The 56,783-nt window shown below is 71.4% G+C and carries 52 protein-coding genes, 1 tRNA gene and 1 pseudogene (1 of these 54 running past the window's edge); 41 read left to right on the top strand and 13 right to left on the bottom strand.

Going from position 1 to position 56,783, the window contains the following annotated elements:
• The 3 genes in view from RM812_RS23935 to RM812_RS23925 are tightly spaced (at most 11 nt apart) and all read left to right on the top strand, a layout consistent with a single transcriptional unit that may run on beyond the window.
• Positions 1-675, top strand: the 3' portion of a protein-coding gene (locus tag RM812_RS23935) for a response regulator transcription factor (RefSeq protein WP_311575312.1). Its footprint begins 12 nt before the window's first position; only the last 675 of its 687 coding nucleotides appear in the window; its start codon lies off the left edge, out of view; the stop codon is at positions 673-675.
• Positions 672-2,345: a HAMP domain-containing sensor histidine kinase gene (locus RM812_RS23930; RefSeq protein ID WP_311575311.1), complete on the top strand. Its 1,674-nt coding sequence runs from the start codon at positions 672-674 to the stop codon at positions 2,343-2,345. The genes RM812_RS23935 and RM812_RS23930 overlap by 4 nt, the downstream gene beginning before the upstream one ends.
• 11 nt (positions 2,346-2,356) lie before the next feature.
• Positions 2,357-2,938: a hypothetical protein gene (locus RM812_RS23925; protein ID WP_311575310.1), complete on the top strand. Its 582-nt coding sequence runs from the start codon at positions 2,357-2,359 to the stop codon at positions 2,936-2,938.
• A gap of 20 nt (positions 2,939-2,958) precedes the next feature.
• Here the strand turns inward: RM812_RS23925 and RM812_RS23920 are convergent, their stop codons facing one another.
• Together RM812_RS23920 and RM812_RS23915 are read right to left on the bottom strand one after the other, a co-directional pair.
• Positions 2,959-4,914 (bottom strand): APC family permease, encoded by a 1,956-nt coding sequence (locus RM812_RS23920; RefSeq protein ID WP_311575309.1) that lies wholly within the window; start codon positions 4,912-4,914, stop codon positions 2,959-2,961.
• A gap of 281 nt (positions 4,915-5,195) precedes the next feature.
• Positions 5,196-5,930 (bottom strand): GbsR/MarR family transcriptional regulator, encoded by a 735-nt coding sequence (locus RM812_RS23915; protein WP_311575308.1) that lies wholly within the window; start codon positions 5,928-5,930, stop codon positions 5,196-5,198.
• A gap of 228 nt (positions 5,931-6,158) precedes the next feature.
• Between RM812_RS23915 and RM812_RS23910 the strand changes: the two genes are divergently transcribed.
• The 4 genes from RM812_RS23910 (at position 6,159) to RM812_RS23895 (ending at position 9,188) form a co-directional block, all read left to right on the top strand.
• Positions 6,159-6,830 carry a DUF4097 family beta strand repeat-containing protein gene (locus tag RM812_RS23910; RefSeq protein ID WP_311575307.1) on the top strand — a complete coding sequence of 224 codons (672 nt, stop codon included), beginning with the start codon at positions 6,159-6,161 and terminating at the stop codon, positions 6,828-6,830.
• A gap of 70 nt (positions 6,831-6,900) precedes the next feature.
• Complete coding sequence (locus RM812_RS23905) at positions 6,901-8,013, top strand: serine hydrolase domain-containing protein (RefSeq protein ID WP_311575306.1); 1,113 nt, start codon at positions 6,901-6,903, stop codon at positions 8,011-8,013.
• A 546-nt stretch (positions 8,014-8,559) separates the two neighbouring features.
• Entirely contained in the window at positions 8,560-8,781 is a 222-nt protein-coding gene (locus tag RM812_RS23900) for a type II toxin-antitoxin system VapB family antitoxin (RefSeq protein ID WP_311575305.1), read from the top strand.
• The gene (locus RM812_RS23895) at positions 8,778-9,188 is read left to right on the top strand and encodes a PIN domain-containing protein (RefSeq protein ID WP_311575304.1); all 411 of its coding nucleotides are present in this window, start codon (positions 8,778-8,780) and stop codon (positions 9,186-9,188) included. The genes RM812_RS23900 and RM812_RS23895 overlap by 4 nt, the downstream gene beginning before the upstream one ends.
• 230 nt (positions 9,189-9,418) lie before the next feature.
• Here the strand turns inward: RM812_RS23895 and RM812_RS23890 are convergent.
• Together RM812_RS23890 and RM812_RS23885 are read right to left on the bottom strand one after the other, a co-directional pair.
• Positions 9,419-9,505 (bottom strand): annotated as a pseudogene (locus tag RM812_RS23890) (PIN domain nuclease); the annotation flags it as partial.
• 62 nt (positions 9,506-9,567) lie between these two features.
• A complete protein-coding gene (locus tag RM812_RS23885) occupies positions 9,568-10,356 on the bottom strand; it encodes a calcium-binding protein (RefSeq protein ID WP_311575303.1) in 789 nt (262 codons plus the stop codon).
• Between the two features lie 918 nt (positions 10,357-11,274).
• On the opposite strand from RM812_RS23885, the gene RM812_RS23880 reads away from it, so the two are divergent.
• Both RM812_RS23880 and RM812_RS23875 read left to right on the top strand, forming a co-directional pair.
• Entirely contained in the window at positions 11,275-11,880 is a 606-nt protein-coding gene (locus RM812_RS23880) for a lytic polysaccharide monooxygenase auxiliary activity family 9 protein (RefSeq protein ID WP_311575302.1), read from the top strand.
• Positions 11,881-12,117: 237 nt separating this feature from the next.
• Positions 12,118-12,666 carry a hypothetical protein gene (locus RM812_RS23875; RefSeq protein ID WP_311575301.1) on the top strand — a complete coding sequence of 183 codons (549 nt, stop codon included), beginning with the start codon at positions 12,118-12,120 and terminating at the stop codon, positions 12,664-12,666.
• Here the strand turns inward: RM812_RS23875 and RM812_RS23870 are convergent.
• Positions 12,663-13,559 (bottom strand): NAD-dependent epimerase/dehydratase family protein, encoded by an 897-nt coding sequence (locus tag RM812_RS23870; protein WP_311575300.1) that lies wholly within the window; start codon positions 13,557-13,559, stop codon positions 12,663-12,665. The two genes, RM812_RS23875 and RM812_RS23870, sit on opposite strands and share 4 nt — an antisense overlap.
• A 71-nt stretch (positions 13,560-13,630) precedes the next feature.
• On the opposite strand from RM812_RS23870, the gene RM812_RS23865 reads away from it, so the two are divergent.
• Entirely contained in the window at positions 13,631-14,578 is a 948-nt protein-coding gene (locus RM812_RS23865) for a GlxA family transcriptional regulator (RefSeq protein ID WP_311575299.1), read from the top strand.
• A 54-nt stretch (positions 14,579-14,632) separates the two neighbouring features.
• On the opposite strand, the gene RM812_RS23860 is transcribed toward RM812_RS23865, so the two are convergent.
• Entirely contained in the window at positions 14,633-15,175 is a 543-nt protein-coding gene (locus tag RM812_RS23860; RefSeq protein ID WP_311575298.1) for a DUF1707 SHOCT-like domain-containing protein, read from the bottom strand.
• Positions 15,176-15,481: 306 nt separating this feature from the next.
• Positions 15,482-15,555: transfer RNA gene (locus RM812_RS23855), tRNA-Gly, on the bottom strand.
• A 509-nt stretch (positions 15,556-16,064) separates the two neighbouring features.
• On the opposite strand from RM812_RS23855, the gene dcd reads away from it, so the two are divergent.
• Together dcd and RM812_RS23845 are read left to right on the top strand one after the other, a co-directional pair.
• The gene (gene dcd, locus RM812_RS23850) at positions 16,065-16,640 is read left to right on the top strand and encodes a dCTP deaminase (protein WP_217140873.1); all 576 of its coding nucleotides are present in this window, start codon (positions 16,065-16,067) and stop codon (positions 16,638-16,640) included.
• A 39-nt stretch (positions 16,641-16,679) separates the two neighbouring features.
• Positions 16,680-17,177, top strand: coding sequence for a phosphoribosyltransferase (locus RM812_RS23845; protein WP_311575297.1), 498 nt, complete (start codon positions 16,680-16,682; stop codon positions 17,175-17,177).
• Positions 17,178-17,264: 87 nt separating this feature from the next.
• Here the strand turns inward: RM812_RS23845 and RM812_RS23840 are convergent, their stop codons facing one another.
• On the bottom strand, positions 17,265-18,305 hold the full coding sequence (locus RM812_RS23840; RefSeq protein ID WP_311575296.1) for a YIP1 family protein: 1,041 nt from the start codon (positions 18,303-18,305) through the stop codon (positions 17,265-17,267).
• Between the two features lie 144 nt (positions 18,306-18,449).
• Positions 18,450-20,732 (bottom strand): (Fe-S)-binding protein, encoded by a 2,283-nt coding sequence (locus RM812_RS23835; protein WP_311575295.1) that lies wholly within the window; start codon positions 20,730-20,732, stop codon positions 18,450-18,452.
• Positions 20,733-20,981: 249 nt separating this feature from the next.
• Between RM812_RS23835 and RM812_RS23830 the strand changes: the two genes are divergently transcribed.
• The 7 genes from RM812_RS23830 (at position 20,982) to RM812_RS23800 (ending at position 29,237) form a co-directional block, all read left to right on the top strand.
• Positions 20,982-22,415, top strand: coding sequence for an MraY family glycosyltransferase (locus RM812_RS23830; RefSeq protein WP_311575294.1), 1,434 nt, complete (start codon positions 20,982-20,984; stop codon positions 22,413-22,415).
• A 95-nt stretch (positions 22,416-22,510) separates the two neighbouring features.
• Positions 22,511-24,364, top strand: coding sequence for a molecular chaperone DnaK (gene dnaK, locus RM812_RS23825; protein WP_311575293.1), 1,854 nt, complete (start codon positions 22,511-22,513; stop codon positions 24,362-24,364).
• Entirely contained in the window at positions 24,361-25,008 is a 648-nt protein-coding gene (grpE, locus tag RM812_RS23820) for a nucleotide exchange factor GrpE (protein WP_311575292.1), read from the top strand. The genes dnaK and grpE overlap by 4 nt, the downstream gene beginning before the upstream one ends.
• Positions 25,009-25,059: 51 nt before the next feature.
• Entirely contained in the window at positions 25,060-26,253 is a 1,194-nt protein-coding gene (dnaJ, locus tag RM812_RS23815) for a molecular chaperone DnaJ (protein WP_311575291.1), read from the top strand.
• Between the two features lie 4 nt (positions 26,254-26,257).
• Entirely contained in the window at positions 26,258-26,713 is a 456-nt protein-coding gene (locus RM812_RS23810) for a heat shock protein transcriptional repressor HspR (RefSeq protein WP_311575290.1), read from the top strand.
• A gap of 179 nt (positions 26,714-26,892) precedes the next feature.
• Positions 26,893-28,011, top strand: coding sequence for a sugar ABC transporter substrate-binding protein (locus RM812_RS23805; protein ID WP_311575289.1), 1,119 nt, complete (start codon positions 26,893-26,895; stop codon positions 28,009-28,011).
• 203 nt (positions 28,012-28,214) lie between these two features.
• A complete protein-coding gene (locus tag RM812_RS23800) occupies positions 28,215-29,237 on the top strand; it encodes a helix-turn-helix transcriptional regulator (protein ID WP_311575288.1) in 1,023 nt (340 codons plus the stop codon).
• On the opposite strand, the gene RM812_RS23795 is transcribed toward RM812_RS23800, so the two are convergent.
• Positions 29,200-30,180, bottom strand: coding sequence for a helix-turn-helix transcriptional regulator (locus RM812_RS23795; protein WP_311575287.1), 981 nt, complete (start codon positions 30,178-30,180; stop codon positions 29,200-29,202). The two genes, RM812_RS23800 and RM812_RS23795, sit on opposite strands and share 38 nt — an antisense overlap.
• Positions 30,177-31,202, bottom strand: a complete 1,026-nt coding sequence (locus tag RM812_RS23790; protein ID WP_311575406.1) for a helix-turn-helix transcriptional regulator — start codon at positions 31,200-31,202, stop codon at positions 30,177-30,179. The genes RM812_RS23795 and RM812_RS23790 overlap by 4 nt, the downstream gene beginning before the upstream one ends.
• A 305-nt stretch (positions 31,203-31,507) precedes the next feature.
• On the opposite strand from RM812_RS23790, the gene RM812_RS23785 reads away from it, so the two are divergent.
• Both RM812_RS23785 and clpB read left to right on the top strand, forming a co-directional pair.
• Positions 31,508-31,843, top strand: coding sequence for a hypothetical protein (locus RM812_RS23785; RefSeq protein ID WP_311575286.1), 336 nt, complete (start codon positions 31,508-31,510; stop codon positions 31,841-31,843).
• A 312-nt stretch (positions 31,844-32,155) separates the two neighbouring features.
• Positions 32,156-34,777 carry an ATP-dependent chaperone ClpB gene (gene clpB / locus RM812_RS23780; protein WP_311575285.1) on the top strand — a complete coding sequence of 874 codons (2,622 nt, stop codon included), beginning with the start codon at positions 32,156-32,158 and terminating at the stop codon, positions 34,775-34,777.
• A gap of 290 nt (positions 34,778-35,067) precedes the next feature.
• Here clpB and RM812_RS23775 read toward each other — a convergent pair whose 3' ends face one another.
• A complete protein-coding gene (locus tag RM812_RS23775) occupies positions 35,068-35,592 on the bottom strand; it encodes a hypothetical protein (protein WP_311575284.1) in 525 nt (174 codons plus the stop codon).
• Between the two features lie 138 nt (positions 35,593-35,730).
• Between RM812_RS23775 and RM812_RS23770 the strand changes: the two genes are divergently transcribed.
• A complete protein-coding gene (locus tag RM812_RS23770; RefSeq protein WP_311575283.1) occupies positions 35,731-36,264 on the top strand; it encodes a YbjN domain-containing protein in 534 nt (177 codons plus the stop codon).
• Positions 36,265-36,361: 97 nt separating this feature from the next.
• On the opposite strand, the gene RM812_RS23765 is transcribed toward RM812_RS23770, so the two are convergent.
• Positions 36,362-37,564, bottom strand: a complete 1,203-nt coding sequence (locus RM812_RS23765; protein ID WP_311575282.1) for a pyridoxal phosphate-dependent aminotransferase — start codon at positions 37,562-37,564, stop codon at positions 36,362-36,364.
• Between the two features lie 227 nt (positions 37,565-37,791).
• Between RM812_RS23765 and RM812_RS23760 the strand changes: the two genes are divergently transcribed.
• The 19 genes from RM812_RS23760 to RM812_RS23670 all read left to right on the top strand — a co-directional run.
• Positions 37,792-38,082 (top strand): hypothetical protein, encoded by a 291-nt coding sequence (locus RM812_RS23760; RefSeq protein WP_311575281.1) that lies wholly within the window; start codon positions 37,792-37,794, stop codon positions 38,080-38,082.
• Between the two features lie 399 nt (positions 38,083-38,481).
• Entirely contained in the window at positions 38,482-39,018 is a 537-nt protein-coding gene (locus tag RM812_RS23755; RefSeq protein ID WP_311575280.1) for a DUF2617 family protein, read from the top strand.
• Between the two features lie 122 nt (positions 39,019-39,140).
• Positions 39,141-40,820 carry a polyamine aminopropyltransferase gene (locus RM812_RS23750; RefSeq protein WP_311575279.1) on the top strand — a complete coding sequence of 560 codons (1,680 nt, stop codon included), beginning with the start codon at positions 39,141-39,143 and terminating at the stop codon, positions 40,818-40,820.
• 87 nt (positions 40,821-40,907) lie between these two features.
• Entirely contained in the window at positions 40,908-41,759 is an 852-nt protein-coding gene (locus RM812_RS23745; protein ID WP_311575278.1) for an SRPBCC domain-containing protein, read from the top strand.
• A gap of 55 nt (positions 41,760-41,814) precedes the next feature.
• A complete protein-coding gene (locus RM812_RS23740) occupies positions 41,815-42,621 on the top strand; it encodes an aldose epimerase family protein (protein ID WP_311575277.1) in 807 nt (268 codons plus the stop codon).
• 10 nt (positions 42,622-42,631) lie between these two features.
• Entirely contained in the window at positions 42,632-43,204 is a 573-nt protein-coding gene (gene pyrE / locus RM812_RS23735; RefSeq protein ID WP_311575276.1) for an orotate phosphoribosyltransferase, read from the top strand.
• Positions 43,205-43,347: 143 nt separating this feature from the next.
• A complete protein-coding gene (gene fbaA / locus RM812_RS23730) occupies positions 43,348-44,379 on the top strand; it encodes a class II fructose-bisphosphate aldolase (protein WP_311575275.1) in 1,032 nt (343 codons plus the stop codon).
• Positions 44,380-44,464: 85 nt separating this feature from the next.
• Positions 44,465-44,878 (top strand): DUF3151 domain-containing protein, encoded by a 414-nt coding sequence (locus tag RM812_RS23725; protein ID WP_311575274.1) that lies wholly within the window; start codon positions 44,465-44,467, stop codon positions 44,876-44,878.
• A gap of 163 nt (positions 44,879-45,041) precedes the next feature.
• Complete coding sequence (locus tag RM812_RS23720) at positions 45,042-45,857, top strand: tryptophan 2,3-dioxygenase (RefSeq protein ID WP_311575273.1); 816 nt, start codon at positions 45,042-45,044, stop codon at positions 45,855-45,857.
• Positions 45,850-47,067 carry a kynureninase gene (gene kynU, locus RM812_RS23715; RefSeq protein ID WP_311575272.1) on the top strand — a complete coding sequence of 406 codons (1,218 nt, stop codon included), beginning with the start codon at positions 45,850-45,852 and terminating at the stop codon, positions 47,065-47,067. Before RM812_RS23720 ends, kynU begins: the two co-directional genes overlap by 8 nt.
• Positions 47,068-47,102: 35 nt before the next feature.
• Positions 47,103-47,438 (top strand): hypothetical protein, encoded by a 336-nt coding sequence (locus tag RM812_RS23710; protein ID WP_311575271.1) that lies wholly within the window; start codon positions 47,103-47,105, stop codon positions 47,436-47,438.
• Between the two features lie 216 nt (positions 47,439-47,654).
• Entirely contained in the window at positions 47,655-48,575 is a 921-nt protein-coding gene (locus tag RM812_RS23705) for an alpha/beta hydrolase (protein ID WP_311575403.1), read from the top strand.
• 215 nt (positions 48,576-48,790) lie between these two features.
• A complete protein-coding gene (locus RM812_RS23700; protein WP_311575270.1) occupies positions 48,791-49,777 on the top strand; it encodes an alpha/beta hydrolase in 987 nt (328 codons plus the stop codon).
• Between the two features lie 173 nt (positions 49,778-49,950).
• Entirely contained in the window at positions 49,951-51,246 is a 1,296-nt protein-coding gene (locus RM812_RS23695) for an acyltransferase family protein (protein ID WP_311575269.1), read from the top strand.
• Positions 51,239-52,621 (top strand): sensor histidine kinase, encoded by a 1,383-nt coding sequence (locus tag RM812_RS23690; protein WP_311575268.1) that lies wholly within the window; start codon positions 51,239-51,241, stop codon positions 52,619-52,621. The genes RM812_RS23695 and RM812_RS23690 overlap by 8 nt, the downstream gene beginning before the upstream one ends.
• A complete protein-coding gene (locus RM812_RS23685) occupies positions 52,618-53,292 on the top strand; it encodes a response regulator transcription factor (RefSeq protein WP_311575267.1) in 675 nt (224 codons plus the stop codon). Before RM812_RS23690 ends, RM812_RS23685 begins: the two co-directional genes overlap by 4 nt.
• 92 nt (positions 53,293-53,384) lie before the next feature.
• Entirely contained in the window at positions 53,385-54,737 is a 1,353-nt protein-coding gene (locus RM812_RS23680; RefSeq protein WP_311575266.1) for a sensor histidine kinase, read from the top strand.
• Positions 54,734-55,408: a response regulator transcription factor gene (locus RM812_RS23675; protein WP_311575265.1), complete on the top strand. Its 675-nt coding sequence runs from the start codon at positions 54,734-54,736 to the stop codon at positions 55,406-55,408. Before RM812_RS23680 ends, RM812_RS23675 begins: the two co-directional genes overlap by 4 nt.
• Before the next feature lie 97 nt (positions 55,409-55,505).
• The coding region (locus RM812_RS23670; protein ID WP_311575264.1) for a cytochrome P450 at positions 55,506-56,783 on the top strand (1,278 nt) is incomplete at its 3' end.

Raw genomic sequence — 56,783 nt, 5'->3', positions numbered from 1 at the left:
CTGATCGTCGAAGACGACCTAGATGTCCGCAGGGCCGTCCAACTGGGTCTGCGGCACCAGGGGCATGAGGTCTTCGCCGTGGAAACGGGTGAAGAGGGGCTGGAGCAGCTCCGCCCCTTCCGGCCGGACGTCGTCGTACTCGATCTCATGCTGCCCGGCATGTCCGGCCTGGACGTGTGCCGTCGGATCAGGACCCGCGACCAGGTGCCGATCATCATGGTGACGGCCCGGGGGGACGACATCGACGTGGTCGTGGGCCTGGAGGCCGGCGCGGACGACTACGTGGTCAAGCCCGTGCAGGCCCGGGTGCTCGACGCACGGATACGGGCCGTACTGCGCAGACACGACGCGTCGCTGCCGGACGGCGCCCGGCCCCGGGCGGAGACACACGGCGAACTGGTCATCGACCGGGCCGGGCTCGTGGTGACGCACCGCGGCGAACCCGTCGCCCTCGCTCCCTCCGAACTCCGGCTGCTGTTGACCCTGTCGGCCTCGCCCGGCCAGGTGTTCAGCCGCCAGCAGCTGCTGGAAGCGGTCTGGGAACACAGCTACCACGGCGACATACGGCTCGTGGACGCCTGCGTGAAGCGACTGCGCAACAAGCTCGGCGAGGGCCGCAATCCGCGTTACGTGCAGACCGTACGCGGATTCGGTTACCGCTTCGGCACCTCATGAGCGACCGGACATCCGCTCGGACGGGGAAGACCGCCGGAGCGCGGAGAACCGCCCGGGCGCGGAGAACCGTGTCGGCACGGAAGACCGGACGCCTGCGCGAGGCCGAGCACCTGCCCGACACCGCCACGGCCGAAGAGGCCCCCGTCACCGTACGGGGAGCCGGACCGCTGCGGTTCTTCCGGGCGGCCTTGGCACGCCTCCCGCTCCCCCTGCGCGGCCTGCGCCCCCGCCTGCTGACGTCCTTCGTCCTGGTGGCCATGGCCAGCTCCCTGGGCACCGGGGCCCTCGCCTTCCGCGAGGCGCGCACGGGGGTGCTCCAGCAGAGCCAGGACTCCGTCATCAACCAGTTCCGTACGAGCGTCGACGCCATCGCGCCCGCCATCCCCCTTGCCCCGGATCAGTCGGACCTCCAGTTCGCGGTGGACCAGGTGCTGTACGCGAACCGTTCGTCGGGGTGGCGGGTCATGGCCACGTACGGCGGCCACCGCGCCTATGCGCCGAGCGCCGGTTTCGTGGAGCTGAGCCCCGAAATGCTCCGGTCCGTGCGGGACCGACGTGTCGCGGTGTTCCAGCGGATGAACGTCGACGGGCGCCCGCGTCTCGTCGTCGGCATGCCCGTCACGTACACCTCGGGCGAGGGCTCGGAGACCATGCTCTCCGGGGTGGTGATGTACCTGGAGGTCCCGCAGACCACCGAGGAGGGGTACGTCGAGGCCATGGTCCACGGCATCGAGCGGGCCACCCTGGTGGCCCTGTGCCTCGCCGTCGTTCTGGCGCTGCTCGCCGCGAGCGGCGTACTGCGTCCCGTACGGGCGCTGCGCCGGGCGACGCGCCGGATGGCCGCGGGGCATCTCGACGTCCGGCTGGACGTCACCGGCTCCGACGAACTGGCCGACCTCTCCCAGTCCTTCAACGAGACGGCGGCCGAACTGGAGCGAACCGTACGGGAGCTGCGCCGCCTGGAGGCCCAGGGGCGCCGCTTCGTGGCGGACGTCTCCCACGAGCTGCGCACGCCGCTGGCGGCGATGTCGGCGGTCACCGACGTGCTGGACCTCGAGGGGGAAGGGGAGACCGGTGAAGCGCTGCGGCTCATCAGCGAGGGCACGGGCCGGCTGAGCGGACTGGTGAACGACCTGATGGAGATCTCCCGCTTCGACGCGGGGGCGGCCGAACTCAACCGGGACGAGATCGACCTGGCCGAGTCCGTACGGCGCACCCTCGTCTCCCGGGGGTGGCAGGGGCAGGTGGAGACCCGGCTGCCCGAGCCGGGTGTGCTCCGCGCGGCCGTCGATCCGCGCAGGATCGACGTGGTGACGGCCAACCTGGTCGGCAACGCGCTACGGCACGGAGGGCCGCCCGTGCGGCTGACGTTGGGGGCGTGGGAGGAGGAGGCGGGCGTGGCGTGGGCCGTCATCGAGGTGACCGACAACGGGCCGGGGATCGCCGAGGAGGCCATGCCGCACATCTTCGAGCGGTTCTACAAGGCGAGCACCTCACGGACCAGGAGTGAGAGCAGCGGACTCGGTCTGGCCATCACGGCGGAGAACGTGCGCCTGCACGGAGGTCGCGTCCGGGTGGCGAACCTCCCGCGGGGCGGCGCCGCGTTCACGGTCGAGCTCCCGCTGCGCGGCGCCGACACCGATCCCCATGCCGGCGGGGGTGCCCGGTGAGGGGCCCGCGGGTGCCGGCGCTGCTGCTCGGGCTCACGGCCGCGGTCACGCTCGCGGCGTGCGGAGTCCCTCCGTCCGGTGTCATCGAGGCCGGTGGACCGGCGAGCGGCATGTCCTCCCCCAGCTCGGGGCCCTCGTCGCCCGCCACCATCTCCGTCTTCTTCCTGCGGGACGGGGAGCTGACGGCCTATCCCCGCCCGACCGACGACGCCGGGGACCTCGAGGCCGTCGTGCGTCTGCTGTTCGAGGGACCGACCGCGAGCGAGGCCGCGACGGCCACCACGGAGCTGCCCCGCCTGGCGGACGCGTCGCCGCTGACGACCGGTGACGACGGCATCCTCTCCGTCCGACTCCCCGAGGGCGCGGCTCCGCCGAGCCACCGGGCCATGCTCCAGCTCGCGTGCACGGTGGCGCAGGTGTCTCCGTCGTTCGCCGAGCCCCCGGTCGGCGCGGAAGCCGGCGGCGATGCCGGAGCCAGGGCCTCCGTGCCCAGTTCCGCCGTGCCCAGCAGGGTCCATGTGATCGGGGACGGATGGACGATGACCCAGTCGGACTACGTGTGCCCCCTCGCGCTCGATCCGCGGGAACGGTGACGACGCGCCGTTCAGCGGCCTCAGCCCACGTGGACCCGGGGACGCCGGGAACGGTCGGGCTCGGCCTCGCGCAGGACCTCGCGGGTCACCGGGGCGACCTCGCCCTGGCCGAAGAGGAAGAACCGGAGGAAGTTGGTGAAGGGGTTGCCCTCGGTCCACTCGAAGTAGATGTGAGGGGTCTGGCCGGTGAGGTCGCGGGCGTGGAGGAGGAAGGCGGCCAGGGCGTTGGAGACCGAGGAGCTCTCCAGGGTCAGGACGCGGTAGCGGTCGTGCATCACCTGACCCCGCACGGTCAGGCCGGCCTCGAACTCCGAAGGATCGGTGACGGTCACCTCGACGAAGACGAAGTCCTCCTGGGAGGGGACGTCGTTGTCCGCGCGGATCTGCTCGATCTTGTCGCGGTACTCGGCGGCGTCCCGGTTGTCGGGCTCGTTGGCGATGAACCGGATCTTGCGGCTCGCGATGTCCCTGACGAAACGTTCCGCCGTCGTGTCCAGCTCGACATCGGTCACGCGGAGCTCGAAGGCGCGGGCGAGGCGGGACAGGAAGGAGACCAGGACGATGGCGGCGATGAAGCAGGCACCGATCTTGACGCCGTCCGGACGTTCGATGACGTTGAGGACGGTGGTGTAGAGGAAGACCGCCGAAATGGCGGCGAAGGCGACGGTCCAGCCCCGCTGCCGGGCCTTGCGGGCGGCGATGGTCACCGCGATGGCCGCCGAGCTGATCAGCACCAGGACGCCGGTGGCGTAGGCACCGCCCTGGGCGTCCACGTCGGCGTCGAAGATCCAGGTGACGAGGAACCCGACGAGCGTGAAGACGATGACCATGGGGCGCACCGCGCGGGCCCAGTGCGGAGCCATGCCGTAGCGCGGCAGGTAGCGGGGCATCAGGTTGAGCAGCCCGGCCATCGCGGAGGCGCCGGCGAACCAGAGGATGGCGATGGTCGAGACGTCGTAGACCGTGCCGAAGCCGTTGCCCAGATACTCGTGCGCCAGGTAGGCCAGCGCCCGCCCGTTGGCCTCGCCACCGGATTCGAACTCCTTCTCCGGGATCAGCACGGTGGTGATGAAGCTGGTGCTGATCAGGAAGGCGCTCATGATCAGGGCGGCCGTGGTGAGCAGCTTCTTGGTGTCCCGGATGCGGCCGGTGGGCTTCTCCTCCGTGTCGGACGCGTCGCCCCGCACGTGCGGCATCACGGCCACGCCGGTCTCGAAGCCCGACAGGCCCAGTGCGAGCTTCGGGAAGACGATCAGTGCCACGCCGATCATGACGAAGACGTTCCCGTGCTCGGCGGTCAGGGCGCTCGACCAGTCGGTGACGACGTGTCCTTCGGTGGTGACGTGCCACAGGCCTGTGATGACGACCACCACATTGAGCGTGAGGTAGGCCCCCACCAGGATCACGGCGACCCCGATCGCCTCCAGGAAGCCCTTGAGGAAGACCGCGCCGAGCAGGGCGATCAGTATCAGGGTGATGAGCAGCTGCTTGTCGTGCAGGGCGTCGGCCAGGTGGGGGTTCTCCACGAGGTGGGTGGAGGCGTCCGCCGCCGACAGGGTGATCGTGATGAGGAAGTCGGTGGCGGCGAAGCCCAGCAGTGTGAGGACGAACAGCTTGCCCTTCCAGAACGTCAGCAACCGCTCCAGCATCGCGATCGAGCCCTGGCCGTGCGGGCTCTCCTCGGCCACGCGCCGGTACACGGGCAGCGCACCGGCCAGGGTGACGACCACCAGCACGACGGTGGCCACGGGGGACAGCAGTCCCGCCGCAAGGGCGGCGATGCCGGGTTGGTATCCGAGTGTGGAGAAGTAGTCGACGCCGGTCAGACACATCACCCGGTACCAGGGCCGGCCCTTGTGCGGTGGCTCGGGCTGGGCGTGCGGTCCCTGGATGCCGCCGTCCTTCCCCATGTCGGACAGCCCCTCCAGCATCCATGCCCGCAGGCGACGGCGCGGCGGGTGTGCGGTGCTGGCCATCGGTGCGTTCTCTCCTGATGTGCGGCTACCGGACATGAGGCTGGGGCTGAGACCCGGCCATCACACGGATGGCCTGATCAGCGTAAGCAGAGAGTGACCCATGGGCCTGCGGAAGAGTTGTCCGGCCGCGTCAGGTTTCCGTTAGAAGGCGGGTGCCGGGTGTCCGGTGCCGCGGCGAGAACTGATCAGTACGGTGCTTCCGGGCGATTGCGCCGCCCGGGGGACAGCGGGACGCCGGCCGTCGGAGAAGCGTCAAAAGAGTCGGTCTGTTCGAAGGCGGCTCAGAAAGTGCTGTCCGAGGGCGTTTCAGGTCTCGTGTGGAGGATCTCGCGGGCCTGGTCCGCGGCGCGGGCGATGCTCTCGGAGACGAAGGAGACGAAGCGGGCGATGTTCTCCAGGCGGGCGGCGGCCGGGGTGTCGGGGCCGAGGATGCCGACGCCCTGTCGGGCGACCTCGCCGAGGTGGGCGGTGGCGCGGGCGCTGGCCATCATGGATTGGTACATGACGTCGTCGTCGACGACGTAGCGCTCGCGGCGGCGTTCGTCGCGTTCCCGGCGGACGAGGCCCTGGCTCTCGAGGAACGCGACCGCCTTGGAGACGGATGCCGGGCTGATCCCGAGGCCCCCGGCGAGTTCGGAGGCGGTGAGGCTGCCGGCGTCGGTGGTGTAGAGGCCGGCCAGCACCCGGGCCGTCATCTTGGGCAGGCCCGACTGCATGAAGACGGTGGTGAACATCTCCTCGTACTCGCGCACGGCTTCGGCGTCGCGTCCGTGGGCCTGCGGGGGCGTGCCGGGGTTCCGGGGCGCGGCCTTTCTGCGGCGGTGGGCGCGGTGTTCGGTGGCGCGGTGGGCGAGATCGGCGCGGTAGGCGGTGGGGCCGCCGTTGCGCATCACCTCACGGGTGACCGTCGAGGTCGGGCGCTCGAGGCGCCTGGCGATCTCCGCGTAGGCGAGCCCGTCGGCCAGTCCCAGGGCGATCTGCTGGCGTTCCTGCTGGGTGAGCCTGCCTCCCGGCATCGTGGCCTCCTTCGGCGTGCGTGGTGTCCCAGGGTAGCGTTCACCTCCAATTCATTGCAACGCGTTGGCGCGATTGTTGCGTTAGATGTTGAGGCTGTTGCAACGAATTCACTGCATCTACCTGCGCTGATAGCAGACGTATGCAATGAAGTGATTGCCGAATCAGGAAAGGCAACGTAGCGTTTTTGATGTCGGAAACACACGGAACAACGAGCCGAGGAGCGCACGATGCAGAAGTTCGACACCCCCACCCCGGTGACCGCCGTCCTCGACGTCCCGGCCGGCCGCGTCCGGTTCATCGCCGCCGACCGGTCCGACACCACAGTCGAGGTCCTCCCCGCGAACGCCTCGAAGAGCCGCGACGTGAAGGCCGCGGAGCAGATCAGGGTCGAGTACGGGGACGGCGTCCTGCGCATAGACGCCCCGGCGGCGGAGAACCAGGCCTTCGGCCCCTCCGGATCGGTCGAGGTGACCGTCCAGCTGCCCGCCGGCTCCCACGTCGAGGCGAAGGCGGCCGACGGCGAGTTCCGGGGCGTCGGACGGCTCGGCGAGGTCTCCTTCGAGGGCGCGCAGGGCTCGGTCAAGCTCGACGAGGCCGCCGGCGCCCGCCTCACCCTCCAGTCCGGTGACGTCTCGGTCGGCCGCCTGGGCGGCCCCGCGCAGATCAGCACCCAGAAGGGCGACCTCCGCATCGCCGAGGCCGTGCGCGGCACGGTCACGCTGCGCACCGAGTCCGGCGAGATCTCGGTCGGCGCCGCCCGCGGAGTCTCCGCCTCCCTGGACGCCGGCACCTCCTACGGCCGGATCCACAACGCGCTCAAGAACACCGAAGGCGCCGACGCCGCCCTGACCATCCACGCAACCACCGCCTACGGCGACATCAGCGCCCACAGCCTGTGACGAGGGGCACCCCGCCGCGATCCCGTCCGTTCAGCCGAACTTCGCAACAGATCCGAAGGAGCACCTCACCATGTCCCTCACTCCCGCCGACCACGACCGCCCGGAGCTGCGGAAGGCCATCGAGGAGATGGTCGAGTCCGGCTTCACCGGGGTGACGATGCGCGTGCACGACGAGCAGGGCGAGTGGGTCGGCGGCGCCGGGGTGCGCAAGCTGGGCGAGACCGCGGAGCCGCCGACGGACGGGCACGTCCGGATAGGCAGCAACACCAAGACCTTCACCGCGACCGTGGTGCTGCAACTGGTGGCCGAGGGCGCGGTCGGACTGGACGCCCCGGTGGCCGATCACCTGCCCGGGTTCGGGCTGGACCCGGGGATCACGGTGCGGATGCTGCTGCAGCACACCAGCGGGGTGTTCAACTTCACCGGCGAGTACTACGACGACGGGACGTTCGCGCCGGGGATCCCCGCCACGACCGCGGGCCGGGAGTGGGTGGACAACCGGTTCAGGACCTACCGGCCGGAAGAACTGGTACGGCTGGCCCTGTCCAAGCCGGCACGGTTCGAGCCGGGGACGGACTGGAGCTACTCCAACACCAACTACGTGCTGGCCAGGCTGCTGATCGAGAAGGTCACCGGCCGTTCGCTCGCCGAGGAGATGCAGCGGCTGATCCTGGGACCGCTCGGACTGACGGGCACCGTGGTGCCGGACACCGACCCGGAGATCCCCGAGCCGCACACCCACGCCTACTACCGGTACGAGGACGCCGGCCGGCAGGAGACGGTCGACGTCACCCGCCAGAACCCCTCCTGGATCTCCACCGGCGGAGACATGATCTCCACGACCCAGGACCTCCACACCTTCATCTCCGCGCTGATGGGCGGCAAGCTCCTGCCGGCCCCGCTGCTGGCCGAGATGTGCGAGCCGCATCCCCAGGCCGGCTACGGCCTGGGGGTGTTCGTGCAGGACGCGGGCGAGAACGGCGGCACCGTCATCACCCACAACGGTGGCATGGCGGGCCACGCGGCGCTGATGTACAGCACACCCGACGGCAGCAGGACCCTGACCGCCGCGCTGAACTACGTCGACGACGCCGCACTGTCCATGGCAGAGGCGTTCCAGAAGGCGACGCAAAGGCTCGTCAAGGAGGTGTTCGGCGGCGGTGCGGCCGGGGCGGCTCAGTAGACGGGGGCGAACGGCATGGCCCTGCACTCCGACAGCTCGTCCTCTCTCACGGCCATCCGCACAACCGCAGCGCCGACGGACGGCATCCGCATCACTGGAAGAGTGACTTGGTCAGGGCACGCGGAGGGCACGCCACCCGAGAATTGGACTAGGCAACAAGCAAGGCCCAGGTCGATGACCTGGGCCTTCTTCGTGGAGCGGGTGACGAGAACCGACCTCGCGCTCTCAGGTTGGGAAGCGACGGCGTTTGCGTGGCCGTATAGCTGCTGACCTGCAAAGTTTCGTATTGCGACCGCATGCGTGAGTGCGTGGTGGCACCGCTGTCGACCGTGGTTGTCCACTCTTACGGGCACGCTGTGGGCACGGGCGCGACCAGCAGTCGGGCCGCACAGCGCGCAACGCCTGCACCGGACGGACCGCATCGTCTCTGGGACTGGCCTGGAGGGCACGTCGCGACTGCGTACACCAGGAGCCGACATGTGGACCGGCCAATGTTGGTGACGTACTCTTCGATGTACATCACCAACATTGCCCGGGAGGTGCGGTATGTCCGTGACTCAGATCGACATCGACGACGACGCCCTGGAGCGCGCCATGGCTCTGGCCCACGTCCGGACAAAAAAGGAGGCGGTCAACCTCGCTCTGCACTTCTACGCTGAGCAGCAGGAGCGTGCGGCGCGCATCAGCCGTCACTTCGAGCGTGCCCGTGAGTGGGGTGCCGTCGAGGATGCCGAGCGTCTGCACAGGGCGGAGAAGCACAGCCGGTGATTTACCTGCTCGATACGTCCGGCCTGGTCCGGCTGCTCCGCGATCCAAAACTGCAATCGGCCTGGTACGACGCGATCGATGCCGGAGCCATCGCATCCTGCTACGTGCAACGCACCGAGTTCCTGTACAACGCCCGGAGCGGACGGGAGTACGACGAGATCGCGGAGATGTTCACAGACCTCTACCCCGACGTGTCGGTGCCAAAGAACGCGGGGCGTTGGATCGGTGCGGTGCAACACCGCATGGCTCGGGCGGGGGAGCATCGCAGCGCCTCGGCGGTGGACCTCATCATCGCCGCCACCGCGGCCCACCATGGCCTGGCTGTCCTCCACGACGACGCCGACTACCGGGCGATTGCCCGGCACGCCTCCGACCTGACTGAGCACAACGTCCACGACATCGCTTGAGGCGCCTTGCCGGCCGACAGGTACAGCGCGGGCACGCTGTGGGCACGGGTCGTGATGACCGGTGGGCAGAGCACGTGCACGAACGGCACCGTGCTCGGCCGGGCTCGGTCGGGGGCCTGGTCAGGGGGAGCCTTCGCGCGTGCACGGATCTTCAGGGGAAGCCCGTCTCCGCCACAAGGCCGAGGTCCGCGATTCCCTCCGTCGCAGCGGCCGGCGCTCGGCCCCTTGGCTCAGTTGCCGGCTTCTGGGCCGTACCACTGGAGCGCCTGGCCGGTGACGGCGGCGATGCGCTCGAAGTCCCGGTCGCGGTGGAGCAGCGCTCGGCGCCCGCGACGCTGTTCGCGCCGCGGGCTGGGGCCTTCGGACACGGGGGGCGCACTTACGGGAGGACGACGTCGCGGCCGGGTCCGCCTTCGAGGGCGTCCTTTCCGGTGCCACCGCAGACCAGGTCGTCGCCGCCCTCGCCGTCCAGTGTGTCGTTGCCGGGGCCGCCGAGGACGATGTCGCGGCCGTCCCCGCCCATGGCGTGGTCGTCGCCGGGGCCGGCGTGCACGGTGTCGTCACCGCCGTAGCCCTCGATCATGTCATCGCCCCGGCCGCCCCACATCTGCTGGTCGCTGCTGTCACCCATCAGGTGGTCCATGCCGTCGCCGCCGTGCAGGGCGGCGGGTCCCATGACCATGTCGTTCCCCGCGCCGCCCAGCACCGTGCGGGCGGTGTGGGCGTGCAGTTCGTCGTCGCCGGGGCCGCCGCTGACGGTGCCGATCCCGGGGGTGAAGGCGGCGATCGTGTCGTTGCCGTCGCCGAGGAAGACGTCGATCCTGTCGGGCCGGGGGCTGTCGGCGGGCAGTTCGCAGACGACGGAGGTGCTGTCCTCGGCTCTGGAGTACGCACAGTGGTCGCCCGGTTCGAGCGGGACCACGTCGCTGAAGCCGATCCGCCGGATCCCGTCGCTGGTGTACATGGAGAATATGTTGAGGTTGTTGGTCTGCCCTGCGGCGGCGGTGAAGTCGATCGACTGAGTTGCCCAGTCGGCTCCGACGCGGGCCTTTGCTTCGGTGGCAGTGGCAGTGGCAGTGGCAGTGGCGGCGGCTGCCGGGCCGACGGCGAGGCCGGCGGTGAGCAGGGCCACGGCGACCGCGCTGACGGCGGCTCGGTTTCGGGTCATGAGACCTCATCTCGGTCGAGTGACGGTGGGCCGACCTGCTGGGCGTGGTGCTGCCGGGGACCGGGCGGACCCGGTCGTGAAGGCAGTCTCTCCTGCTGGTCCGGATCTGCAAGACCGCGGACTGACGCGGCGTCATGGCAAGTCGATGCCCCTCCGGATGTGGTGGTGGGCCTTTTTTGGTCAGGCATGTCCCTGGTGTCGACGTGGCACGCTCGCCAGCTGAAGTCCTGTGCACCAAAGGCGAGTTGACCGCAGCACTCGGCGGATGGGATGGCCGGAGGCGCGGAAGGCGGTCACCCGGGTGCGGGCGGAGGAGCTTCGCCGTCAGGCGGAACGAATCGCGTCGGACTCGACGAGGCGCAGGCGGTGTTGGAGCGTCGGGTGATCGACCGGGTAGAGCTCGTCGAGGTCCTGGCCGCTCCCGAAGTGACGAAGTGCCCGCGACGGGTGCGCGGGGCGGTATCGGCGGGGGAACCACCATCAGGGGGAACTGGCGACGTCCGAGCCGCACCCATGCCGCCCGCTCACCGCGGGGCAGCCCTGTCCGCAGCCCTGTCCGGAACAGCCGTGTCGGCAAACGTAGAACGGACCTGGGTGTGATCAGCCAGGTTGCTTCTCCATGGCCTGGCTGACGGTCCACCGCGAGTTCCGGCACCTGGTCCGCGAGCGTCTCGGGGCTCCGCGGAGGCGGCCCCGAGTGAGTTGTGGCGCGTCCGGCTCACGGCAGATTGCCGGCTCGTTGCCCACCGCTGTGATCAACTTTGTGCGTTTCATTGACATTTCACCCAGGAGACCTACCGTTGGGAGCGCTCCCACTACAGCCTTGCAACTGGAAGGAGTTCCCCCCACATGCGCACACAGAGTCCGTTAACCGGGCGTTCGCGGTCGTCCCTCCGTCGCCCTCTCCAGGCACTCGTCATGCTGTTCGCCGTGGTTGTCGGCGCACTGACCTGGTCGGCCCCCGCCCAGGCCCACGGCACCATCGTCGGTCCCGCCTCCCGGGCGTACCAGTGCTGGAAGACGTGGGGCAGCAACCACACGAACCCGGCCATGCAGACCGAGGACCCCATGTGTTGGCAGGCCTTCCAGGCCAACCCCGACACCATGTGGAACTGGATGAGCGCGCTCCGCGACGGCCTCGGTGGCCAGTTCCAGGCGCGGACCCCCGACGGGACGCTCTGCAGCAACAACCTCTCGAGGAACGCCAGCCTGAACAAGCCCGGGCAGTGGAAGACCACCACCGTCGGCAACAACTTCTCGGTCCACTTGTACGACCAGGCGTCCCACGGTGCCGACTACTTCAAGGTCTACGTGAGCAAGCAGGGCTTCGACCCCAAGACCCAGACCCTGGGCTGGGGCAACCTCGACTTCATCACGCAGACCGGCCGTTTCGCCCCGGCGCAGGACATCACGTTCCCCGTCCAGACTTCCGGCTACACCGGACACCACATCCTGTTCGTGATCTGGCAGGCCTCGCACCTCGACCAGGCCTACATGTGGTGCAGCGACGTGAACTTCGGCTGAGCCGGGGAGCGCCGCACACGGCACCGGCCTCTGCCGGGCGCCGGTAACCCGCCGCCCGGCCGGCCGAGCTCGTCGGGGCAGGGGGCCCATGCGGTCACCCTGCCCCGACGGGCTTCCCGCGCTTCCGGTGCTGTGACCGAAGACCTTTGCCGGGCCGAGCCGGATTGGAGGGCGCTTCGTGTGGAACGGTGCCATGACGCGGTGCGCCGTGCCTGCCGACGTAAAACAGACCGCCTCGTGATCGTCGCGCAGTCCGTCGGCCGGGACGAGCCGTTAACAACGGGGCCGCAGTCGCAGCTGGCCGAGTCGAACGCGGTCAGACCGCCTGGATGGCTGCTGGGATTCGCGCCTGCGACTCGTGCCGCTCATCCATCCGACTGTGTGCGCACCATCGGTGCGCTGGTTGTCGCCGCCCCTCCCGGGACGCCCGTCCTCCTGTACGCGACCGCGCCCACCATGGCGGTGGTGGGCATGTCACGCATCGCCGCCGTCCACGTCGCCACCCCCAGCGAGGTCTGGTCGGCTCATCGGAGGCAGACGGGGATTACCCGGCGGGAGTACGACGCCTATATGAGCGGCGCAACGCAGGCGAGCGGCCTCATGATGGAGAGTCCTGTCGCCTTCGATGAGCCGGTAACGCTCAATGCGTTGCGCTCCGCCGGGTCCTTCCACCCTCCGCAGAGCTACCGCTACATGAAGGGCGACGAGCTCCGACAGGTGGCCGTGGCGGGGCCTGTCGTGGGCACGGCTCTTCGCGAGGCACTGGGAGACCTGGTGCCCGCCTAGCGGTTCAGCACTTCCCCGAGCACGTCGTCCACCGGGGTGGCGCTCACGCCGAGGATCTTCTCGGTTTCGGAGTAGTCGATGACGAACGGCCGGCCGGGCTTGGTGAGTACTTCGTGCATCTCCGCCCAGAACGGCTCGGTGAACGCCAGCAGGGTCAGGTCGCGTTCGGTCAGCTCTTCCATCCGTGGTTCCGGGGCACCCGCGAGATCGGCGAGTCGCCCGGCCAGTTCCCGCACCGACAGGGTCGAGGTGGGGGCGTGCCAGGCACGGCCGTATGCCTGCTCGTTGCGGCTCGCGGCGACCAGCGTGCGTGCGGTGTCGCCGATCGCCGAGTAACTGTGCGGCACGTCGAGTTCCTGCGGCACCAGGGCCAGTCTGCCTTCCAGGACTTGCCGCTGCACCATGAGGCTGAACACCGAGAAGGCGCCGGCGCCGTAGAACTGGGCGGCCCGCACCTCGGTGACCTTCACCCCCGAGGCGGCGGCTTCCTCCCAGACCCGCGCCCTGGCCCGCCCCTTGGGGCCGGTCGCCGCCAGGGGGAAGTCCGGCCTGATCGGCCCGCTCACCGGACCGTAGGCGTAGAGGTTGCCGAGCATGACGTACGCGGCCCCGGCCCGCCGCGCCGCGCCGAGGAGCGATGCCGACAGGACCGGGAACTGCTCCGGCCAGCGGTGGTACGGCGGGGCGGCCGTGGTGAAGAGGGTGTCCGCCCCCTCTGTCAGTTCGGTGAGCCGATCGGTGTCGGTCGCGTCCGCAGCGACTCTGTCGACGAGCGGGTGGTCGGGCCCGCCGCCGGTCCGGCTGATCATCCGCACCCGCTCGCCGTCTTCGGCGAGAAGAAGAGCGGTCTTCGACGCTGCGGCCCCACGTCCCACGATCACATGAGATTTCATGCGGACCACGGTGCCGCTCCCCGGCCTCGTGGAATAGTGGCCACAATGCCAACCATCCGGAGGTTCTGGCCATGCACCGCGTCGCCGCAGTCGTCGTGCCGCCGGTACTGAGCTTCGACGTCTCGATCCCGCTCATGGTGTTCCACAACGTGGAGCACTACGACGTGCGTGTGTGTACCGCGCGCCCCGGCCCGACGCCGACCGTCGGCGGCCCCGACATCGTGGTGCCGGACGGTCTGGACGCGATGGAGGATGCCGACACGGTGATCGCCGTGGGCAGCGGCGGCGAGCAGGCTCCCGCGGAGGTTCTCGACGCCCTGCGGAAAGCCGCCGCCACCGGCGCCCGCATCGCCTCGCTGTGTACGGGGGCGTTCGTACTGGCCCAGGCCGGCCTGCTCGACGGGCGCCGCGCCACTACCCACTGGGGACTGGCCGACGACCTCGCCACTCGCTTTCCGGCCGTCGATGTCCAGCCCGACCTCCTCTTCGTCGAGGACGGCGGCATCTTCACCTCGGCGGGGGCCGCGGCCGCCATCGACCTGTGTCTGCATCTGGTCAGGGTCGACCACGGCGCGGCGGCCGCCAACACGGCCGCGCGGCTCGCGGTCGTCCCTCCCGTACGGCCGGGCGGCCAGTCCCAGTTCATCGAGACCCCGCTGCCGCCGGAACGCGGTACCTCACTCGCTTCCACCCGCGCCTGGGCGCTCGAACGCCTCGATCGCCCGCTCACCCTGGCGGACCTGGCCGGTCATGCCAGGACGAGCGTGCGCACCCTCACCCGGCGCTTCCACGCGGAGACCGGCCTGAGCCCTCTCCAATGGCTGCTGCACCGGCGCGTCGACCGGGCCAGAGAGCTGTTGGAGACCACCGAGCTGCCCATGGACCAGGTGGCCGGGAGAAGCGGTCTGGGCAGCGCGGACTCCCTGCGCAAGCACATGGTCGGCCGGGTCGGACTCACTCCCACTGCCTATCGCGCGAGCTTCAGCCGGCAGGTCGACCACCCGGCCAGGGGCACGTGACGAGCCGCTGGTGCTGCGCCCGCCGCCAGCGGGGCCGAAGCACCGGACGGGGCTTCAACGCAGGGCGTGGCGGATCTTCAAGCGTCCGTACCCCATGACCCCGGAGATCCGAATCGTCGGCCCGCCGGGCCGGGGGCGCCGCGGAGCCTTGTACCGCAGGTCCTTCCATCCCGTGCTCAGTCCTTCGACGTCGACCACCGCGTCCCGGGGCACAGTGATCCTGGCCCCGCCGGTTCCCAGTTGCAGCTCGATGTCGACGACCGGGTGCTCGATGATCGCCCGGGACAGGTCCAGGCGCACCCTTCCATAGGCTGACCCGACCTTGAGAACGCGAGGCACCCGCCACGCGCCACGCCGCTTGATCCGTCCACCGGCGGCGGCGATCGTGGCCGTACTCGCCGGTTGCTCCTCCGGGAGTGAGGCCAGAGCGGGCGCGAGTTCGCTCTGCGTCTTGGCGCTGAGCACCTGGTGAAGGCGCTCGTCCAACACCTCGTGTGCGATGAGCCCTTCCGCGTACGACTCCTGCAAGCGTCGCACGGCTGCCTCGCGGTCGTCTTCACCGATCAGCGACGGCGATTCTTCCGGTAAGGAGGTCACGGGTTCACCGTACTGCCGAGTCGGCGAGGTGAACCCGTCAAGGCAGGCCCGGAGGACGAGCGCCACCTGTCCCGCAAACCACCCTTCGCGTATGCGACTTGGTGGCCCTTTGCACAACGTGAGGTGCGGGTCACACAAATTGCGTCTCGCGATGGGGGACGCGGGGTCAGGTTGATGCCTGCTGGGGCGTCCGAATGGTGCTGGTGCGACCGCCTGGACTCGACTTAGGGCACGCTGAGGGCACGTCGCCCCCTGATTGGACTAGACAACAAGTAAGGCCCAAGTCGCTGACTTGGGCCTTCTTCATGGAGCGGGTGACGAGAATCGAACTCGCGCTCTCAGCTTGGGAAGCTGATGTTCTACCATTAAACTACACCCGCGTAAGACGCCGACCGAGGTCGGTGCCTGGACGCTCGCTCACTCTACCCCATCGCAGGCCCCCGGTGTTCGCGCCGTGGGGCCTGCGGGGGTTTCGGGGGGTGGGACGCGGCTGCGTCGGGGCGGAGTTGGGGCGTACGGTGGGGGCGTCGGGGAGGGTGCGTGTGAGGGCGGAGTGCCGCCTGGAGGGTCGTCTCTTTTATCCCGTAGTGTGGCTTTTGTCGTCAGGGTAGTAAGCCAGACGAGGCTCTTGGGGAAGGGACTTGAAGGACTTGATGGAGCGCACCCTCGTCCGCTGTGCCGATGGGCACGTGTTCACCGCAGCCACATTCCCGATGCAGCAGGCCGAGCGACTCGGCCCCGGTCGGCTCGTCCGATGTCCGCGGTGTGCGCGGCTGCGGAGTGCCGTGCCGGTGGGTTCGCAGAAGCGGTAGCACATTCCCGAGCGGGTTCAGGCGCGCGGCGCGGCGGCGGTTGTCGCTGTTCCGCGCGCCTTGCGTATCCTCGGTGCGTGCTTCTCTCAGACAAGGACATCCGGGCCGAGATCGACTCCGGGCGGGTCCGCATCGATCCCTTCGACGACTCCATGGTGCAGCCGTCGAGTATCGACGTGCGCCTCGACCGCTACTTCCGGGTGTTCGAGAATCACCGGTACCCGCACATCGACCCCTCCGTCGAGCAGGCGGACCTGACCCGGCTCGTGGAGCCGGACGGGGACGAGCCGTTCATCCTGCATCCCGGCGAGTTCGTGCTGGCCAGTACGTACGAGGTCGTCTCGCTTCCCGATGACCTCGCCTCGCGGCTGGAGGGGAAGAGCTCGCTCGGGCGGCTCGGGCTCGTCACGCACTCCACCGCCGGGTTCATCGACCCCGGGTTCTCCGGGCACGTGACGCTCGAGCTCAGCAATCTCGCCACCCTGCCCATCAAGCTGTGGCCGGGGATGAAGATCGGGCAGCTGTGCATGTTCCGCCTCACGTCGCCGGCCGAGCACCCGTACGGGAGCGAGCGGTACGGGTCGCGGTACCAGGGGCAGCGGGGGCCGACCGCCTCCCGGTCCTTCATCAACTTCCATCGGACCCAGGTATGAGCCGGGTATGAGCAGCGAGAACGCAGGCGGGACGCGGGTATGAGTGACGTTCGGGAGAATCTGACCTACGAGCAGTTCGGTGTGGCCGTGCGCGCGCTGGCGCAGGCCGTCGCCGACGACGGGTACGAGCCCGACATAGTGCTCTCCATCGCCCGCGGCGGGGTCTTCGTGGCCGGCGGGCTGGCGTACGCCCTCGACTGCAAGAACATCCACCTCGTGAACGTGGAGTTCTACACCGGCGTCGGTACCACCCTCGAGATGCCGGTCATGCTGGCGCCCGTGCCGAACGTCATCGACTTCTCCGAGAAGAAGGTCCTGATCACCGACGACGTCGCCGACACCGGCAAGACGCTCAAGCTGGTGCGGGACTTCTGCCTCGACACCGTCGCCGAGGTCCGCAGCGCCGTGATCTATGAGAAGTCCCACTCCCTCGTCCAGTGCGAGTACGTGTGGAAGCGGACCGACGAGTGGATCAACTTCCCGTGGAGCGTCCTGCCGCCGGTCGTGCGGCGGGACGGGCAGGTGCTCGACGCCTGATCGGCGAGGACGCGGCAGGTGACGCGGCCACGTGAAGGGCCCCCGGCGCGCGACGCCGGGGGCCCTTCACGTGCCGGGCACGGGGAGCTAGAACGTGCCCAGCTTCACGATCGACAGCAGCGCGATCAGCTGGATCGCCGAAGCGCCGAGCGCCTTCGGCCAGGGCAGGTCGTGGGAGCGGCTGACCATCAGGGTCAGCAGGGCGCCGGCCGCGACCCAGGTGATCCAGCCCAGGATCTGGACGAAGGGCGCGTCGCCGCCGGCGAACATCGCGACGACCAGGCGGGGCGCGTCCGTGATGGACATGATCAGCATGGAGAGGCCGACGGTGGGCTGCCAGGCGCCGTCGCCGCCGAGCTGCCGGGCCAGAGTGTGGGTGACCACGCCCAGGATGAACGCGCTCAGGACCATGGCCACGGCCGTGGTCAGGACGATCGGGACCGCGTTCGACAGCGTGGCGTTGATCGCTTCCTCGCGGGCGCCGTCGAAGCCGAAGACCGCCAGCAGGCCGTAGAGGAACGTCACGATGAGCGCCGGGACCCACATCGCGTAGTCCCGCATCTGGAGGAAGGTCTGGTTGGGGGCGAGGACGACGCCCTTCAGCAGGTCCTTCCAGTGCAGACGGGGGCCGACCGGGCCGGGCGGTGCGGCGGAGCCGGCGCGGTAGGTCCCGCCCTGGTTGTAGGGGTCCTCGCCGACCGTGAACGCCTGGGTGTGGCCCGGGTTGTTGGCGGCGTACGGGTCGTGCGGGGCCTGCGGGGCGTGCCCGCCGTGCGGGTGGTGCGGGCCGCCCTGGGGGTAGCCGCCGCCGTCGCCGAAGTACTCCGGCTCCCCGTGCCCGCCGCCGTGCCCCCCGCCGTGCGCCTGCGGCCACGGGGAGCCGCCGGGGGCGCCACCCCCGTACGGCTGCTGCGGGTACGGCTGCCGAGGCGCGGCGGGGCCGCCGTACGACGGTCCCTGGGGCGCCTGCTGTCCGTACGGAGGGTGTTGCGGTCGCGCGTGAGGAGCGCCGTTGTCCCGGCCGCGTCCGATCCTGAATCCAGCCACGCCTTCGAACGTACCTGGTCCCGGAGAGTGACGTGCGGGGCCCGGCCATTCGGGGCGTCCTTTGCGGCCGAGCTGTGACATCCCTTACGGGAGTTGACCGGGACGCCCCTTAGGGGCCGGGTGTCCCCGCCCGGCCCCGGCCGCCCGGCAGTTGGCGGAACGGCGGCGGCCCCTGACCGCTGGGGGTCAGGGGCCGCCGTTCGCCGGGCTGCCGGGCGGGGCCGGTTACTTCACCGGCTCGGGCTCCGGTGCGCTTTCCGCCTCCGTCTCGCCGGCCGGGTCGGCCGGGGTCCTGACGGAGTCCAGCAGGAGCTGGGCGACGTCCACGACCTGGATCGACTCCTTGGCCGTGCCGTCGTTCTTCTTGCCGTTGACGGAGTCCGTGAGCATGACGAGGCAGAACGGGCAGGCGGTGGACACGATGTCCGGGTTGACGGACAGGGCCTCGTCCACGCGCTCGTTGTTGATGCGCTTGCCGATCCGCTCCTCCATCCACATCCGGGCGCCACCGGCGCCGCAGCAGAAGCCGCGTTCCTTGTGGCGGTGCATCTCCTCGTTGCGGACGCCCGGGACGGCGGCGATGATCTCGCGCGGGGGCGTGTAGATCTTGTTGTGGCGGCCCAGGTAGCAGGGGTCGTGGTAGGTGATGATGCCCTCGACCGGGGTGACCGGGGTCAGCTTGCCCTCGTCCACCAGGTGCTGGAGCAGCTGGGTGTGGTGGATGACCTCGTAGTCGCCGCCGAGCTGCGGGTACTCGTTGCCGAGGGTGTTGAGGCAGTGCGGGCAGGTGGCGACGATCTTCTTGGCCGACCTGGGCTTCGCCGACTCGGGCACGACCTTGCCGTCGTCGTCCATCTCCTCGCCGAAGGCGGCGTTGAGGGACATGACGTTCTCCATGCCGAGCTCCTGGAAGAGGGGCTCGTTGCCGAGGCGGCGGGCGGAGTCGCCGGTGCACTTCTCGTCGCCGCCCATGATGGCGAACTTCACGCCCGCCATGTGGAGCAGCTCGGCGAAGGCCTTGGTGGTCTTCTTGGCGCGGTCCTCCAGGGCGCCGGCGCAGCCGACCCAGTAGAGGTACTCGACCTCGGTGAGGTCCTCGATGTCCTTGCCGACGACCGGGACCTCGAAGTCGACCTCCTTGGTCCACTCCAGGCGCTGCTTCTTCGCCAGGCCCCAGGGGTTGCCCTTCTTCTCCAGGTTCTTGAGCATCGTGCCCGCCTCGGAGGGGAACGCGGACTCGATCATCACCTGGTAGCGGCGCATGTCGACGATGTGGTCGACGTGCTCGATGTCGACGGGGCACTGTTCGACGCAGGCACCGCAGGTGGTGCAGGACCACAGGACGTCCGGGTCGATGACGCCGTTCTCTTCGAGGGTGCCGATCAGCGGGCGCTCGGCCTCGGCGAGGGCCGCCGCGGGGACGTCCTTGAGCTGCTCCTCGGACGCCTTCTCCTCGCCCTCCGTCGTCTTGCCGCCGCCGGCCAGCAGGTAGGGGGCCTTGGCGTGCGCGTGGTCGCGCAGGGACATGATCAGGAGCTTGGGGGAGAGCGGCTTGCCGGTGTTCCAGGCCGGGCACTGCGACTGGCAGCGCCCGCACTCCGTGCAGGTGGAGAAGTCCAGCAGGCCCTTCCAGGAGAACTGCTCGACCTGGGAGACGCCGAAGACGTCGTCGTCACCGGGGTCGGTGAAGTCGATCGGCTTGCCGCCCGAGGTCATCGGCAGCAGCGGGCCCAGCGCGGTGCCGCCCTTCGCGTCGCGCTTGAACCAGATGTTCGGGAAGGCGAGGAAGCGGTGCCAGGCCACGCCCATGTCGGTCTTCAGGCCCACCGTGATCATCCAGATGAAGGAGGTCGCGATCTTCAGGCCGGCGAAGAAGTAGGTGAGGTTCTGGAGCGTGGAGAGGTCCATGCCCTCCAGCCACGACACCACCGGGTACGAGATGAAGAAGGAGGCCTCGTAGCCGTCCACGTGGTGCTGGGCGCCCTCGAGCGCGTGGAGCATGAAGATGCAGACGCCGACGATGAGGATGACGGCCTCGACGAAGTACGCCTGGCCGAAGTTGGAACCGGCGAAGCGGGACTTGCGGCCCGGCTTGTTCGGCTTGCTCACCTGGCGGATCGCGATCAGGACCAGGATGCCGAGCACCGTCATCGTGCCGATGAACTCGACGAAGACGTTGTACGGCGCCCAGTCGCCGATGACGGGCAGGATCCAGTCGGCCTTGAACAGCTGGCCGATGGCGTTGACGATCGTCAGCAGCAGGGAGAAGAAGCCCACCGCCACGAACCAGTGCGCCAGCCCGATGATGCCCCAGCGGTTCATCCGGGTGTGGCCGAAGAACTCCCTGGCCACGGTGACGGTGCGGTCCACGGGGTCGTTGGTCCGTGTTCCGGCCGGCACCGGCTGGCCCAGCCGCATGTGGGTGTAGATCTGCAGGACGGCGCGGCCGAACAGTGCGACGCCGACCACGATCAGGACCAGCGACACGATGATCGCGGCGAGTTGCATTTGGGGGCTCCTCGGGCCTGCGAGGTTACGAGGGGGCGGTATTACTAAGCGGTAACTTATTCAGTTCGTCTGAGACTACCCCCATCCTCCGCCGCACTGTAGTCGGACGTGCGGTGATCTGCGTCGCTGAGGCAACCCTGACCGGCGGGCCGATCGCCGCGCGCCACCTGCCGGTCGGCGGGCCCGGCGCCACGCCGGTCTCGCCGCGCCGTTCGTCGCAAATCATGATATTCGGCATATCTTGTGCCCGTGCTCTACGGGATCGCTGCCGTCACCGCCTCGTTCGCCACCGCCGCCGCCTCCTTTCTCCTGGCCGCCCTGATCGCCGCGTCGCTGAGGGTGCCCGCCCTCCGCCTCGGCCTCCTGGACCGGCGACGGCAGCGGCCCGTCCCCCTGCTCGGTGGCGTGGCCGTGGTGCTCGTCACCGGACTGGTCGTGTGGGCCGGCGACTGGACCGGCACCGTGCCGCTCGGTTCGGGGGTCGGCCGGCTGCTCGTCGCCGGGGCCGCCGTCGGCGCGCTCGGCCTGGCCGCGGACGTCTGGCGGCTGCGGCGTCGGTGGCTGGTCGCCGGTACGGCCGTGGCGGCGGCGTGCGTGGTGCCGTACGGCGAGAACGGACCGCTGGCCGGAGTGCTCGCCGCGGTCTGGATCACGTCGGTCGCCACCGCCTTCCGGGGGCTGGACCACGCCGACGGGGTGGCCGGCACGGTGGGTGTCGTGACCGCCTTCGGTGTCGGCGCCTGCGCCGCGGCGGAGCTGATGGACGGGCTGGCGGTACTGCTGAGCGCGCTGGCCGCCGCGCTGGCCGGGTTCCTGCTGCACAACCGGTATCCCGCGCGGATCGCGCTCGGGGCGTGCGGGTCGCTCTTCGCGGGCTTCCTGCTCGCCGGGGCGGCGGTGTTCACCCGGGCGGGGCACGATCCCCGGGCCGGCGTCGGGGTGCTGTTCGCGCTGACCGCGCCCGTCGTCGCCGACGCCGTCCTGGTGCTGCTCTCGCGCCTGCTGGCCGGGCGGCCACCGCTGCGGGGCGGGCCCGACCATCTCGCCCATCGCCTGCGGCGGCTGGGCCTCACCCCGCAGGGCGCGGTGGTGGTCCTCGGCGTGGTCTCGTTCTGCGGGGTGCTCGCGGGCGTGCTCGTCCACATCGGATGGGCGAGGGACACGACGCCGCTGTGGCTGGCGGGCGGGGTGGCCCTCGCAGTGGTGGCGCTGTTGCGGGTGCGGGTGTACGAGCCGCGGCGGACGAGGCCGGACACCGGCGTGGTCCGTGTGCCCGCGGCGGGCGCGGGCGCCCGTGGGGTCACGACGCCCGGAACGGGCGGAGGCGCCCGTGTGGTCGGTGTGCCCCGGGCGGGGACGGACACCCGGAGTCGCGGGCGCCGGACGGGGCAGGGCACCGGTGTGGGCATGGGCACCGGTACGGGTGCGGGGACGGGCACCCGTGCGGTCGCCCGTGGCCTCCGGGCGGGGGTGGACGCCCGCGTCCGCGCGCCCCGGGCACAGTCGCAGCCGCAGTCACACTCGCAGTCGCAGTCGCAGTCGCAGCGGCAGCCTCGGGAGCCTCTCGAGACAACCGGTGCCCCCGCCCGGGCGTCCTTCCGGGCAGCGATTTTCCCGGTTCGTCAGGCCCGGAGTGACGAGAACACGCAGGTCAGCGCGCCGTTGCGCGTAAGGAACGGATAAGAGTTGAGCCTGCTCGACTCACCTCTGTTGACCCAGCGGTGGGCGTCATGCACACTTGAGCCTGTTCCACTCAAGTCAGCTGGAGGTTATTCACCATGGCACGTGCGGTCGGCATCGACCTGGGCACGACTAACTCCGTCGTCAGCGTTCTGGAGGGCGGCGAGCCCACCGTCATCACCAACGCCGAGGGCGCCAGGACCACGCCGTCCGTCGTCGCCTTCGCCAAGAACGGTGAGGTGCTCGTCGGCGAGGTCGCCAAGCGCCAGGCGGTCACGAACGTCGACAGGACCATCCGGTCGGTCAAGCGCCACATGGGCACCGACTGGAAGATCAACCTGGACGGCAAGGACTTCAACCCGCAGCAGATCAGCGCCTTCGTGCTGCAGAAGCTGAAGCGGGACGCCGAGTCCTACCTGGGCGAGAAGGTGACCGACGCGGTCATCACCGTCCCGGCGTACTTCAACGACGCCGAGCGCCAGGCCACCAAGGAGGCCGGTGAGATCGCGGGCCTCAACGTCCTGCGCATCGTCAACGAGCCGACGGCCGCCGCGCTGGCGTACGGCCTCGACAAGGACGAGCAGATCATCCTCGTCTTCGACCTCGGTGGCGGCACGTTCGACGTCTCGCTGCTGGAGATCGGCGACGGCGTCGTCGAGGTGAAGGCCACCAACGGTGACAACCACCTCGGTGGTGACGACTGGGACCAGCGCGTCGTCGACTACCTGGTCAAGCAGTTCCAGTCCGGTCACGGCGTGGACCTGTCCAAGGACAAGATGGCCCTCCAGCGCCTCCGCGAGGCCGCCGAGAAGGCCAAGATCGAGCTGTCCTCGTCCACCGAGACCTCGATCAACCTGCCCTACATCACGGCCTCCGCCGAGGGCCCGCTGCACCTGGACGAGAAGCTCACCCGCGCCCAGTTCCAGCAGCTGACGGCCGATCTGCTGGAGCGCTGCAAGACGCCGTTCCACAACGTCATCAAGGACGCCGGCATCCAGCTGTCCGAGATCGACCACGTCGTCCTCGTCGGTGGCTCCACCCGTATGCCCGCCGTCGCCGAGCTCGTCAAGGAGCTGACCGGCGGCAAGGACGCCAACAAGGGCGTCAACCCGGACGAGGTCGTCGCCATCGGCGCCGCCCTGCAGGCCGGTGTCCTCAAGGGCGAGGTCAAGGACGTCCTGCTCCTCGACGTCACCCCGCTGTCCCTCGGCATCGAGACCAAGGGCGGCATCATGACCAAGCTGATCGAGCGGAACACGACGATCCCGACGAAGCGCTCGGAGATCTTCACCACCGCCGAGGACAACCAGCCCTCCGTGCAGATCCAGGTCTACCAGGGCGAGCGCGAGATCGCGGCGTACAACAAGAAGCTCGGGATGTTCGAGCTGACCGGTCTGCCGCCGGCGCCCCGCGGCGTCCCGCAGATCGAGGTCGCCTTCGACATCGACGCCAACGGCATCATGCACGTCACGGCGAAGGACCTCGGCACCGGCAAGGAGCAGAAGATGACCGTCACCGGCGGCTCCTCGCTGCCGAAGGACGAGGTCGACCGCATGCGCCAGGAGGCCGAGAAGTACGCGGAGGAGGATCACGCCCGCCGCGAGGCCGCCGAGTCCCGCAACCAGGGCGAGCAGCTCGTCTACCAGACCGAGAAGTTCCTCAAGGACAACGAGGACAAGGTCCCGGGCGAGGTCAAGACCGAGGTCGAGGCCGCCGTCGCCGAGCTGAAGGAGAAGCTCAAGGGCGAGGACACCGCCGAGATCCGCACCGCCACGGAGAAGGTCGCCGCCGTCTCGCAGAAGCTGGGCCAGGCCATGTACGCCGACGCCCAGGGTGCGCAGGCCGCCGGCGGCGAGGCTCCCGGCGCGGGTGCCGGTGCCGGTGACAAGGCCGACGACGACGTCGTCGACGCCGAGATCGTGGACGACGAGCGCAAGGACGGTGCCGCGTGACGGAGGAGACCCCGGGCTTCGAGGAGAAGCCCGACGTCCCCTCCGGCGCCACCCCTGACGACGCCGAGCCGCAGGCCGCCTCCGAAGAGGGGGCGGCCCCGGCCGGGGACGCGAGTGAGAACGCGGGCCTGGTGGCCCAGCTGGACCAGGTGCGCACGGCGCTGAACGAGCGCACGGCGGACCTCCAGCGCCTCCAGGCCGAGTACCAGAACTACCGCCGCCGGGTGGAGCGGGACCGCGTCGCGGTCAAGGAGGTCGCCGTCGCGAACCTCCTGTCCGAGTTGCTTCCCGTGCTCGACGACGTCGGCCGCGCCCGCGAACACGGCGAGCTGGTCGGCGGCTTCAAGTCCGTCGCGGAGTCGCTGGAGACCACGGTCGCCAAGCTGGGCCTCCAGCAGTTCGGCAAGGAGGGCGAGCCCTTCGACCCGACGATCCACGAGGCCCTGATGCACTCCTACGCACCGGACGTCACCGAGACGACGTGCGTGGCGATCCTGCAGCCCGGGTACCGGATCGGCGAGCGCACCATCCGCCCCGCGCGGGTGGCCGTGGCCGAGCCGCAGCCGGGAGCGCAGACCGTCAAGGCCGAGGAGCCGGCCGAGGCGGCCGACGACAAGGAGAACGGTGGCCCGGAGGAGGGCTGACGTCACGGAGTACAGGCAGTACGCGTACGCAGGAGAGGAGGGACGTCGGGGATGAGCACCAAGGACTTCATCGAGAAGGACTACTACAAGGTCCTCGGCGTCCCCAAGGACGCCACCGAGGCCGAGATCAAGAAGGCGTACCGGAAGCTCGCACGCGAGAACCACCCGGACGCCAACAAGGGAAACGTCAAGGCGGAGGAGCGCTTCAAGGAGATCTCCGAAGCCAACGACGTCCTCGGTGACCCCAAGAAGCGCAAGGAGTACGACGAGGCCCGCGCCCTCTTCGGCAACGGCGGTTTCCGCCCGGGGCCGGGCGCGGGCGGCGGCGGCACCTTCAACTTCGACCTGGGCGACCTCTTCGGAGGCGGCGCCCAGGGCGGGGGCCAGGGTGCCGGCGGTTTCGGCGGCGGGCTCGGCGACGTCTTCGGGGGCCTGTTCAACCGCACCGGTGGCGGTCCCGGCACCGGCACGCGGACCCAGCCGCGGCGCGGTCAGGACATCGAGTCCGAGGTCACCCTGAGCTTCACGGAGGCCATCGAGGGCGCGACGGTCCCGCTGCGCATGTCCAGCCAGCAGCCCTGCAAGGCCTGTTCGGGCACCGGCGACAAGAACGGCACACCACGCGTGTGCCCGACCTGCGTCGGCACCGGTCAGGTCGCCCGGGGTTCGGGCGGTGGCTTCTCGCTCACCGACCCGTGCCCGGACTGCAAGGGCCGCGGCCTGATCGCGGAGGACCCCTGCGAGGTCTGCAAGGGCTCCGGACGCGCCAAGTCCTCGCGGACGATGCAGGTCCGCATCCCGGCCGGGGTGTCGGACGGGCAGCGCATCCGGCTGCGCGGCAAGGGCACGCCGGGCGAGCGGGGCGGCCCGGCGGGCGACCTGTACGTGGTCGTCCACGTCAAGGACCACCCCGTCTTCGGTCGCCGGGGCGACAACCTCACCGTCACCGTCCCGGTCACCTACGCCGAGGCCGCCCTCGGCGGCGAGGTCCGGGTGCCGACCCTGGGCGGTCCGCCCGTCACGCTGAAGCTGCCGGCGGGCACGCCCAACGGCCGGACCATGCGCGCCCGGGGCAAGGGCGCGGTCCGCAAGGACGGCACCCGCGGCGACCTTCTGGTCACCGTGGAGGTGAGTGTTCCGAGGGACCTGTCGGGGAAGGCTCGTGACGCGCTGGAGGCGTATCGCGAGGCGACCGCGGAGGAGGACCCGCGGGCGGAGCTGTTCCAGGCCGCGAAGGGAGCTTGAGGAGATGGACGGTCGTCGACGCAACCCGTATGAACTGACCGAGGACACCCCGGTCTACGTCATTTCGGTGGCGGCCCAGCTCTCCGGCCTGCACCCGCAGACCCTGCGCCAGTACGACCGCCTCGGCCTGGTCTCCCCGGACCGGACGGCCGGCCGCGGCCGGCGCTACTCGGCCCGCGACATCGAACTGCTCCGCCAGGTGCAGCAGTTGTCGCAGGACGAGGGCATCAACCTGGCCGGCATCAAGCGCATCATCGAACTGGAGAACCAGGTCGCCGCGCTCCAGTCCCGGGTGGCGGAGCTGGCGGACGCCCTCGACGGCGCGGCCACGGCGATCCGCCAGCGCGAGGCGGCGGTGCACGCCTCGTACCGGCGCGACCTGGTGCCGTACCAAGAGGTACAGCAGACCAGCGCCCTGGTGGTGTGGCGGCCCAAGCGGCACGGTCAGACCGCGGACTGACCAGGCGGCACAAGGGAAAACGGCATCGGCAGGCCCGGAGGTTCAACCGAACCTCCGGGCCTGTTCGCAACGTTGCTGTCTCATTGGTCTAGTACTTCTTGACGATTTCGTGAAGACGGCGTTGGCTTCCTTCACCTGGGTCTCAAGCACCACCCGTGTGTGTCGGAAGGTAAGCGCAAGTGAGCAGCCGTGCCCGTCGTATCGCCATATCCGTGGCCGCGTCCATGATGACCCTTTCGCTGGCCGCCTGCGGGGCGCTCGGCGCGTCGGAGAGCAGCGACGGGGCGAGCCCGACCAAGGGCAACGACATCACGGTGGGCCTGCTGCTCCCGGAGAAGGACAACACCCGCTACGAGCAGTTCGACTACCCGTTCTTCAAGGCGAAGCTCGCCGACCTCACCCGTGACCAGGGCGACGTCAAGTACGCCAACGCCGAGGCGAGCGCGTCCAAGCAGGCCGAGCAGTTGCAGCAGATGGTCGACGACAAGGTCGACGTGATCGTGCTGGACGCGGTCGACTCGAAGGCCATCGCGGCCGGCGTGCAGAAGGCCAAGGACGCCGGCATCCCGGTCATCGCCTACGACCGGCTGGCCGAGGGGCCGATCGACGCCTACATCTCCTTCGACAACGAGCTGGTCGGCGAGGTCCAGGGCCGCTCCCTCGTCGAGGCGCTCGGTGCCAAGGCCGACAGCTCCGACAAGATCGTCATGATGAACGGTTCGTCCACCGACCCGAACGCCAAGCAGTTCAAGGCGGGGGCGCTGTCCGAGCTGAGCGGCAAGGTGACGGTCGCGCAGTCCTTCGACACCAAGGACTGGAAGCCGGAGAACGCCGAGGCGAACATGACCGAGGCGATCGAGAAGATCGGCAAGGACAACATCGCGGGCGTCTACTCCGCCAACGACGGCATGGCGGGCGGCATCATCGAGGCCCTGGAGGCCGCGGGCGTCACCGACCTGCCGCCGATCACGGGACAGGACGCGGACCTCGCCGCGGTGCAGCGCATCGTCACCGGCGAGCAGTACATGAGCGTGTACAAGTCCTACCCGCAGGAGGCGGAGCACGCCGCGGAGATGGCCGTGGCGCGGGTCCAGGGCCGGGACATCCAGTTCGAGGCGCTCGCCCGCGAGAAGGTCGACAGCCCCACTCACAAGGGCATCCCCGCACAGCTGGTCCCCGTCGTCGCCCTGACGAAGGACAACATCAAGGAGACCGTCGTCGCCGACGGCTTCTACAAGGTCAGCGACATCTGCACGGCCAAGTACGCGGCGGACTGCACGAAGATCAAGCTGAAGTAGTCCCGGACCGGGGCGTACCGGGCCGGACGGGGCCGGGCCGGTCCCGGCGGTGCTGCCCCGGGCTTCCCGGTGTGCTGCCCGGGCATACCGGACGCAACGGGTGCCTTCCGGTCGCCCTGCCGTGCGGAGCCGTGTTGCGGAGCCGGTCCGGGCCGCGCATAGTTGCGCTGCGGAAAGAGCCGGAACCAGGGGTGGGATGGGCGATGGCCGGGCACGGGGCTCAGGAGCATCCACACGGTGCCGACCGGCTGTGCGCGGCCGGGGACCGCGTGTACTCCCGGGCCGTACGGCGCGGGCGCGTGCCGCGCCGGGACGCGGAGCCGGTGCCCTGCCTGCTGGAGCTAGCCCTGCTGCACCCCGACCCCGACGACATGGACTGGCTGGTGCCGACCTCCCCGCAGGAGGTCATGACCCGGCTGCTGCGCGGGGTCCACGACGAGGTCCGCTCCAGCCAGCGCCGGGTGGGTTCGGCGGTGGAGGCCTTCGAGTGGTACGCGGTCCTGGGCCGTCAGGTCCAGACGCCGACCGGGGCGGAGGGTACGGCGATCCGGGTGCTGGACGGGCTGTCCCGGATCCAGGCCGCGATGGACGAGGCGACCCAGGCGTGCACGACCGAGGTGCTCACCGTCCAGCCCGGCGGCATCCGGCGTGAGCACGAGCTGTCGGAGGGGCTGCACCGGGCGCTGGCGCTGCGCGGGCGCGGGGTGCGGATGCGGGACCTGTACACGCACGTGGCCCGGCACGGGCAGGGCCTGCTCACCTACCTGGAGCTGATGGGCGGCGCGGTGGAGGCCCGCACCCTCGACGAGGTCATCGACCGCCTCATCCTCTTCGACCGCACGGTGGCCTTCATCCCCGCCAACACGGACCGCACGATGGCCCTCGAACTGCGCCACCCCGCGCTGATCGCCTACCTGGTCACGGTCTTCGAGCGGCTGTGGCGCCTCGCGATCCCGCTGACGGCCCCGCTGCCCGACACCGGCATCGAGGGCATCTCCCACCGCGAGCAGTCCATCGCGGCGCTGTTGGCGGAGGGGCACCAGGACGCGGTGATCGCCGAGCGGCTGGGCATCAGCGTGCGGACGTGCCGGGCGCACATCGCCCGCCTGTCGGAGACCCTGGGCGCGGCCAGCCGGACCCAGCTGGGGGTGCGCATAGCCCAGGTCGGCCTGGACGGCTCGCCCCCCGTCAGCGTTCCTGGTCGAGAATCCCCGACCGCCCGATGAGGTAACCGAGCTGCGCCCGGCTCTCACTGCCGAGGTTGGCGGCGAGTTTGGCGATGTGGACGCGGGCGGTACGGACGTTCATGCCGAGGCGGTCGGCGATGTCGGCGTCGGTGTGGCCCTCTGTGAGCAGGGCCGCTATGGCCCGTTGGCGGGGGGTGATGCCGTTGAGGGTGGGCTGGTGGACGGCCTGTGGGTACATGGGCGTGGCCAGGCGCCACAGGCGGTCGAAGGTCGTGGTCAAGTAGGCGACGAGGGCCGGCTGCCGGACCTCCAGCGCGAGACTGCGGTCGGTGTTGGCGGGGATGAAGGCCACCGTGCGGTCGAGGAGGATCAGGCGGTCGGTGACCTCGTCGAGGGTGCGGGCCTGGACGTCACCGCGAAGCTGTTCGTAGCGCGCGCGGATCGGCGGCGCGTGGCGCAGGGTGTGCTGGTAGAGGGCGCGGATGCGGCCGCCGCGGTCCAGCAGGTCCTGGTCGCGCCGCAAGGCGGCCTCCGCGAAGCCGACCTTGGAGGGCGCGTAGCTGTTGTGGGGCTGGATGGCGAGGATTTCGGTGGCGTCGGCCATCGCCTCGTCCAGGATGTGGCTGATGCGTTCCTTCTGGCTGTGGACAGTGATCAGCGGATCGGCCGGCGAGACGTCGTACCGTCCACCGAGCCGCATCAAGCGCTCGAAACTCTCGGCCAGTCGTTCCGAACGCCGCCGTTCGTCGGCGACCCGGTCCGCCGAGGAGCGGAGGAGCCTGTGCAGGGCCACGGCCGGGGCCACCGGCTCCAGCCAGTCCAGGTCGTCCAGGGCCGGCCGCAACAGGCCGTGGGCGGCCAGGCAGGGCACTGAACGCGCCTCTGACGCGCGCAGCCGCCCTTCGCGCAGGGCGAGGGCATAGAGCTCGAGACCCGCCTCACAGGGCTCCTCGCTTGCGTGACGGTGTGTTTCCCCGGTCACGAGTGGTCCCCTCCTTGGCCGCCCTGCGCCTTTTCGAGGATCCCCGACTGCGCGATCAGGTAACCCAGCTGGGCGCGGCTGCCGCTGCCCAGGACAGACGCCAGTTTCGCGATGTGGGCGCGGCACGTGCGCACGTTCATGCCGAGCCGGCGGGCGATGGCCTCGTCGACGTGGCCCTCCACGAGGAGCTTGGCTATGGAGTGCTGGATGTCGGTGATGCCGTCCGGGGCCGTCTCGTAGGGCGCGCCGGCGGTGAGTGGAACGGCTCGGTTCCAGATGAACTCGAAGACCCTCACCAGGTAGCGGACGAGGCCGGGGTGACGCAGCTCCAGGGCGACCTGCCGGTCCTCGCGGACGGGGATGAACGCGACGGTCTCGTCGCAGATGATGAGGCGCTCCACGAGCTCGTCGATGGTGCGGTATTCCACTTTGCCGTCGGTGAACTGGTCCGCGTAGGCGAGTCTGTCCGGGCTGAACCGGGCGGTGTGCTGGTAGAGGGTTCGGATCCGTACGCCACGCTCGATCAGGGGCTTGTCGCGTTCGAGCCCTTCCAGCAGCCGGTTCTCGGGACGGCGGTGGCCGCTGGGCTGGACCGTCAGCATCTCGGTCTGGCACTGCGCGGTCGCCAGGTCGAGTGCCGCGTTGATCCGGTCGAGGCCTTCCAGCACCGTGATGGAGTGAGCGGGGCTCGTTTCCTGGGTGCTGATGTCCATGAACGGTTCGAAGAGCTCGGCGAGTTCGATCGACAGCCGGCGTTGTTCGGTGATCTCTCGTTCGATGGGATTGAGCCGTTGGGCGAGAGCGACCGACGGCGGAACCGGACGCAACCACTGGGCGTCGTCGGGATCGGGGTGGAGCAGGGCGAGATCCATCAGGCACGGAGCGGCCTCGACGTCGGTCCTCGGTATGCGTCCAGCCCTGAGGGCGTGCGCGTACAGACGGCTGCCTTCTGGGCACAACTCGGTTCCCGTATGGGGATGATCCCTCTTAGTCCATTTTGCTACCAAATCTCCACCCCCCAGGGTCCTGAACGTGCAGGAACATGATGCACCGATTGTGTGGCCATGACGTGCCCGAATGAGCCATCGTCTTATCCGACGGGGGAATGAGGCGACCATCAAGTGAGGACGAAGCCGACTATGCGTATGAGAATGCTTCGCTCGGTGCTTGTTACCGCCTTCTCCACCGTTGTGGCCTTCGGTGTGCTGGCCGGCCTCGGCGTGGAGAGCGGTGAGCCCGACGCGGGTGGCGTTCACTCAGTGGCGGTCGCGGGCCCCGGCGGTGAGCCGGCGGCTGTCCCGGCCGACAGTGTGTGGGACTGATCGCGATGACCACGCCACCCGACGACCGTTCCTTCCGCCGCGAGATGGCCACCGCCTACCGCTCCGGCTGGCACTTCATCGATCTGGTCACCGCGATTCCCCATGCCGGGGATTCGCTGATGGTGACCGTCTTCGGTGAGCCGGTCGTCGTCACGCTGGACGAGGACGGTGACGTACGGGCGTACCGGTGTCTGCGGCGCCCCAGGGGGGCGCCCCAGCCCGTGCGGTGTGCCATCCGCTACGGAATGATCTTCGTGAACCTGGACCAGAGGGATCACCGGCTCGTGGAGCCGGAGATCTCCGAAGTGAGGACCATCTCAGCCACCCCCCGCAGCGCCTGACGCGATTCCCCCGTCGTAACACATCGCTCAGGTGCTTCCCCCCGGCAGCGGCGTCACCGTGACCTGAACACGGTGACGCCGCTGTCGTTTGCGGCGACCTGTCGCGGTATCGCCCGTTCCCGGTCCGGCCGAAAAGTCCCTCGCGCGGCGCAGGCCGGCCACGGGGCGGGCTTCGGTGGCACCGGACGCCGGTGACCCGACCCGCGTCGCTCCCTTGAGTGGAATAGACTCAACTTTGTGTACGTTGACTGAGTCAGCACTGGGAGACGCGGCCGGACCGCCGACGGCCGACGCTAGGAGGGAAGCCAGAACGTGGACGCCGAGCTGACCAACCGGAGCCGGGACGCCATCAACGCGGCCAGCAACCGGGCCGTGACCGAGGGGCACGCCGACCTCACCCCCGCACACCTGCTCCTGGCTCTGCTCCAGGGGCAGGACAACGAGAACATCACCGACCTGCTCGCGGCCGTCGAGGCCGACCTCGCGGCCGTGCGCTCCGGCGCCGAGCGCATCCTGGCGGGGCTGCCCAGCGTGACCGGGTCCACGGTCGCGCCGCCGCAACCGGGCCGTGAGATGCTCGCCGTGGTCGCCGACGCCCAGGCCCGCGCCAAGGAGCTCGGGGACGAGTACCTCTCCACCGAGCACCTGCTCCTCGGCATCGCCGCGAAGGGCGGCGCGGCCGGTGAGGTACTGGAGGGGCAGGGTGCCAGTGCGAAGAAGTTGCAGGAGGCCTTCCGCAAGGCGAGGGGAGGGCGCAGGGTGACCACCGCCGACCCCGAGGGTCAGTACAAGGCGCTGGAGAAGTTCGGCACCGACCTCACCGCCGCCGCCCGCGAGGGCAGGCTCGACCCGGTCATCGGGCGGGACCAGGAGATCCGGCGGGTGGTGCAGGTGCTCAGCCGCCGTACGAAGAACAACCCCGTGCTCATCGGCGAGCCCGGCGTCGGCAAGACCGCCGTCGTCGAGGGGCTCGCCCAGCGGATCGTCAAGGGGGACGTGCCCGAGTCGCTGAAGGGCAAGCGGCTGGTCGCGCTCGACCTGGGCGCGATGGTCGCCGGGGCCAAGTACCGGGGCGAGTTCGAGGAGCGGCTGAAGACCGTCCTCGCCGAGATCAAGGACTCCGACGGGCAGATCATCACCTTCATCGACGAGCTGCACACCGTCGTGGGGGCCGGCGCGGGCGGCGACTCCGCCATGGACGCCGGGAACATGCTCAAGCCGATGCTCGCGCGCGGCGAGCTGCGCATGGTCGGCGCGACCACGCTGGACGAGTACCGCGAGCGGATCGAGAAGGACCCCGCCCTGGAGCGGCGCTTCCAGCAGGTGCTGGTCGCCGAGCCGACCGTCGAGGACTCCATCGCGATCCTGCGCGGGCTCAAGGGCCGCTACGAGGCCCACCACAAGGTGCAGATCGCGGACAGCGCGCTGGTGGCGGCCGCCACCCTCTCCGACCGGTACATCACCTCCCGCTTCCTGCCCGACAAGGCCATCGACCTCGTCGACGAGGCCGCCTCCCGGCTGCGCATGGAGATCGACTCGTCCCCCGTCGAGATCGACGAACTCCAGCGCGCCGTCGACCGGTTGAAGATGGAGGAGCTGGCGATCGGCAAGGAGACCGACGCCGCCTCCCTGGAGCGACTGGAGCGACTGCGCCGCGACCTCGCCGACAAGGAGGAGGAGCTGCGCGGCCTCACCGCCCGCTGGGAGAAGGAGAAGCAGTCCCTCAACCGGGTCGGCGAGCTGAAGGAGAAGCTCGACGAACTGCGCGGGCAGGCCGAACGCGCCCAGCGCGACGGCGACTTCGACACCGCGTCCAAGCTCCTCTACGGCGAGATCCCGGCCCTGGAGCGTGACCTGGAGGCCGCCTCCGAGGCCGAGGAGGCGTTGACGTCTTCCGCCTCCGGCGGGGGCGCCAAGGACACCATGGTCAAGGAGGAGGTCGGCGCCGACGACATCGCGGACGTCGTCGCCTCCTGGACCGGCATTCCCGCCGGGCGCCTGCTGGAGGGCGAGACGCAGAAGCTGCTGCGCATGGAGGACGAACTCGGCAGGCGGCTCATCGGCCAGACCGAGGCGGTCCGGGCCGTGTCCGACGCCGTACGGCGCTCGCGGGCCGGCATCGCCGACCCCGACCGGCCGACCGGGTCGTTCCTCTTCCTCGGTCCGACCGGCGTCGGCAAGACCGAGCTGGCCAAGGCCCTCGCGGACTTCCTCTTCGACGACGAGCGGGCCATGGTCCGCATCGACATGTCGGAGTACAGCGAGAAGCACAGCGTCGCCCGGCTGGTCGGCGCCCCGCCCGGGTACGTCGGGTACGAGGAGGGCGGCCAGCTCACCGAGGCCGTGCGGCGGCGCCCGTACACGGTCGTCCTGCTCGACGAGGTGGAGAAGGCGCACCCCGAGGTCTTCGACATCCTGCTCCAGGTGCTGGACGACGGGCGCCTCACCGACGGGCAGGGCCGCACCGTCGACTTCCGCAACACCATCCTGGTCCTCACCTCCAACCTGGGCAGCCAGTACCTGGTCGACCCGTTGACCGGGGAGGCGGAGAAGAAGGAGCAGGTCCTGGAGGTGGTCCGGGCGTCGTTCAAGCCGGAGTTCCTCAACCGGCTCGACGACCTCGTGGTCTTCTCGGCCCTGAGCAAGGACGAGCTGAGCCGGATCGCGCGGCTCCAGATCGACGCGCTCGCCCGGCGACTCGCCGAGCGCCGCCTCACCCTGGAGGTCACCGACGACGCCCTGGCCTGGCTGGCCGACGAGGGCATGGACCCGGCCTACGGCGCCCGCCCGCTGCGCCGCCTCGTCCAGACCGCGATCGGCGACCGGCTCGCCCGGGAGATCCTCTCCGGCGAGATCAAGGACGGCGACACGGTCCGCGTGGACCGCTTCGGCGACGACCTGATAGTGGGACCGGCGAGCGGCAAGACGCTGTAGTCCCCGGCGCGCGGCGCACGGCCCGTCATCGCTGCGGGGCCCCTGCGGGGTTCCTGTGGGGTTCCTGCGGAGTGGCGGGCCGTCCGTGCGTGACGCCGGGCGGGGGCGCTGCGTGGCCCGGGCGGGGGCGGGGCCCGCCCTGTGGATCGCGTGCGGGTGGCGGGACGCGCCCGGGCCCTCCCGCCTGGGGGGCGTCCGTGGGCGGCCCCCCAGGGGTGCGGGCGCGGACCGGGTGCAGTCCGGCCCGAGTCGGGGCGCCCGTGCGTAGTCCCGTGCGGCAGCCCCCGGCGTCACACGGTGAACGACGCGAAGCGCACCAGCGCCGTGCCCGCGCCCTCGTACACCACCCGCACCTGCACGGCATGGGCGTCCGCACCGGCCGGCAGGCCCTGTCCGGGGCCCGGATCCAGACACAGATCGGCGTCCTCGCCCGGGCAGAACGCCGTCCCCGGGGCGGGGGCGTCCGGGTAGGTGTGTGCGAGCCAGCCCTGGACACCCGTGCGGGGCATGCGGAAGGCGGCGCTGTAGTGGGTGTCCTGGAAGCCCTGGCGCAGGCACGCCCCGACCGGCCGGGCACCGTCCGGGAGCGCGGCCCCGCCGAAGGCCAGGGCCTCGGAGCAGGGGACGGCGTCGGCCCGGCCCTCGTCCCGGTCGTCCGAAGCCCGTAGGAGGATGCTTGCGAAGGCGACGAGCAGGGGGAGCAGGACCAGCGCCGGCAGCGTCACGAGGGCCGCGAACAGCCCCCGCCTGGTCCGCCCGCGCGGCCCCTCCGGGCCGCCCCCGGGCAGCGCCGCCGGATTCCGTGTCCGCCTCATGGCTCCCGCCTCCGCTCGCCGACCTCCACCCGACCGGCCGGATCATGTCAGCCCAGGGCTGACAGGCCCCCGGCGGGCTTGCCACGCCCCTCCCCGCATGGGGGAGGATGGCCAGATCCGTACGAAGGGAAATTCACGGTGAGCATCGACCCGTCCTCGATTCCGAACTTCGGGGGCCAGCCCGAGCCGCAGCCCCAAGGACCGGCGGGCCCCGTCGTCCCGGATCAGGATCTTGTGAAGCAGCTCCTGGAACAGATGGAGCTCAAGTACGTCGTCGACGACGAGGGTGACCTCGCGGCGCCGTGGGAGCAGTTCCGTACGTACTTCATGTTCCGCGGCGAGGGTGACCAGCAGGTCTTCTCGGTGCGGACGTTCTACGACCGGCCCCACCAGATCGACGAGAAGCCGCAGCTTCTGGAGTCCGTCGACGACTGGAACCGGCGCACCCTGTGGCCCAAGGTGTACTCCCACACCCATGACGACGGCACGGTCCGCCTGATCGGCGAGGCGCAGATGCTGATCGGCACGGGCGTCAGCCTGGAGCACTTCGTCTCCTCGACGGTCAGCTGGGTGCGGGCCGCCATCGAGTTCGACCGGTGGCTCGTGGAGCAGCTCGGCCTGGAGCAGGAGGTCAACGAGTCGGAGAAGCCGGAGGACGAGGACGGCGAGTAGTCCGCCGCACGTGAGGAGAGCCCGCACCCGGCGGTGACCGGGGGGCGGGCTCTCGTCGTGTTCCGGACCGGGCGGACCGTGCGGTCCGGGGCAGGGCTCAGCCGGCCAGCGTCTTCAGCCGGCGCACCGCCTCCTCCAGAACCGGCGTCCGCTTGCAGAACGCGAACCGGACGAAGGGGGAGCCGGCCTCCCGGTGGTCGTAGAAGACGGCGTTGGGGACGGCGACGACGCCCGCGCGTTCCGGCAGGGCGCGGCAGAAGGCGAAGCCGTCGCTCTCGCCGAGGGGGCGGATGTCGGTGGTGACGAAGTAGGTGCCGGCGGGGCGGTAGACGCCGAAGCCCGCCTCCTCAAGGCCCGTCACGAGCAGGTCCCGCTTGGCCCGCATGTCCTCGCGGTACGCGGTGAAGTACGCGTCGGGCAGCGCGAGGGCCTCGGCGACGGCGTACTGGAAGGGACCCGAGGCCACGTACGTCAGGTACTGCTTGGCCGAGCGGACCGCCGTGACCAGCGCGGGAGCGGCGGTGACCCAGCCGACCTTCCAGCCCGTGAACGCGAACGTCTTGCCGGCCGAGCCGATGGTCACTGTGCGCTCGCGCATCCCCGGGAAGCTCGCCAGGGGGATGTGGACCGCGGTGTCGAAGACCAGGTGCTCGTAGACCTCGTCCGTCACCACCAGCAGGTCCCGTTCCACGGCCAGCTCGGCGATCGCCGCCAGCTCGTCGCGGGACAGGACCGTGCCCGTCGGGTTGTGCGGGGTGTTCAGGAGCAGCAGCCGGGTGCGGTCGGTGACCGCGTCGCGCAGCTCGTCGAGGTCGAGGCGGAAGGCGGCGCCCCCGTCCGCGGAGTGCGGGCGCAGCGTCACCGGCACCCGCGTGCCGCCCGCCATCGCGATGCAGGCCGCGTACGAGTCGTAGTACGGCTCCAGCGCGACGACCTCGTCGCCGGGCTCCAGCAGGGCCAGCAGGGAGGCCGCGATGGCCTCCGTGGCGCCGGCGGTGACCAGGACCTCGGTGTCCGGGTCGTAGGACAGGCCGTAGCGGCGGTGCTGGTGGTCGGCGACGGCGGTGCGCAGCTCGGGGACGCCGGGCCCCGGCGGGTACTGGTTGCCGCGCCCGTCGCGCAGCGCCCGTACGGCGGCTTCCCGGATCTCCTCGGGACCGTCGGTGTCCGGGAAGCCCTGGCCCAGGTTGATCGCCCCGGTCCGCACGGCCAGGGCGGACATCTCGGCGAAGATCGTCGTCCCGAACTCGGCGAGCCGGCGGTTGAGGAGGGGGCGGGCGCTGGAGCTCATGGGGGTCATGGCGGCCATCCTGCGCCGAAGCTCTGGAGTTCCTCAACTCTGCTTTGGGGCGTGGCGGCGAAGGGCATCTCCCGTTCACGCACCGAGCTTCACGCACCGAGCTTCACGCACCGAGCTTCACGTATCGAGCTTCACCTACAGAGCTCCATTCAGAGCGAGGCACCCAACGGGGGGCGCTTCGGGGGACCTTCCGGGCGTGCGCCCGGGAACGGAAGGAGGGTGACGCCATGCTGACCGGCATCATCCTGATCGTGGTCGCAGCCCTGCTGATCAGGGCAGTCGTGGTGAGCCGGCGCACCTCCCGCCCCGTCCGGGCGGGGCGCGGCCGGGGGTCGCGGTCGTCGAGCCCGGGCGGGGGCGGCGGCGACAGCGGCAACAACAGCTGGTGGGCCGGGGGCGGGGACGGCGGATCGTCCTCGGACGGGCACCACTCGGGCCACTCCTGCGGCGGCGGCTCGTCCTGCGGAGGCGGGTCGTCCTGCGGGGGAGGGGGCGGCGGATGCGGTGGAGGCAGCTGACACGGGGCAGCTGAGCTCCAGCCAGGGGGAACCGCCTCCCCGCCACGGGGCCCGGCGCCTGGGGCCGGGCCCCGCATCCCACCACGAGCGCCCGCCGGGTAACACACCCGGTGGGCGCTCCCGCACACCGGCGCACGCTGAGCGGAGAGGGTGTGCGCCCCGGTTGAACAGTTGAGCTGTGGAGCCCTCTGAGGGATGGAAACGTTACGAAGTTGGGTAAAAAAGCTGTGGCGGCGCCATAGTTCGTGATTCCCTCTCCATCACCAACGCAGCCCCTCGGACGGCCTGTTGACCCCCCTCCTGATTGTCCGACTGGGTTGACCGGGCCGCATCCCCGACAGTGTCCGGGGTGCGCAGGCCCCACACCTTCCTCTTCTTGTGTGCTTGCGGAGCCGATCCATGCTCACGACCCTGAAAACCGCCTACACCGATACGCGCGCCGCAGATCTCGCCTGGGCCCTGGGGCGGGAGCCGCTGCCCGCGCTCGCCAGTCTGGACCTCGAACTGTCGAGCGCGAAGCTGCAGTTGAGACTTCTCGGCGCCTCCCATCAAGTCCTGCTCGAGGAGGAGCGGGGCGGCTGTTCGGAGACGGTGGCGTGCATCCCCGGTAGCAGTACCCCGCTTCCGCTGGGTGTCGCCAAGCGCGTGGGCGACTGGGAGTACGAGTTCGCCGCCCGGGTGGAGGTGCTGACGCCGGGCTCCTTCGCCGGCCGCGCCCAGGAGCTGCTCGCCCTGGTCGCCGACCACCCGCACGGCCTCGCCGGTGTCTTCCCGGGCAGTCCGCACGCCTTCACGGCGCTGCTGGCCCACCGGCACGAGGGGCAGGTGCACTGGCGTACCTGGCACGCCTACCCGCAGGACGGCCAGCTCGTGTCGACCCGGACCCGGGTGGGTGTCCGGGTGCCGACGTCGCAGCTCAGTCCGTCCGGGGTGTGAGCGGGCGGACGCGGGGTCGAACCCCGGGCCGGTGGCGGGCTAAACCTGCACCGCCCGATGGAACGTCACTTTCACTCGCGTGGGTGACGTAGCGCAGCGCGGAAGTGACGTAACGTCACTGCGTGATCGAATCGCACGCGCCCGCCCCGTCCGGCTCCCGGCCGTCCTGGGGCGGCCCCGGCGCCCCCGCCGGCCCTGGCGCCCCCACCGGCCCCGGAGGGCCCGCGCGGCTGCCCGTACGGCCGGGCACCGGACGGTTCCTCGTCCTGGCGGGCGTGTTCGTCTGCGCGGCGTGCGGGCTCGTGTACGAACTGGAGCTCGTCGCCCTCGCCTCGTACCTGATCGGCGACTCGGTCACCCAGGCGTCCGTCGTCCTGTCCGTCATGGTCTTCGCCATGGGCCTCGGCTCGCTCGCCGCCAAACGGCTGCGTCGCCTGGCGGCGGCCGGCTTCGGCGCGGTGGAGGCCGTCCTCGCCCTCGTCGGCGGCTCCAGCGCCATGGCGCTGTACGCCGTCTTCGCCTGGACCGGCGGCTGGGGCGGCCTGTGGGCCGACGGCCCGCGCGTGATCCTGGTCGCCTTCTCGCTCATCATCGGTGTGCTGATCGGCGCCGAGGTGCCGCTGCTGATGGAGCTGATCCAACGCGTCCGCCGCCAGGACCCGGGCGGCGCCGTCGCCGACCTGTTCGCCGCGGACTACGTCGGTGCGCTCGTCGGCGGCCTCGCCTTCCCCTTCGTCCTGCTGCCCTTCCTCGGCCAGCTCACCGGCGCGCTGCTCACCGGGACCGTCAACGCGGTCGTCGGCGCCGCCCTGGTCCTCGGGCTGTTCCGGCGGGACCTGACCCGCCGGGCCCGCCGACTGCTGCTGACCGGCAACGCCGTCGTGCTGGCCCTCCTCGCCACGGCGACCGTCCTCGCCGACGACTTCGAACGCGCCGCCCGGCACGCCGTGTACGGCGGGGACGTCCGCGTGGCCGTCCAGACCGACGTGCAGGAGGTCGTCCTCACCGGCGACACCGACGGCCGGCCCCTCGACCTGTTCCTGGACGGCCGGCTCCGGGTCCGCGACAGCGACGAGCGGCGTTACCACGAGGCCCTGGTGCACCCCGCCATGAGCGGCCCGCACGCGCGGGTGCTGATCCTCGGCGGCGGTGACGGCCTCGCCGCGCGGGAGGTGCTGCGCCACCCGGACGTGCGGCGCGTCGACGTCGTCGAGATCGACCCCGACCTCGCCCGGCTGGCCCGGCACGACCCCGGCCTGTCCGCGCTGAACGAGCACGTCTACGGCGACGCCCGCATCCACGTCGTCACGGCGGACGCCTTCCGCCGACTGCGCTCGACCTCCACCGCGACGTACGACGTGGTGATCTCGGACCTGCCCGACCCGGGCATCACGGCCAGCACGAAGCTGTACTCGCAGGAGTTCTACGGACTGCTCCGGCGGGTGCTCGCCCCCGACGGGCGGCTGGTGGTCCACGCGGGACCGGTCTCCGCCCGGCCCCGCGCCTTCTGGACGGTGGACGCGACGCTCCGCGCGGCGGGTCTGCGGACCGCCCCCTACCAGGTCGGCGCCCGGGACACCGGCTTCGCGCCGGGCCCCGACCGCACGGCCGCCAACCCCCACGCCCCCCGCGACTGGGGGTTCCTCCTGGCCGCGCGCACGCCCCCCACCCTGCGCCTCGACCCGGCGGCCCCCCGCCCGCACACCCTCACGCCGCGGTCCCTGACGCGGAACGCCCACTCCGCGTACCGCACCCGGATCCCCGGCCTGCCCCCGTCGACGCTGGTGCATCCGCGGTACTGAGCCCGCCCGTGCCGGGCGCCGGAACCGGCGGGTGACTTCGGGCCGGCGGGGGGTGCGGCGGGCGCCCGCTGGGTAGGGTGGCCAGACATGGAGCATGAGGTGTTCGTTCCGGTTCCGGCCGAGCGGCTCAGGGACGTGCTGGCCGACCCCGTCCGGGTCGCCCGGGCGGTTCCGGGCCTCCAGCAGGACGCCGGCGCCGAGCCCGTCGCGGGGCGTCTGAAGGTCCGTATCGGCAGTCACTCCATCACCTACCGGGGCTCCCTGCGCCTGTCCGCGCGGGACGACGGCACGTACGCCGTGGAGGGCGACGCCACCGAGTCGCGCGGGACCGGCACGGTCAAGGTGGCGCTCACCCTCCGCGTCGCGGACGCCGACGACGGCTGCACCCTGGCGCTCGCCGGGACGGCCGCGGCGGACGGACGGGTCGCGGAGCTGCCGGCGGACGCGGTGACGTCGGCCGCGACCCGGCTGCTGACCCGCTTCGCGGAGAACCTGGGCACGGCGGCGCAGCAGGAGCGTGAGCAGGGCCGGGAGCGGGAGCAGGGGCGGGAGCAGTCCGAGGCTCAGGCGGAGCCGCGGCACACCTCCGTCTTCGACACCGAGGTCCCCCCGTCCTCCCTCGCGGACCCGGACCAGGACGAGGACCAGGACCCCGGCAGGGACACGGACGACGGTGTCGAGGACCAACCGGGCGGCCCCGAAGCCCCACAACCCCCCGAAGCCCCAGAACCCCCCGCCGAGGCCGCGCACGCGCGCCGCACGATGATCGGCCGCAGCGCGGAGGAGGTGGACCACGCCCCGCCGCGCGGCCGGTACGCCCCCGTCCCCGCGCCCCAGGCGGCCGGGTCCGCCACGCCCCTGCGCTGGGCGGCCCCGGCGGCCGCGCTGGCCGTGGCGTCGGCGATCGTGGTGGGCCGGGCCCTGCGCAGGCGCCGCTGAACCGCCGACGGCCGGTCGGACGGGGCGCCCTTGATCACCCCAGTAGGGTCATGGCGTGAGTAACGAACCCATCACGCTGACCGCGGGTGACGCGGAGGCGACCGTGCTGCCGGACAACGGCGGCCGGATCGGCGGGCTCCGCGTCGGCGGCACGGAACTGCTCCGCCAGGGCGAGCGCTACGGCTGCTTCCCGATGGTCCCCTGGTGCGGCCGCATCCGCGAGGGCCGCTTCCGGGACGGCGCCCTCGTCCACCAGATGCCCCTCAACTCCCCGCCGCACGCCATCCACGGCACCGCCCGCGACGGCGCCTGGCGCACCGCCCGCGTCAGTGCCGACGAGGCCGTCATCACGTACGACCTCGTCGACCCCTGGCCCTACTCCGGCCGCGTCACCCAGGTGATCGCGCTCGCCGAGGACGCGCTGACGCTGACGATGTCCGTGGAGACGTACGAGTCGTCCTTCCCGGCGCAGATCGGCTGGCACCCGTGGTTCAACCGGACCCTCGGCGGTGCGGACGGCGCGGCCGGCGCAGGCGTGGGGATCTCCTTCGACCCCGCCTGGCAGGAGGAGCGCGGCGACGACCACCTGCCCACCGGCAACCGCGTCGACCCGAAGCCGGGCCCCTGGGACGACTGCTTCGGCATGCCGGACGGCGTCGACGTCACCCTCACCTGGCCGCGGCGGCTGGAGCTGAAGGTGACCAGCCCGGAGCAGTGGGCCGTGGTCTACGACGAGCAGGAGGCCGCCGTCTGCGTGGAGCCGCAGACCGGGCCGCCCAACGGCCTGAACACCCTCCCGCGCCTGGTCACGCCCCTGGAGCCGCTGGAGGCCACGACGACCTGGAGCTGGACCCGGCTCTAAGCTGGTGCGCATGACGGACGTCAACGGAGTAATGCCGCCAGGCACACGCGCGGCGCTGCTGCAGCAGATCAAGGACAAGGCCGTGGTGCACGGCAAGGTGACCCTCTCCTCGGGGCTGGAGGCCGACTACTACGTCGACCTGCGCCGCATCACCCTGGACGGCGAGGCCGCACCGCTGGTCGGGCAGGTGCTGCTGGACCTGACCGCCGACCTGGAGTTCGACGCGGTGGGCGGGCTGACCATGGGCGCCGACCCGGTCGCCGCCGCCATGCTGCACGCCGCCGCCGCGCGGGGCCGGAAGCTGGACGCCTTCGTCGTCCGCAAGGCGGCCAAGGCGCACGGGCTGCAGCGTCGCGTCGAGGGCCCGGACATCAAGGGCCGCCGCGTCCTGGTCGTCGAGGACACCTCCACCACCGGCGGCTCCCCGCTCACCGCCGTCGAGGCCGTGCGGGAGGCCGGTGCCGAGGTCGTGGCCGTCGCGACGATCGTCGACCGCGCGACCGGCGCCGCCGAGAAGATCCAGGACGGCGCCGGGGTGCCGTACCTGTTCGCGTACGACAAGGACGAGCTGGGCCTGGACTGAGGGCCCGGCCGGGACGGCACCGGGTCCGCTCGGAGTATCCCGTCCCGTCTGGAAGGATGGGGCCGACGATGACGTCGCCCCCCAGTTCCAGGTCAGGGTCGTAAGCACGTACCACGCCCACCGCACATACAAGGAGCGGACAGATGCCCATCGCAACTCCCGAGGTCTACAACGAGATGCTGGACCGGGCGAAGGCAGGAAAGTTCGCCTACCCGGCCATCAACGTGACCTCCTCCCAGACGCTGCACGCGGCCCTGCGCGGTTTCGCGGAGGCGGAGAGCGACGGCATCGTCCAGATCTCCACCGGCGGCGCCGAGTTCCTGGGCGGCCAGCACAACAAGGACATGGTGACCGGCGCCGTCGCCCTCGCCGAGTTCGCGCACATCGTCGCCGAGAAGTACGACGTCACCATCGCCCTGCACACGGACCACTGCCCGAAGGACAAGCTCGACGGGTACGTCCGTCCGCTGCTGGCGGTCTCCGAGGAGCGCGTCAAGGCCGGCCGCAACCCGCTGTTCCAGTCCCACATGTGGGACGGCTCCGCGGAGACACTGGCCGACAACCTCTCCATCGCCGAGGAGCTGCTGGAGCGCGCCCGCGCCGCCAAGATCATCCTCGAGGTCGAGATCACCCCGACCGGCGGCGAGGAGGACGGCGTCTCCCACGAGATCAACGACTCGCTCTACACGACGGTCGACGACGCGGTCCGCACCGTCGAGGCCCTCGGCCTGGGCGAGAAGGGCCGCTACCTGCTCGCCGCGTCCTTCGGCAACGTGCACGGCGTGTACAAGCCGGGCAACGTCGTGCTCCGCCCCGAGCTGCTCAAGGAGCTGAACGAGGGCATCGCCGCCAAGTACGGCCGCCCGGCCGGCAGCAAGCCGTTCGACTTCGTCTTCCACGGCGGCTCCGGCTCCACCGCCGAGGAGATCGCGACCGCGCTGGAGAACGGCGTGGTCAAGATGAACATCGACACGGACACCCAGTACGCCTTCACGCGTCCGGTCGTGGACCACGTGTTCCGCAACTACGACGGCGTCCTGAAGGTCGACGGCGAGGTCGGCAACAAGAAGACCTACGACCCGCGCACCTGGGGCAAGCTGGCCGAGGCCGGCATGGCCGCGCGCGTCGTCGAGGCCTGCGGCCACCTGCGGTCGGCGGGCCAGAAGATCAAGTAACGGCGGTCGCGGTACGACGGGCCCGGCATCCCTGGGATGCCGGGCCCTCGCACGTCCGCCCCCGGCATGGCGCAGACTTGTCCCCATGCCCATTCACGAGAACCTCCTCGGGGGACCGCCCCCGACCCACCTCCCCGACGAGCCCGGCCCGCGCGAGCTGCTGGCGGGCGGCACCTCGCCCACCGACGTCGCCGCGCAGTACCCGACGTCCTCGCTCGCCTGGGCCCGGCTGGCCGACGAGGCGTTCGAGCGGGGCGGCGTCGTGGAGTCGTACGCCTACGCCCGCACCGGCTACCACCGCGGCCTCGACGCCCTGCGGCGGAGCGGCTGGAAGGGCCACGGGCCGGTGCCGTGGGAGCACGAGCCCAACCGCGGCTTCCTGCGCGCCCTGCACGCCCTCGCCCGCGCCGCCCAGGCGATCGGCGAGAAGGAGGAGTACGAGCGCTGCACGCAGTTCCTGAAGGACTCCTCGCCGACGGCCGCCGAGGTGCTGGGCTGAACCGGGGACGGACACGCCCTGGCCCGTCTGCCGCGCGCGCGTGGTGCGCAGGCGGGCCTTGCGGTTTCCTGGGACGATTGCGGAGGATGCCGTTGGGGACCGGGGCCCCGTGCCGGTAACGGCAGGGCGGACCGCTACCCGTAGTGCACAGCAGGAGACAGCGATGTCCCACGAGGCCCCGAATCTCGACTTCGAGGGCAGCACGCCGTACGAGGACTACGTCAAGGCGGACGTGCTCACCCACCTCCAGCACACCCTCTCCGACGATCCCGGAGAGATGGTCTTCCTGGTCACGACCCAGGTCATGGAGCTGTGGTTCACCGTCGTCGTCCACGAATGGGAGACCGCCGCCCGCGCCCTGCGCGAGGACCGGATCCAGGTGGCGACCGACGCCCTGAAGCGTTCGGTGCGGGAGCTGGAGGCGCTGAACGCCTCCTGGACGCCTCTCGCAGGGCTCACGCCCGCCCAGTTCAACTCCTACCGGAGCGCCCTCGGTGAGGGTTCCGGCTTCCAGTCGGCGATGTACCGCCGTATGGAGTTCCTGCTCGGCGACAAGTCCGCGTCGATGCTCGTCCCGCACCGCGGCGCCCCCCGCGTCCACGCCGAGCTGGAGAAGGCGCTGCACGAGCCGAGCCTGTACGACGAGGTGATCCGGCTGCTCGCCCGGCGCGGGTACGACATCCCGGACGCCGTGCTCCGGCGCGACGTGACCCAGAAGTACGAGGCGGCGCCCGAGGTGGAGGCCGCCTGGACGGCCGTCTACTCCGGCGACCAGAACGGCGAGCTGGCCCGCCTCGGCGAGGCGCTCACCGACGTCGCGGAGCTCGTGTGGCGCTGGCGCAACGACCACCTGGTCGCCACCCGCCGCGCGATGGGGTCCAAGACCGGCACGGGCGGCTCGGCCGGGGTGGCCTGGCTGGAGAAACGGGCCCGGAACAACGTGTTCCCCGAGCTGTGGACGGCACGGTCGTATGTCTGAACCGAAGAGTGCGGCCGACCTCCCGGGTGAGGCCGAGAAGCTGGACGCCGCCGACGAACTGGCGGCACTGCGCGAGCGGTTCGTCCTGGACGACGTCGTCTACCTGGACGGCAACTCGCTCGGCGCCCTCCCGGCCGGCGTCCCCGCGCGCGTGGAGGACGTCGTGCGCCGCCAGTGGGGCGAGCTGCGCATCCGGTCGTGGGAGGAGAGCGGTTGGTGGACCGCGCCCGAGCGGATCGGCGACCGGATCGCCCCGCTGGTCGGGGCGGCGCCCGGACAGGTCGTGGTGGGCGACTCGACGAGCGTCAACGTCTTCAAGGCGGTCGTGGCGGCCGTGCGGATGGCGGGACAGGGCCGGGACGAGATCCTGGTCGACGCCACCACCTTCCCCACGGACGGGTACATCGCCGAGTCCGCGGCCCGGATGACGGGCTGCGCCCTGCGCCCGGTGGCCCCAGACGAGGTGCCGACGGCGCTGGGCGAGCGCACCGCCGCCGTCCTGCTCAACCACGTCGACTACCGCACGGGCCGGCTGCACGACCTGCCCGCGCTCACGGCCGCGGTGCACGCGGCGGGGGCGTACGTCGTCTGGGACCTGTGCCACAGCGCGGGCGCCCTGCCGGTGGGGCTGGACGAACACGGCGTCGACCTGGCGGTCGGCTGCACCTACAAGTACCTCAACGGCGGCCCCGGTTCGCCCGCCTACCTGTACGTGCGCCGCGACCTCCAGGGCCGCTTCGACTCCCCGCTGCCGGGCTGGAACTCGCACGCCGAGCCCTTCGGCATGCGACCCGGGTACGCCCCGGCCCCCGGTGCGGTACGCGGCCGGGTCGGCACGCCGGACATCCTCTCCATGCTCGCCCTGGAGGCGGCCCTGGAGGTGTGGGACGAGGACGCGGTCTCGGTGGCGGCGGTGCGGGCCAAGTCCCTGGCGCTGACGGACTTCTTCCTGCGCTGCGTCGGGGAGTACGTCCCGGACGGCCGGGTCGAGTCCATGACACCGGCCGCGCACGCCGAGCGGGGCAGCCAGGTCGCGCTGCGCTGCGACGATGCCGGGGACGTCATGAAGCGGCTGATCGAAGGCGGGGTGGTCGGGGACTTCCGCGCCCCGGACGTGCTGCGCTTCGGCTTCACCCCGCTGTACGTCGGCTTCGCGGACGTGGAACGGGCGGCGCGGACGCTGGCGCGGACCCTCGGGCGACGGGGCTGAGGAACCGGGACGGGCTCCGGCGCGTGAACGCGGGTATGGATGATGTGGATCACCGGACTCGTGGCTGCGCCGGGTGCCTGATCGCCGGCGTGGGCGCCTCGACCGCGCTGCTGGCCTGGGCGCCGCTCGCCCGCTCCAGCGTCACGGGCGGGTTCGAGGGGACCTACCGGGATCTCAGTGTCCTGTACGTCGACCTTCCGCTCGTCGTCCTCGGCGGCGGGCTCCTGCCGACGGTCGTGTGGTCGCTGGGCCTGCGCCTGCTGGGCCGGCCGTGGGCGGCGGCGCTCATGGCCGTGGGCACGCTCGCGATGGGGGTGTGGGGGCTGACCGCCTGGTGGACGCCGGACGGGCGGCCCGAGTTCACGGGGTAGGCCGCCGGGCCCCTGGCCTCGGGCCCCGGCCCCCTGGCCCTGGCCCCCGGCCCCCGGCTTCGGCGTCTGCTGAGCTGGCTGTCCCTCACACTCCCTGTACCTCACACTGCGTGACATCCCCATGTCCCTGCACGTCACCGGCCTGATACCGTCCCGCCAACGGCCGATTCCTTTTCCCCGGTCCGCCAACACCGTTCCTTCGCTGAGAGGTTGAGCATGCCGGACGCCGCCGCAGAACCGGGCACCGCTGCCGCGCGGGCCGCCGCGGAGGAGAAATCGGCTTTCTCGCACCCGGCGGTCGACCCCGACGGCACGGCGGCGTACGGCGACCACCCCGACCAGGTGATCGACTTCTATGCGCCGCGCGGAACGGGGGGTCCGGGCGGCGCCGCTCCCGTCGTGGTGGTCCTGCACGGAGGTGCGTGGCGGGCCCCCTACGACCGGCGCCATCTCGGTCCGTTCGCCGACTTCCTGGCCCGCCGGGGCTTCGCCGTGGCCAACGTGGAATACCGGCGCGGTGCGCAGGGCGCGGGTGCCGAGGGCGTCGCTGCGGGTGGGGGCGCGGTCGGGCCCGTCGCGGGGCGCTGGCCCGACACCTTCGACGACGTGGCCGCCGCGCTGGACGCGCTGCCCGCGCTGGTACGGCAGCAGCTGCCGCAGGCCGACGCGCGCCGTGTGGTGCTCACCGGCCACTCCGCCGGCGGCCATCTCGCCCTGTGGGCGGCCGCCCGGCACGTACTGCCCGCCGATGCCCCCTGGCGCCTGGACCGTCCGGCGCCGCTGCGCGGTGTGGTCGCCCTCGCGCCGATCGCCGACTTCGAGGTCGCCGACGAGCTCGACGTGTGCGGTGGGGCGGCGCGGCAACTCCTGGGTGGCTCGGAGTCGTTCGCCGAGCGGCGACCCTACGCCGACCCCGCCCTGCTGCTGCCCACCGGGATCGCGACGACCCTCGTCCAGGGCCGCGCCGACCTGGACGTTCCGCAGGCGGTCGCCGAGGCGTACGCCGACGCGGCGGCGAAGGCCGGGGAGGTGGTGGGGGTGACGCTGCTGGAGGACGTCGGCCACTTCCCGCTGATCGACCCGGCGGCGGACGCGTGCGCGGTGGTGGCGGAGGAGATCGCCCAGTTGGCCTGGTGAACGCTGGAGCCGGGTCGGGGTGTTGGGGGCCGGTGCCACCGGCGCTGCCGGTGCGGCCGGTGCAGTCGGCACTGCCAGGCGCCCCCGGTGGTACCCGTAATACCTGAGAGCTACCCCGCAGGTGAGTTCCCTGGCGGGACGCGGGTTACCCGTCCCGATTCGTAACTTCCCTTTCAGACAAGCCCGATGGGCGGGCGAGCTGGAGGGGAGGGTCCATGAGGCCCGGTACGACGGCAGGTTGGCGGCGGCGCGCGAGCAGATGGTGCCGCGCCGGTGGTGCCGCCCTCATCGTCGGCTCCGTGGCGTTTCCCCTCTCCGGCGCCGCGCGGCCCCAGATCCCCGCCCCGGCTCCCGCCGCGCTCGCGGCCCCGACCGCCGGGACCCTGGACGAGACGTACGCCGCCAACCGGGCCAACGCCGCCGAGGCGTCCCGGATGGCCGCCGGTCACGGCGACCGTCACCGCGCGGCGGCGGACCGTTCGATGGCCGACCCGTCCCGCCGCCTCCTCGCCTTCGACGGCCGGGGTGCCGGACTGGCCACCGAGGTCTTCGGTGACCTGGCGCGCGCCGACCGCGTCGCCGTCCTGGTCCCGGGCTCCGACACCAGCCTCGACACATACGGCCGGTTCCGTGCCGCCGCTCTCGCCCTGCACCGGCAGCTCGCCGCCCAGGCACCCGACGGGACGCACACCGCGGTCGTGGCCTGGCTGGGCTACGAGACGCCGGGCACCATCAGCACCACGGTCGCCACGACCGACCGCGCCGACCGGGCCGCTCCGAAGCTGCGCGCCCTGGTCGACGACCTGCGCGGGATCACCGCCCCCGGCACCCGCCTCGCCCTCCTCTGCCACTCCTACGGCTCGGTCGTCTGCGCCCGCGCCGCCGACGGCCTGGACGTGGCCGACATCGCCCTGGTCGGCAGCCCCGGCACCGGCGCCGGCACCGTCGCCGGCCTGCACACCGGCGCCCGGGTCTGGGCGGCGCGGGGGGCCGACGACTGGGTGGAGCACGTTCCGCACCTCAGCGCCGACCTCTTCGGCACCACCGTCGGCTTCGGCACCGACCCGGTCTCCCCGGACTTCGGTGCCCGGGTCTTCGACGGCGGCGACGGCGGCCACAGCGACTACTTCGACGCCGGCTCCCTCTCCCTGACGAACCTGGCCCGGATCGCCCTGGGCGAGATCACGGAGGTGACCTCATGACGGACTTGGCACGAGCACCGCGGGCGGCTCGGCGGACCTCGGCGACTCGGGAGGCCCCGGCGACTCGGGAGACCCCACCGGTCCGGGCCATCCCGGCGTCCTCGGCGGCCGGGGAGGCCTCGGCGTTCCCGGCGACTCCGGCGGCCCCGGCGTCAGCGCCCCGGACGCCCCGGATGACCCGGACGCCCTGGACGGCCCTGGCGGTCCGTGAGACCCGGGGATCGCGACACCGTCCACCGCGTGGCCCTCTGCACGCCCTGCGCCGCACCGCCGACCGGATCGACGACGCCACCCCCCGGGAGCGGGACCGGGCCGTCGACGCCCTGCGTGCGTTCGCCATCCTCGGCGTGGTCCTCGGCCACTGGCTGGTGACGGCCCTGGTCGCCGACGGCAACAGCCTGCACGCGGCCAGCCCCCTCCAGGACATGCCCTGGCTGGCCCCGGTCTCCTGGGCCTTCCAGACCCTCGCCGTGTTCTTCCTGGTCGGCGGCCATGTCGCCACCCGGGGCCACGCGTCGGCCCGTGCCCGCGGCACGTCCTACGGCCGCTGGCTGTCCGCCCGGCTGTCCCGGCTGTTCCGCCCGGTCGCGGCCGTCCTCATCCTGTGGACGGTGACGGCGACGCTGCTGCTGCTGACGGGCGCGGAGTTCGTGACGGTCCACACGCTGGTGAAGCTGGCCCTGTCTCCGCTGTGGTTCCTCCTGGTCTTCGCGGTACTGACCGCTGCGACGCCGCTGCTGGCCCGGCTGCACCCGCTGTGGCCGCTGGTCGTCGTCCTCCACGTCGACCTGTTGCGCTTCGGTTTCGGCGCCCCGTCCTGGCTCGGCTGGATCAACCTCGCCGCCGGCTGGCTGGTCCCCTATGCCCTGGGCGCCGCCTGGACCCGCGGCGAACTGGACCGCCGCCGCGCCGGCTGGATCCTGCTCGCCGGAGGTACGGCGGCGACCGCGGCCCTCATCACCTGGGCCGACTACCCGGCGTCCATGGTCGGTGTCCCGGGCGCCGCTGTCTCCAACCTCAATCCGCCGACGCTGGCCGCCGTGACCTTCGGCCTGGCGCAGTGCGGACTCGCCCTGCTGCTGCGCGAGCGGCTGCGCCGCGCGATGCGCCGGCCCGTGGCCTGGGCGGCGGTCGCGCTGGTCAACCTCTCCGCGATGACGATCTTCCTGTGGCACCAGACGGCCCTGATGGCGACCACGGCCACCGGCCTCCTGGTGGGCCGCCTGCCCGGCCTGCACACGCTCCCGGGCGGCCTGGACTGGGTCGCGGCCCGGCTCGCCTGGCTCCCGGTGTTCGCGCTGGTCCTGACCGGCTGCTGGGCCGCCTTTCGCTCCTGCGAGCGCGGTCGCGGCCGGCGCCGCTCCCGGATCGTCCGGACGCATCGCCCGACGGAGCGCGCGACGACGGCGGGGCGCCCTGCGTCAGCGACGGGGCGCGCTGCGACGACGGCGGGGGGCCGTCATGTCTAGGGTGGAGCGCGTGATGCGATGGGGGAGCCGACCGGGGGCCGCGGGCCGGGTCGAGCGCGTGCTGCGGGTGCTGCACGACGATCTGTGGACCTGGCGGGCGGACCCGCTGCCGCCGTCGGTGTGGCTGCGCTGGTTCCCGCACGGGATCGTCTGTCTGGCCGCCCTGGGCGTGCTGCTCGGTGACGCGGCCCAACTCAACGACAACGCCGGGGTCGACCCCGGGTTCGCCTTCCTGATCGCCCTCGCCCAGGCCGGCGCGATGGTGTGCGCGCTGTGGCGGCCGGTCGCGGCGTGGTGGATGTCGATGGCGGCCATGCTGGTGGGTGCCTTCGCCGTGCGGGCCGAGATGGTCGCGGAGGGCTACAAGTTCACCTGGCCCTGGACGGCCGCCGGGATCATCGCGCACCTGTTCGTCCTGCTGCTGCTCGCCCTGCGGGTCCGTACCCGGGTGACCGTGGAGGTGCTGGCCCTGACCGCCCTCAGCACCTACGTCATGCAAGGCCTCGTGGGCGGGCTGAGCTACCAGCCGACCGGCCAGCTGGCCGCCATCCTGTTCGCGGTCGTCGTGGTGCTCGGCACCGCCCTGCGCGGCCGCCGCGAGGCCCGGAGGGAACTCGAGCAGCAGACGTCGCTCACCGCCGAGGAGAGAGCCCGGCGCACCCTGCTGGAGGAGCGCAGCCGCATCGCGCGCGAGCTGCACGACGTGGTCGCCCACCACATGTCGGTGATCTCCATCCAGGCCCAGGTCGCCCCCCACCTCGTCGAGAATCCGCCGGACGAGCTGAAGGAGAACCTCGCGGGCATCCGGCAGAACGCGCTGGAGGCCCTCACCGAGCTGCGCCGGGTGCTCGGCGTGCTGCGTTCGGAGCACCCCGACGTGCCGGAGTCGTCCACCGCCACCGCCATCACGGGCACCGCCCCGCACGCACCGCAACCCACGCTCGACCGGCTCGACGCGCTGGTGGAGAACACCCGGGCAGCCGGGCTGACCGTCACCACGGAGGCGAGCGGGGTGCGCAGACCCCTGCCGCCCGGCGTGGAGCTGTCCGCGTACCGGATCGTGCAGGAAGCGCTCAGCAACGTCCTGCGGCACGCACCCGGCGCGACCGCCCGCGTCCACCTCACGCACCTTCCGATCGGACTGCGCGTGGTGGTCTCCAACACCCGCCCGTCGCGGACCCCGCCACCGTCGCAGGGGGCGGGCCACGGGCTGCTCGGCATGCGGGAACGGGTGGCGATGCTCGACGGCAGTCTCACGGCGCAACCACTGCCGGACGGCGGCTACCAGGTCGCCGCCTTCCTGCCGTCCGACACCGCCGCCCTCACCGACGGCGATCAGCCCACCGACCACTTCACCGAGGACGACACCCCATGACGAGCGGCACCATCCGAGTACTGATCGCCGACGACCAGCAGATGGTCCGGCAGGGTTTCACCGTGCTGCTCAACACCCAGCCCGACATCGAGGTGATCGGGCAGGCGGTGGACGGCCTGGACGCCGTGGCCAAGGTCGCCGAGCTGGCCCCGGACGTCGTCCTCATGGACATCCGCATGCCCGAACTGGGCGGGATCGAGGCCACCCGCCGCATCACCGGGGCGACTCCGGAGATCAGAGTGCTGGTGCTGACCACCTTCGACCTCGACGAGTACGTGTACGAGGCGCTGCGGGCCGGCGCGTCCGGGTTCCTGCTGAAGGACGCGTCCGCCGACCAGCTCGCCGAGGCGGTCCGGGTGGTGGCGGCGGGGGACGCGCTGCTCGCGCCGGGCATCACCCGGCGGCTGATCGCGGAGTTCTCCCGGCTGGACGACCGGCCCCGCGCCCCGCTGAAGGCCCGCGTCGGCGACCTGACCGAGCGGGAGACCGAGGTGCTCGCCCTGATCGCGCAGGGCCTGTCGAACGCGGAGATCGCCCAGCGCCTGGTGGTCGCCGAGCAGACGGTGAAGACCCATGTGGGCCGGATCCTGGTGAAGCTGGGCCTGAGGGACCGTACGCAGGCGGCGGTGTTCGCCTACGAATCGGGACTGGTGCGGCCGTCCGGGTACTGAGCGGGGCCGGACCGTAGTACTTGAGACGGATACCGAGGGACCCCTCTCAGTGGTGACGACGGTGTAGTACGGCTGCGCCTACCGTTGCCAGCGTGACCGAGACGACCCAGACGATGACGGCGCACCCCGGAGACAGAGGCGGGCCGCGCAGCCCCGAGTACCGGCTGGCCATGGACGCGCTGAGCGGACTGCGCGAGGACCTGTTCCACGACGCCTTCGCCCACCGTCCGCTGCCCCACGTGGCCCCGGACGGCCCGCTGGTCCGCCGCCTTCCCGGCCGGATGCGGCCGTACGCGGACCGGATCCGGCTCGGGGTGGTGGCCGCCCTGGCGCTGCTGTGCTTCTACGCCGGGTCGGCCACCGGTGGTTACTCCGACCATCCGCTGGGCCTGCTGACCGGGGCTCTGTGCGCCGTCCCGGTGCTGGCCACGCTGGTCCGGCCGGTCGGCGCGTTCTGGCTGTCGATGGCGGCCACCCCGGTGGTCGCCGTGCTGGGCGGCGGCTGGGACGACTGGCCGTGGGGACCCGGCGCGTTCATGTGCCACATGACGGTCCTGGTGCTCGTGGCGATACGCACCCGGCCCCGCGCGGCCGCGTGGATGTGGGCCCTGACCGCGGTCTACGGATTCGTCACGGAGACCCTGTCCGGCATCGGACCCTACAACGCCAACTCCGCCCCGCTGCTGGTCTTCTCCGCCTTCGCCCTGCTCGTGATCTCCGTCTGGCACATCCGGCGCGACGCCCGGCGGCAGGTCACCGCCCAGGAGACGGTCACCGCGCATGAGCGGTCCCGGCGCACCCTGCTGGAGGAGCGCACCACCATCGCCCGCGAGCTGCACGACGTGGTCGCCCACCACATGTCGGTGGTCGCCATCCAGGCGGAGGCCGCGCCCTACCGGGTGGAGAACCCGCCGGAGGAGCTGGAGCGCGCCTTCGTCACCATCCGGGAGAACGCGGTGGCGGCCCTCACCGAGCTGCGCCGCGTGCTGGGCGTCGTCCGCGCCGAGGACTACGAAGCCCCCGACGCCCCGCAGCCCACCCTCGCCGACCTGGACGCCCTGCTGGCCAACGTGCGCGACGCGGGCCTGACGGTCGACAAGGCGGTGACGGGCGCGGTGCGTGAACTGCCGCCCGGCGTGGAGCTGTCGGCGTACCGGATCGTGCAGGAGGCGCTGAGCAACTCGCTGCGGCACGCGCCCGGCGCGTCCGCCCGCGTCGAACTCTCCTACGTCCTGGGCGGCCTGGGCCTCAGGGTCGTCAACGGCTCGATGCCCGCGCCGTCCCTGATCAAGCCCTCGCCCGGCGCCGGGCACGGCATCACCGGTATGCGCGAGCGCGTCTCGATGCTGAACGGCGAGATGACGGCCGGCCCCACCGAGGACGGAGGTTACGAGGTGGCGGTGTTCCTGCCGGTCACGGCGGCTCCCATCGAAGGTGAAGCATGACCGGCCGCACCATCCGCGTACTGATCGCCGACGACCAGATGATGGTCCGCGAGGGCTTCTCGGTGCTGCTGGGTGCGATGCCGGACATCGAGGTCGTCGGCGAGGCGGTCAACGGCCGGGAGGCCGTGGCGAAGGTCCGCGAACTCGCCCCGGACGTCGTCCTGATGGACATCCGCATGCCGGAGCTGAACGGCATCGAGGCGACCAGGGAGATCGTCGCCGCCGACGACGCGGCGAAGGTCCTCGTGCTCACCACCTTCGACCTCGACGAGTACGTGTACCAGGCGCTGCGCGCGGGCGCCTCCGGGTTCCTCCTCAAGGACGCCTCGGCCCGCCGGCTCGCCGACGGCGTGCGGGTGGTGGCGGCCGGGGAGGCCCTCCTCGCCCCCTCGGTCACCAAGCGACTGATCACCGAGTTCTCGAAGCTGTCCGACGGCCCGCGCCCGATGTCCTCGGCGCAGGGGGCGTACCGCGACCTGACCGAACGGGAGACGGAGGTACTGGTGCTGATCGCACAGGGCCTGTCGAACGCGGAGATCGCCGAGCGCCTGGTGGTCGCCGAGTCGACGATCAAGACACACGTCAGTCGGGTCCTGGTGAAGCTGGGCCTGCGGGACCGCACCCAGGCCGCGGTCTTCGCCTATGAGGCCCGCCTGGTCACGCCGGGCTGACCGGCGCCGACCCGAGTCGTGCATCCGCCGACGGCCCTGGTCCGCGTGCGGGCCAGGCCTCTGGGCACCTGCCCCGCCGACGCCTTATCGTCCGTTCATGACGGCTGAATCCGACCTCGCGTTCGACCCGTGGGACCCGGCGTTCGTCGCCGACCCGTATCCCGCCTTCGCCGAGCTGCGCGCCCGGGGCCGGGTGCTCTACTACGAGCCCAGCGACCAGTGGCTGGTCCCGCACCACGCGGACGTGGCGGCGCTGCTGCGCGACCGCCGCCTGGGCCGGACCTACCAGCACCGCTTCACGCACGAGGACTTCGGCCGCACCCCGCCCCCGCCGGAGCACGAGCCCTTCCACACGCTCAACGACCACGGCATGCTCGACCTGGAGCCGCCGGACCACACCCGTATCCGGCGCCTGGTGTCCAAGGCGTTCACCCCCCGCACGGTGGAGCGGCTGAAGCCGTACGTGCGCGCCCTCGCGGACGACCTGGTGGCCCGGCTGGTGGCGGCGGGCGGCGGTGACCTGCTGCGGGACGTGGCCGAACCGCTCCCGGTCGCCGTGATCGCCGAGATGCTGGGCATCCCGGAGTCCGACCGCGCCCCGCTGCGCCCCTGGTCGGCGGACATCTGCGGGATGTACGAGCTGAACCCGTCCGAGGAGACGGCGGCGAAGGCGGTCCGCGCGTCCCGCGACTTCTCCGACTACCTGCGCGCACTGATCGCGGCCCGCCGCGAGGAGCCCGGTGACGACCTGGTCTCGGGCCTGATCGCGGCCCACGACGAGGACGACGACCGGCTCACCGAGCAGGAGATGATCTCGACCTGCGTCCTGCTCCTGAACGCCGGTCACGAGGCCACGGTGAACGCGACGACCAACGGCTGGCTGGCCCTGTTCCGCGCCCCGGACCAGCTGGCGGCCCTGCGCGCGGACCACTCGCTGGTCCCCTCCGCGGTGGAGGAGCTGATGCGCTACGACACCCCGCTCCAGCTCTTCGAACGCTGGGTGCTGGACGAGATCGAGATCGACGGGACGACGATCCCGCGCGGCGCGGAGATCGCGATGCTGTTCGGCTCCGCCAACCACGACCCGGCCGTCTTCACCGACCCCGACCGTCTCGACCTCACCCGCCGCGACAACCCGCACATCTCCTTCAGCGCCGGCATCCACTACTGCATCGGCGCCCCACTGGCCCGCATCGAACTGGCGGCGTCCATGACGTCCCTGCTGGAGCAGGCCCCGACGCTGCGCCTGGCGATGGTCGGGATGCTCGGGCTGATCGCCGCGCTGTACGTCGTCGCGTCGGTGCTGCGGCTCAGCGGCGAGGAGTCGTCCGGGCGGGCGGAACCGGTGCTCGCCGGGGCGGTGGGACGGCTGCGG

The sequence above is a fragment of the Streptomyces lancefieldiae genome, from assembly GCF_031845825.1.
GTDB classification, from domain to species: Bacteria; Actinomycetota; Actinomycetes; order Streptomycetales; family Streptomycetaceae; genus Streptomyces; species Streptomyces lancefieldiae.
The sequence above is the reverse complement of the archived record's forward strand: the minus strand, read 5'-3'. Positions and strand labels throughout refer to the sequence as shown.

What these genes read in the sequence shown, in the direction of transcription:
- RM812_RS23705 (WP_311575403.1), top strand. Translation starts at nt 47,655, where the DNA reads ATGCCGGACGCCGCCGCAGAACCGGGCACCGCTGCCGCGCGGGCCGCC.
- RM812_RS23840 (WP_311575296.1), bottom strand. Translation starts at nt 18,305, where the DNA reads ATGTCACAGCTCGGCCGCAAAGGACGCCCCGAATGGCCGGGCCCCGCA.
- dnaK (WP_311575293.1), top strand. Translation starts at nt 22,511, where the DNA reads ATGGCACGTGCGGTCGGCATCGACCTGGGCACGACTAACTCCGTCGTC.
- RM812_RS23725 (WP_311575274.1), top strand. Translation starts at nt 44,465, where the DNA reads ATGCCCATTCACGAGAACCTCCTCGGGGGACCGCCCCCGACCCACCTC.
- RM812_RS23800 (WP_311575288.1), top strand. Translation starts at nt 28,215, where the DNA reads ATGGCCGGGCACGGGGCTCAGGAGCATCCACACGGTGCCGACCGGCTG.
- RM812_RS23755 (WP_311575280.1), top strand. Translation starts at nt 38,482, where the DNA reads ATGCTCACGACCCTGAAAACCGCCTACACCGATACGCGCGCCGCAGAT.
- RM812_RS23710 (WP_311575271.1), top strand. Translation starts at nt 47,103, where the DNA reads ATGGATGATGTGGATCACCGGACTCGTGGCTGCGCCGGGTGCCTGATC.
- RM812_RS23905 (WP_311575306.1), top strand. Translation starts at nt 6,901, where the DNA reads ATGTCCCTCACTCCCGCCGACCACGACCGCCCGGAGCTGCGGAAGGCC.
- RM812_RS23745 (WP_311575278.1), top strand. Translation starts at nt 40,908, where the DNA reads ATGGAGCATGAGGTGTTCGTTCCGGTTCCGGCCGAGCGGCTCAGGGAC.
- RM812_RS23765 (WP_311575282.1), bottom strand. Translation starts at nt 37,564, where the DNA reads ATGACCCCCATGAGCTCCAGCGCCCGCCCCCTCCTCAACCGCCGGCTC.
- RM812_RS23835 (WP_311575295.1), bottom strand. Translation starts at nt 20,732, where the DNA reads ATGCAACTCGCCGCGATCATCGTGTCGCTGGTCCTGATCGTGGTCGGC.
- RM812_RS23880 (WP_311575302.1), top strand. Translation starts at nt 11,275, where the DNA reads ATGCTGTTCGCCGTGGTTGTCGGCGCACTGACCTGGTCGGCCCCCGCC.
- RM812_RS23690 (WP_311575268.1), top strand. Translation starts at nt 51,239, where the DNA reads ATGTCTAGGGTGGAGCGCGTGATGCGATGGGGGAGCCGACCGGGGGCC.
- dnaJ (WP_311575291.1), top strand. Translation starts at nt 25,060, where the DNA reads ATGAGCACCAAGGACTTCATCGAGAAGGACTACTACAAGGTCCTCGGC.
- RM812_RS23915 (WP_311575308.1), bottom strand. Translation starts at nt 5,930, where the DNA reads ATGCCGGGAGGCAGGCTCACCCAGCAGGAACGCCAGCAGATCGCCCTG.
- RM812_RS23885 (WP_311575303.1), bottom strand. Translation starts at nt 10,356, where the DNA reads ATGACCCGAAACCGAGCCGCCGTCAGCGCGGTCGCCGTGGCCCTGCTC.
- fbaA (WP_311575275.1), top strand. Translation starts at nt 43,348, where the DNA reads ATGCCCATCGCAACTCCCGAGGTCTACAACGAGATGCTGGACCGGGCG.
- RM812_RS23775 (WP_311575284.1), bottom strand. Translation starts at nt 35,592, where the DNA reads ATGAGGCGGACACGGAATCCGGCGGCGCTGCCCGGGGGCGGCCCGGAG.
- RM812_RS23685 (WP_311575267.1), top strand. Translation starts at nt 52,618, where the DNA reads ATGACGAGCGGCACCATCCGAGTACTGATCGCCGACGACCAGCAGATG.
- RM812_RS23920 (WP_311575309.1), bottom strand. Translation starts at nt 4,914, where the DNA reads ATGGCCAGCACCGCACACCCGCCGCGCCGTCGCCTGCGGGCATGGATG.
- RM812_RS23675 (WP_311575265.1), top strand. Translation starts at nt 54,734, where the DNA reads ATGACCGGCCGCACCATCCGCGTACTGATCGCCGACGACCAGATGATG.
- kynU (WP_311575272.1), top strand. Translation starts at nt 45,850, where the DNA reads ATGTCTGAACCGAAGAGTGCGGCCGACCTCCCGGGTGAGGCCGAGAAG.
- RM812_RS23720 (WP_311575273.1), top strand. Translation starts at nt 45,042, where the DNA reads ATGTCCCACGAGGCCCCGAATCTCGACTTCGAGGGCAGCACGCCGTAC.
- RM812_RS23870 (WP_311575300.1), bottom strand. Translation starts at nt 13,559, where the DNA reads ATGAAATCTCATGTGATCGTGGGACGTGGGGCCGCAGCGTCGAAGACC.
- RM812_RS23700 (WP_311575270.1), top strand. Translation starts at nt 48,791, where the DNA reads ATGAGGCCCGGTACGACGGCAGGTTGGCGGCGGCGCGCGAGCAGATGG.
- RM812_RS23865 (WP_311575299.1), top strand. Translation starts at nt 13,631, where the DNA reads ATGCACCGCGTCGCCGCAGTCGTCGTGCCGCCGGTACTGAGCTTCGAC.
- RM812_RS23785 (WP_311575286.1), top strand. Translation starts at nt 31,508, where the DNA reads ATGACCACGCCACCCGACGACCGTTCCTTCCGCCGCGAGATGGCCACC.
- RM812_RS23695 (WP_311575269.1), top strand. Translation starts at nt 49,951, where the DNA reads ATGACCCGGACGCCCTGGACGGCCCTGGCGGTCCGTGAGACCCGGGGA.
- RM812_RS23845 (WP_311575297.1), top strand. Translation starts at nt 16,680, where the DNA reads ATGAGTGACGTTCGGGAGAATCTGACCTACGAGCAGTTCGGTGTGGCC.
- RM812_RS23760 (WP_311575281.1), top strand. Translation starts at nt 37,792, where the DNA reads ATGCTGACCGGCATCATCCTGATCGTGGTCGCAGCCCTGCTGATCAGG.
- RM812_RS23910 (WP_311575307.1), top strand. Translation starts at nt 6,159, where the DNA reads ATGCAGAAGTTCGACACCCCCACCCCGGTGACCGCCGTCCTCGACGTC.
- RM812_RS23930 (WP_311575311.1), top strand. Translation starts at nt 672, where the DNA reads ATGAGCGACCGGACATCCGCTCGGACGGGGAAGACCGCCGGAGCGCGG.
- RM812_RS23900 (WP_311575305.1), top strand. Translation starts at nt 8,560, where the DNA reads ATGTCCGTGACTCAGATCGACATCGACGACGACGCCCTGGAGCGCGCC.
- pyrE (WP_311575276.1), top strand. Translation starts at nt 42,632, where the DNA reads ATGACGGACGTCAACGGAGTAATGCCGCCAGGCACACGCGCGGCGCTG.
- RM812_RS23810 (WP_311575290.1), top strand. Translation starts at nt 26,258, where the DNA reads ATGGACGGTCGTCGACGCAACCCGTATGAACTGACCGAGGACACCCCG.